51 protein-coding genes and 2 riboswitches (2 of these 53 cut by a window edge) are annotated in these 57,047 nt (G+C 72.1%); of the genes, 33 read left to right on the top strand and 18 right to left on the bottom strand.

Annotation, left to right across the window (positions count from 1 at the left end; genetic code table 11):
* From ASC56_RS15145 to ASC56_RS15135, 3 genes are all read left to right on the top strand, one after another.
* A protein-coding gene (locus ASC56_RS15145) for a cytochrome bc complex cytochrome b subunit (protein ID WP_055491898.1) crosses the window boundary here: on the top strand, nt 1-1,495 show its 3' portion. The gene continues 143 nt to the left of window position 1, outside the view; only the last 1,495 of its 1,638 coding nucleotides appear in the window; its start codon lies off the left edge, out of view; it ends in the stop codon at nt 1,493-1,495.
* Nucleotides 1,496-1,629: 134 nt separating this feature from the next.
* Nucleotides 1,630-2,694, top strand: coding sequence for an anthranilate phosphoribosyltransferase (gene trpD, locus ASC56_RS15140; protein WP_055491897.1), 1,065 nt, complete (start codon nt 1,630-1,632; stop codon nt 2,692-2,694).
* A gap of 146 nt (nt 2,695-2,840) precedes the next feature.
* Nucleotides 2,841-2,957, top strand: a riboswitch (SAM riboswitch).
* Between the two features lie 194 nt (nt 2,958-3,151).
* Nucleotides 3,152-4,513, top strand: a complete 1,362-nt coding sequence (locus tag ASC56_RS15135; RefSeq protein WP_055491896.1) for an aminotransferase class V-fold PLP-dependent enzyme — start codon at nt 3,152-3,154, stop codon at nt 4,511-4,513.
* Nucleotides 4,514-4,682: 169 nt separating this feature from the next.
* On the opposite strand, the gene ASC56_RS15130 is transcribed toward ASC56_RS15135, so the two are convergent.
* Nucleotides 4,683-4,964 (bottom strand): Lrp/AsnC family transcriptional regulator, encoded by a 282-nt coding sequence (locus tag ASC56_RS15130; protein ID WP_055491895.1) that lies wholly within the window; start codon nt 4,962-4,964, stop codon nt 4,683-4,685.
* Nucleotides 4,961-5,692 (bottom strand): rhomboid family intramembrane serine protease, encoded by a 732-nt coding sequence (locus ASC56_RS15125; protein ID WP_055491894.1) that lies wholly within the window; start codon nt 5,690-5,692, stop codon nt 4,961-4,963. The genes ASC56_RS15130 and ASC56_RS15125 overlap by 4 nt, the downstream gene beginning before the upstream one ends.
* A 156-nt stretch (nt 5,693-5,848) precedes the next feature.
* Here ASC56_RS15125 and ASC56_RS15120 point away from each other — a divergent pair, with 156 nt between their 5' ends.
* The 5 genes from ASC56_RS15120 (at nt 5,849) to ASC56_RS15100 (ending at nt 11,434) form a co-directional block, all read left to right on the top strand.
* Nucleotides 5,849-6,088, top strand: coding sequence for a hypothetical protein (locus ASC56_RS15120; RefSeq protein WP_055491893.1), 240 nt, complete (start codon nt 5,849-5,851; stop codon nt 6,086-6,088).
* A gap of 34 nt (nt 6,089-6,122) precedes the next feature.
* On the top strand, nt 6,123-7,472 hold the full coding sequence (locus ASC56_RS15115; protein WP_055491892.1) for an NYN domain-containing protein: 1,350 nt from the start codon (nt 6,123-6,125) through the stop codon (nt 7,470-7,472).
* A gap of 371 nt (nt 7,473-7,843) precedes the next feature.
* Nucleotides 7,844-8,875 (top strand): C40 family peptidase, encoded by a 1,032-nt coding sequence (locus ASC56_RS15110; protein WP_055491891.1) that lies wholly within the window; start codon nt 7,844-7,846, stop codon nt 8,873-8,875.
* Between the two features lie 249 nt (nt 8,876-9,124).
* A complete protein-coding gene (locus ASC56_RS15105) occupies nt 9,125-10,147 on the top strand; it encodes an NlpC/P60 family protein (protein WP_079102505.1) in 1,023 nt (340 codons plus the stop codon).
* Nucleotides 10,148-10,213: 66 nt separating this feature from the next.
* Nucleotides 10,214-11,434, top strand: a complete 1,221-nt coding sequence (locus tag ASC56_RS15100) for a hypothetical protein (protein WP_055491889.1) — start codon at nt 10,214-10,216, stop codon at nt 11,432-11,434.
* Between the two features lie 84 nt (nt 11,435-11,518).
* On the opposite strand, the gene ASC56_RS15095 is transcribed toward ASC56_RS15100, so the two are convergent.
* A complete protein-coding gene (locus ASC56_RS15095) occupies nt 11,519-12,751 on the bottom strand; it encodes a glycosyltransferase family 87 protein (protein WP_055491888.1) in 1,233 nt (410 codons plus the stop codon).
* 137 nt (nt 12,752-12,888) lie between these two features.
* On the opposite strand from ASC56_RS15095, the gene ASC56_RS15090 reads away from it, so the two are divergent.
* Nucleotides 12,889-14,031, top strand: coding sequence for a glycosyltransferase family 4 protein (locus ASC56_RS15090; protein ID WP_055491887.1), 1,143 nt, complete (start codon nt 12,889-12,891; stop codon nt 14,029-14,031).
* A gap of 135 nt (nt 14,032-14,166) precedes the next feature.
* Nucleotides 14,167-15,753: a GMC oxidoreductase gene (locus ASC56_RS15085; protein WP_055491886.1), complete on the top strand. Its 1,587-nt coding sequence runs from the start codon at nt 14,167-14,169 to the stop codon at nt 15,751-15,753.
* Between the two features lie 19 nt (nt 15,754-15,772).
* Here ASC56_RS15085 and ASC56_RS15080 read toward each other — a convergent pair whose 3' ends face one another.
* Nucleotides 15,773-17,569, bottom strand: a complete 1,797-nt coding sequence (locus ASC56_RS15080) for a long-chain fatty acid--CoA ligase (protein ID WP_055491885.1) — start codon at nt 17,567-17,569, stop codon at nt 15,773-15,775.
* A 305-nt stretch (nt 17,570-17,874) separates the two neighbouring features.
* On the opposite strand from ASC56_RS15080, the gene ASC56_RS15075 reads away from it, so the two are divergent.
* The 6 genes from ASC56_RS15075 to ASC56_RS15050 all read left to right on the top strand — a co-directional run bounded on the left by ASC56_RS15075 (nt 17,875) and on the right by ASC56_RS15050 (nt 23,279).
* Nucleotides 17,875-18,672, top strand: a complete 798-nt coding sequence (locus ASC56_RS15075) for a metallophosphoesterase (RefSeq protein ID WP_055491884.1) — start codon at nt 17,875-17,877, stop codon at nt 18,670-18,672.
* 124 nt (nt 18,673-18,796) lie between these two features.
* Nucleotides 18,797-19,240 (top strand): SRPBCC family protein, encoded by a 444-nt coding sequence (locus ASC56_RS15070; protein WP_055491883.1) that lies wholly within the window; start codon nt 18,797-18,799, stop codon nt 19,238-19,240.
* Nucleotides 19,241-19,411: 171 nt separating this feature from the next.
* The gene (locus ASC56_RS15065) at nt 19,412-20,590 is read left to right on the top strand and encodes an ArsA family ATPase (protein WP_055491882.1); all 1,179 of its coding nucleotides are present in this window, start codon (nt 19,412-19,414) and stop codon (nt 20,588-20,590) included.
* Between the two features lie 103 nt (nt 20,591-20,693).
* A complete protein-coding gene (locus ASC56_RS15060; RefSeq protein WP_055491881.1) occupies nt 20,694-21,179 on the top strand; it encodes a DUF5304 domain-containing protein in 486 nt (161 codons plus the stop codon).
* A 270-nt stretch (nt 21,180-21,449) separates the two neighbouring features.
* Nucleotides 21,450-22,403: an ROK family glucokinase gene (locus tag ASC56_RS15055; RefSeq protein WP_055491880.1), complete on the top strand. Its 954-nt coding sequence runs from the start codon at nt 21,450-21,452 to the stop codon at nt 22,401-22,403.
* Between the two features lie 120 nt (nt 22,404-22,523).
* Nucleotides 22,524-23,279: an endonuclease/exonuclease/phosphatase family protein gene (locus ASC56_RS15050; protein ID WP_055491947.1), complete on the top strand. Its 756-nt coding sequence runs from the start codon at nt 22,524-22,526 to the stop codon at nt 23,277-23,279.
* 6 nt (nt 23,280-23,285) lie between these two features.
* Here ASC56_RS15050 and ASC56_RS15045 read toward each other — a convergent pair whose 3' ends face one another.
* Together ASC56_RS15045 and ASC56_RS15040 are read right to left on the bottom strand one after the other, a co-directional pair.
* Nucleotides 23,286-23,846 carry a hypothetical protein gene (locus ASC56_RS15045; RefSeq protein WP_055491879.1) on the bottom strand — a complete coding sequence of 187 codons (561 nt, stop codon included), beginning with the start codon at nt 23,844-23,846 and terminating at the stop codon, nt 23,286-23,288.
* Nucleotides 23,839-24,618, bottom strand: a complete 780-nt coding sequence (locus ASC56_RS15040) for a carboxylesterase (RefSeq protein ID WP_055491878.1) — start codon at nt 24,616-24,618, stop codon at nt 23,839-23,841. Before ASC56_RS15040 ends, ASC56_RS15045 begins: the two co-directional genes overlap by 8 nt.
* A 150-nt stretch (nt 24,619-24,768) precedes the next feature.
* Here ASC56_RS15040 and ASC56_RS15035 point away from each other — a divergent pair, with 150 nt between their 5' ends.
* From ASC56_RS15035 to ASC56_RS15020, 4 genes are all read left to right on the top strand, one after another.
* Nucleotides 24,769-25,533: a 1-acyl-sn-glycerol-3-phosphate acyltransferase gene (locus ASC56_RS15035; protein WP_055491877.1), complete on the top strand. Its 765-nt coding sequence runs from the start codon at nt 24,769-24,771 to the stop codon at nt 25,531-25,533.
* Nucleotides 25,534-25,593: 60 nt separating this feature from the next.
* The gene (gene macS / locus ASC56_RS15030; protein ID WP_055491876.1) at nt 25,594-26,838 is read left to right on the top strand and encodes a MacS family sensor histidine kinase; all 1,245 of its coding nucleotides are present in this window, start codon (nt 25,594-25,596) and stop codon (nt 26,836-26,838) included.
* A gap of 55 nt (nt 26,839-26,893) precedes the next feature.
* Nucleotides 26,894-27,586: a response regulator transcription factor gene (locus ASC56_RS15025; protein ID WP_199835992.1), complete on the top strand. Its 693-nt coding sequence runs from the start codon at nt 26,894-26,896 to the stop codon at nt 27,584-27,586.
* Nucleotides 27,587-27,736: 150 nt separating this feature from the next.
* Nucleotides 27,737-28,765 (top strand): 6-phosphofructokinase, encoded by a 1,029-nt coding sequence (locus tag ASC56_RS15020; protein ID WP_055491875.1) that lies wholly within the window; start codon nt 27,737-27,739, stop codon nt 28,763-28,765.
* Between the two features lie 101 nt (nt 28,766-28,866).
* Here ASC56_RS15020 and ASC56_RS15015 read toward each other — a convergent pair whose 3' ends face one another.
* A complete protein-coding gene (locus tag ASC56_RS15015) occupies nt 28,867-30,768 on the bottom strand; it encodes an anthranilate synthase family protein (RefSeq protein ID WP_055491874.1) in 1,902 nt (633 codons plus the stop codon).
* Nucleotides 30,769-30,879: 111 nt separating this feature from the next.
* Complete coding sequence (locus ASC56_RS43110; protein WP_351226422.1) at nt 30,880-30,942, bottom strand: trp operon leader peptide; 63 nt, start codon at nt 30,940-30,942, stop codon at nt 30,880-30,882.
* A 100-nt stretch (nt 30,943-31,042) separates the two neighbouring features.
* Between ASC56_RS43110 and ASC56_RS15010 the strand changes: the two genes are divergently transcribed.
* Nucleotides 31,043-32,395: a class II 3-deoxy-7-phosphoheptulonate synthase gene (locus ASC56_RS15010; RefSeq protein ID WP_055491873.1), complete on the top strand. Its 1,353-nt coding sequence runs from the start codon at nt 31,043-31,045 to the stop codon at nt 32,393-32,395.
* A gap of 160 nt (nt 32,396-32,555) precedes the next feature.
* Complete coding sequence (locus ASC56_RS15005; protein WP_199835991.1) at nt 32,556-32,789, top strand: bacterioferritin-associated ferredoxin; 234 nt, start codon at nt 32,556-32,558, stop codon at nt 32,787-32,789.
* Here ASC56_RS15005 and bfr read toward each other — a convergent pair.
* Nucleotides 32,786-33,265: a bacterioferritin gene (gene bfr, locus ASC56_RS15000; protein WP_055491871.1), complete on the bottom strand. Its 480-nt coding sequence runs from the start codon at nt 33,263-33,265 to the stop codon at nt 32,786-32,788. The two genes, ASC56_RS15005 and bfr, sit on opposite strands and share 4 nt — an antisense overlap.
* A gap of 172 nt (nt 33,266-33,437) precedes the next feature.
* Between bfr and ASC56_RS14995 the strand changes: the two genes are divergently transcribed.
* Nucleotides 33,438-34,070, top strand: coding sequence for a sulfite oxidase-like oxidoreductase (locus ASC56_RS14995; RefSeq protein WP_055491870.1), 633 nt, complete (start codon nt 33,438-33,440; stop codon nt 34,068-34,070).
* 34 nt (nt 34,071-34,104) lie between these two features.
* Here the strand turns inward: ASC56_RS14995 and ASC56_RS14990 are convergent, their stop codons facing one another.
* Nucleotides 34,105-34,986 (bottom strand): deoxyribonuclease IV, encoded by an 882-nt coding sequence (locus ASC56_RS14990; protein ID WP_055491869.1) that lies wholly within the window; start codon nt 34,984-34,986, stop codon nt 34,105-34,107.
* Between the two features lie 94 nt (nt 34,987-35,080).
* Here ASC56_RS14990 and ASC56_RS14985 point away from each other — a divergent pair, with 94 nt between their 5' ends.
* The 4 genes from ASC56_RS14985 (at nt 35,081) to ASC56_RS14970 (ending at nt 38,799) form a co-directional block, all read left to right on the top strand.
* Entirely contained in the window at nt 35,081-35,401 is a 321-nt protein-coding gene (locus ASC56_RS14985) for a CU044_2847 family protein (RefSeq protein WP_055491868.1), read from the top strand.
* A 164-nt stretch (nt 35,402-35,565) separates the two neighbouring features.
* Entirely contained in the window at nt 35,566-35,736 is a 171-nt protein-coding gene (locus ASC56_RS40605) for a hypothetical protein (RefSeq protein WP_159039651.1), read from the top strand.
* A complete protein-coding gene (locus tag ASC56_RS14975; protein WP_079102503.1) occupies nt 35,699-36,901 on the top strand; it encodes an FxsB family cyclophane-forming radical SAM/SPASM peptide maturase in 1,203 nt (400 codons plus the stop codon). The genes ASC56_RS40605 and ASC56_RS14975 overlap by 38 nt, the downstream gene beginning before the upstream one ends.
* Nucleotides 36,898-38,799, top strand: a complete 1,902-nt coding sequence (locus tag ASC56_RS14970) for an HEXXH motif-containing putative peptide modification protein (protein WP_055491866.1) — start codon at nt 36,898-36,900, stop codon at nt 38,797-38,799. Before ASC56_RS14975 ends, ASC56_RS14970 begins: the two co-directional genes overlap by 4 nt.
* Here the strand turns inward: ASC56_RS14970 and fxsT are convergent.
* The 7 genes from fxsT to thiO form a co-directional block, all read right to left on the bottom strand.
* The gene (fxsT, locus tag ASC56_RS14965; protein ID WP_055491865.1) at nt 38,730-43,142 is read right to left on the bottom strand and encodes an FxSxx-COOH system tetratricopeptide repeat protein; all 4,413 of its coding nucleotides are present in this window, start codon (nt 43,140-43,142) and stop codon (nt 38,730-38,732) included. The two genes, ASC56_RS14970 and fxsT, sit on opposite strands and share 70 nt — an antisense overlap.
* Entirely contained in the window at nt 43,142-44,158 is a 1,017-nt protein-coding gene (locus ASC56_RS14960; protein ID WP_055491864.1) for a MoxR family ATPase, read from the bottom strand. Before ASC56_RS14960 ends, fxsT begins: the two co-directional genes overlap by 1 nt.
* A gap of 6 nt (nt 44,159-44,164) precedes the next feature.
* A complete protein-coding gene (locus ASC56_RS14955; RefSeq protein ID WP_055491863.1) occupies nt 44,165-46,141 on the bottom strand; it encodes a trypsin-like serine protease in 1,977 nt (658 codons plus the stop codon).
* 173 nt (nt 46,142-46,314) lie between these two features.
* The gene (gene pknB, locus ASC56_RS14950) at nt 46,315-48,222 is read right to left on the bottom strand and encodes a Stk1 family PASTA domain-containing Ser/Thr kinase (protein ID WP_055491862.1); all 1,908 of its coding nucleotides are present in this window, start codon (nt 48,220-48,222) and stop codon (nt 46,315-46,317) included.
* A 112-nt stretch (nt 48,223-48,334) separates the two neighbouring features.
* Nucleotides 48,335-49,129, bottom strand: a complete 795-nt coding sequence (locus ASC56_RS14945; RefSeq protein WP_055491861.1) for a thiazole synthase — start codon at nt 49,127-49,129, stop codon at nt 48,335-48,337.
* 3 nt (nt 49,130-49,132) lie between these two features.
* Nucleotides 49,133-49,333 carry a sulfur carrier protein ThiS gene (gene thiS / locus ASC56_RS14940; protein WP_055491860.1) on the bottom strand — a complete coding sequence of 67 codons (201 nt, stop codon included), beginning with the start codon at nt 49,331-49,333 and terminating at the stop codon, nt 49,133-49,135.
* Nucleotides 49,330-50,493 (bottom strand): glycine oxidase ThiO, encoded by a 1,164-nt coding sequence (gene thiO / locus ASC56_RS14935; RefSeq protein WP_055491859.1) that lies wholly within the window; start codon nt 50,491-50,493, stop codon nt 49,330-49,332. Before thiO ends, thiS begins: the two co-directional genes overlap by 4 nt.
* Nucleotides 50,492-50,603, bottom strand: a riboswitch (TPP riboswitch). It overlaps the preceding gene by 2 nt.
* A gap of 53 nt (nt 50,604-50,656) precedes the next feature.
* Here thiO and ASC56_RS14930 point away from each other — a divergent pair.
* The 6 genes from ASC56_RS14930 (at nt 50,657) to ASC56_RS14905 (ending at nt 55,536) form a co-directional block, all read left to right on the top strand.
* Nucleotides 50,657-51,007 carry a hypothetical protein gene (locus tag ASC56_RS14930; protein WP_055491858.1) on the top strand — a complete coding sequence of 117 codons (351 nt, stop codon included), beginning with the start codon at nt 50,657-50,659 and terminating at the stop codon, nt 51,005-51,007.
* Between the two features lie 32 nt (nt 51,008-51,039).
* Nucleotides 51,040-52,266 (top strand): NAD(P)/FAD-dependent oxidoreductase, encoded by a 1,227-nt coding sequence (locus tag ASC56_RS14925; protein WP_079102501.1) that lies wholly within the window; start codon nt 51,040-51,042, stop codon nt 52,264-52,266.
* A 139-nt stretch (nt 52,267-52,405) separates the two neighbouring features.
* On the top strand, nt 52,406-52,771 hold the full coding sequence (locus tag ASC56_RS14920) for an Rv2175c family DNA-binding protein (RefSeq protein WP_055491857.1): 366 nt from the start codon (nt 52,406-52,408) through the stop codon (nt 52,769-52,771).
* Nucleotides 52,772-52,880: 109 nt separating this feature from the next.
* Nucleotides 52,881-53,531: a thiamine phosphate synthase gene (gene thiE, locus ASC56_RS14915; RefSeq protein ID WP_055491856.1), complete on the top strand. Its 651-nt coding sequence runs from the start codon at nt 52,881-52,883 to the stop codon at nt 53,529-53,531.
* 95 nt (nt 53,532-53,626) lie between these two features.
* Entirely contained in the window at nt 53,627-54,550 is a 924-nt protein-coding gene (metF, locus tag ASC56_RS14910) for a methylenetetrahydrofolate reductase [NAD(P)H] (protein WP_055491855.1), read from the top strand.
* 56 nt (nt 54,551-54,606) lie between these two features.
* Entirely contained in the window at nt 54,607-55,536 is a 930-nt protein-coding gene (locus ASC56_RS14905) for a hypothetical protein (protein ID WP_055491854.1), read from the top strand.
* 86 nt (nt 55,537-55,622) lie between these two features.
* Here ASC56_RS14905 and ASC56_RS14900 read toward each other — a convergent pair whose 3' ends face one another.
* Nucleotides 55,623-57,047, bottom strand: partial view of an NAD(P)/FAD-dependent oxidoreductase gene (locus ASC56_RS14900; RefSeq protein WP_055491853.1) — the 3' portion only. 72 nt of this gene lie beyond the right edge of the window; 1,425 of the gene's 1,497 nt are visible here — the last part of the coding sequence; its start codon lies beyond the right edge, outside the window; its stop codon occupies nt 55,623-55,625.

Below are 57,047 nucleotides of genomic sequence, written 5' to 3'. Positions count from 1 at the left end.
GTTCATGTTGGGCGAGGTCTGCCTCTACAGCTTCATCATCATCATCCTCACGGGTGTGTATCTGACGCTGTTCTTCCACCCCTCGATGAACGAGGTGGTGTACCACGGCAGCTACGTGCCCCTGCAGGGCCAGCTGATGAGCGAGGCGTTCAACTCGACGGTGCACATCAGCTTCGACGTCCGCGGCGGTCTGCTGATCCGGCAGATCCACCACTGGGCGGCGCTGATCTTCCTCGCCGGCATGTTCGTGCACATGATGCGCGTGTTCTTCACCGGCGCGTTCCGCAAGCCGCGTGAGATCAACTGGCTGTTCGGCTTCCTGCTGTTCGTCCTGGGCATGTTCACCGGCTTCACCGGCTACTCGCTCCCGGACGACCTGCTCTCCGGCACCGGTGTGCGCTTCATGGAGGGCGCGATCCTGTCCGTGCCGATCGTCGGCACGTACCTGTCGATGTTCCTCTTCGGCGGCCAGTTCCCGGGCGGCGACTTCGTGGCCCGCTTCTACTCGATCCACATCCTGCTGCTGCCGGGCATCATGCTCGGCCTGGTGGTGGCCCACCTGATCCTGGTCTTCTACCACAAGCACACGCAGTTCGCGGGTCCCGGCAAGACGAACAACAACGTCGTCGGCATGCCGCTGCTGCCGGTGTACATGGCCAAGGCCGGAGGGTTCTTCTTCCTGGTCTTCGGTGTCATCGCGGCCATCGCGGCGATCGCCACGATCAACCCGATCTGGGCCATGGGCCCCTACCGTCCGGACCAGGTGTCCACGGGCGCCCAGCCCGACTGGTACATGGGCTTCTCCGAGGGCCTGATCCGTACGATGCCGGGCTGGGAGATCAACGTCTGGGGTCACACGCTCGTCCTGGGTGTGTTCGTCCCGCTGGTGATCTTCCCGCTGGTCCTGGTCACGATCGCGGTCTACCCGTTCATCGAGGCCTGGGTCACCGGCGACAAGCGCGAGCACCACATCCTGGACCGCCCGCGCAACGCGCCGACGCGTACGGCCTTCGGTGCCGCGTGGATCTCCTGGTACTTCGTGCTGCTGGTCGGTGGTGGTAACGACCTCTGGGCCACGCACTTCCACCTGTCGATCAACGCGATCACCTGGTTCGTCCGCATCGCCTTCTTCGTGGTGCCGGTGCTGGTGTTCATCGTCACCAAGCGGATCTGCCTCGGCCTCCAGCGCCGCGACCGCGACAAGGTGCTGCACGGCCGTGAGTCGGGCATCATCAAGCGGCTGCCGCACGGTGAGTTCATCGAGGTCCACGAGCCGCTCAGCCAGGAGCAGCTGCACACGCTCACGGCCCACGAGCAGTACGAGCCGGCCGCGATCGGCCCGACGGTCGACGAGAACGGCGTCGAGCGAAAGGTCAAGGTCTCGGAGCGGCTGCGTGCCAAGCTGAGCGGCGCCTACTACGGGGAGAACAACCAGATCCCCAAGCCCACGGTGGAGGAGTACAAGGAGATCACGAGCGGCCACGGCCACCACTGATCGCTGCACGCCACGCCACGGTGAGGGCCCCGTCCATTGCATGGACGGGGCCCTTTGCCATGCCCGGCGCTGGATAGGGTGGAGGTGTTGAAGACTCGCGTCCCCTTCGGGACACACCGACCCAGGAGCGGCTTATGAGCGCTGTGACCCCCGCTGGAGGCGACACCGCGGCGGGCCGTTCCTGGCCCCAGGTGCTGAACGGGCTGCTCGACGGCCGCGACCAGAGCGCGGACGACACGGCCTGGGCGATGGACCGCATCATGCGCGGCGAGGCGACGGACGCGCAGATCGCGGGCTTCGTCGTCGCCCTTCGGGCGAAGGGCGAGACGGTGGAGGAGATCACCGGACTCGTCCGGGCGATGTACGACCACGCGAACGTCATCGAGGTACCGGGGCCGACGGTGGACATCGTCGGTACGGGCGGGGACGGCGCGAAGACGGTCAACATCTCCACGATGTCGTCGATCGTGGTGGCCGGCACCGGCGCGAAGGTGGTCAAGCACGGCAACCGGGCCGCGTCCTCCGCGTCGGGGGCCTCGGACGTGCTGGAGAAGCTCGGGGTCAATCTGAGGCTGACGCCGCGGCGGGTGGCGGAGGTGGCCGAGGAGGCCGGGATCACCTTCTGCTTCGCGGTGGCGTTCCACCCGGCGCTACGGCACGTGGCCGCGGCGCGCGGGCAGCTGGGCATCCGCACGACGTTCAACGTCCTGGGCCCGCTGACCAACCCGGCGAAGGTGAAGGCGCAGGCGGTGGGCGTCGCGGACGCGCGGATGGCGCCGATCGTGGCGGGCGTCTTCGCGGAGCGCGGGAACTCATCCCTGGTGTTCCGGGGTGACGACGGCCTGGACGAGCTGACGACCACGTCGACGTCACGGGTGTGGATCGTCCGTGACGGCAAGGTCACCGAGGAGTCCTTCGACCCGCGGGACGTCGGCATCGAGCTGGTGCCGGTGGAGGCGCTGCGGGGGGCCGACGCGTCCTACAACGCCGAGGTCGCGCGGCGGCTTCTGGAGGGCGAGACGGGGCCGGTACGGGACGCGGTACTGCTGAACTCGGCGGCGGCGCTGGTGGCGCTGGAGCCGGGGGACGGCCCGCTCGTGGACCAGATCCGGGCGGGCATGCGGAAGGCGGCGGAGTCGATCGACTCGGGCGCCGCGAAGCGGACGCTGGAGCGCTGGGTGGCCGCGAGCAACGCGTAGCGGTTCGGCGTGGACCGGGGGCGCTGGTGTGAACGGTGCCCCCGCGAGCGTCAGTACTCCTCCGCGCAGTTCCGTAACCCTCCGCGCATCCCGCCATGCGGACAGAAGTTGCGGGACGACGATCAGCTCACGTAGTTTCCTGTTCAGGTCATGAGCGACAGCCATTCGGCCCCGGCCGGCTGTCCGGCAACCCTCCGTCCGTGGCGGGGTGCCCCGGGTGAAGACCAGGCCGTAGGCAGCGAGGTCTGCGGCAAGCGCGGACCCCTCGCGTCACCAGGGGTCCTGGTCGTTCGAGGGAGCCTTCCGTGAGCAAGCGAATGCGTTAGGGCCGCAGAGCCCCGCCTCCGCATCCCCTTCCGCTTCACCGTTCACCCTTCCCGTGCCGTTGACATACCGGCGCAGCCCTGTGCGCGCCGTCCGGCACGGCGATCGCATCTGCTTTCACGGGAGTGCACCCATGTCCGTCTCCACCGTTGCCGCCGACCAGTCCGTTTGTGCCCCGCTGCCTGTTCTGGGTAGGGATGTCACCGTTCCGCTTGTGACGGGGGGCGAAGTCACCTACGCCGCGCTCGACTACGCGGCCAGCGCCCCGGCCCTGCAGCGGGTCTGGGACGACGTTGCGGCGTACGCGCCGTACTACGGCAGTGTCCACCGCGGTGCCGGATACCTCTCGCAGCTGTCCACCGACCTGTTCGAGAACGCCCGCCGGACCGTCGCCGCGTTCCTGGACTGCCGCGACAGCGACCAGGTGATCTTCACCCGGTCGACCACCGACTCGCTCAACCTCCTCGCCGCCACGCTGCCCGCCGACTGCCAGGTCTTCGTCTTCGAGACCGAGCACCACGCCTCCCTGCTGCCCTGGAGGGAGGCCCGGGTCACCTACCTCAACGCCCCGCGCACACCGCAGCAGGCCGTCGAGACCCTGGAGCGCGCCCTCGCGGACCGCGATCCGCATGGCCCGGCCCTCGTCTGCGTCACCGGCGCCTCCAACGTCACGGGCGAGCTGTGGCCCGTACGCGAGCTTGCGGCGGCCGCCCACGCGAACGGCGCGCGTATCGTCCTGGACGCCGCGCAGCTCGCCCCGCACCACCCGGTGTCCGTCCGTGACCTCGACGTCGACTGGATCGCCTTCTCCGGCCACAAGCTGTACGCGCCCTTCGGCTCCGGCGTCCTGGCCGGCCGCGCCGACTGGCTGCGTGAGGCGGAGCCGTACCTCGCGGGCGGCGGCGCCAGCCGCAGGGTCACCCGGCGCACGGACGGTGGGGTGGACGTCGCCTGGCACGAGACCGCGGCACGGCACGAGGCCGGCTCGCCCAATGTGATCGGGGCCTACTCCATCGCCTCCGCCTGCAAGGCCCTCGCCGAGGCCGGCTTCGACGCGATCGTCGCCCGCGAGCGGTACCTGATCGGCAAGGTGCGGGAGGGGCTCGCCGAGGTCCCCGAGGTCAGGGTTCTCTCCCTGTTCGGCGACGACTCGCCCCGCGTCGGCGTCCTCTCCTTCGTCGTCGAGGGCTGGAACAGTTCCCACTTCGCCGCCGCGCTCTCCGCGGAATACGGCATCGGCGTCCGTGACGGCCTGTTCTGCGCCCACCCGCTGGTGCGCACCCTGCTGGGCAGCGACCCGGGGACCCAGGGCGAGTGCGGCGCCCCCGAGGCCGTGCCCGGTGAGAAGTCCCTGAACGCGATCCGCGTCAGCTTCGGCGCGGGCACGCCCGACGAGCACGTGGAGCGATTCGTGCGCGCGGTCAAGGAGCTCGTCCGCGACGGCGCGAAGTGGAACTACCGTACGGAGGACGGCCGTTGCGTCCCGGCGGTCTGATCCCCTGACCGGCGGGTGACCTGTCCGCTCCCTCCCCGCAACCCAGGGCGGCCGGGGAGCGGACGTCGCCGGAGCTCCCGCGGCGGCCCCGCGGCGGACCGGCCCCGCCCGTGCATCCCCTCGGACCGCGGCACCCCGGCCCTGGACGTCCCGAGGGGTCGGAAGGGCCCTAGTTGTCCAGCCCGATCGCGAACGCCGCCTCCAGGTCGTGTTGCGAGTAGGTGCGGAAGGCGACATGCGTGTCCGTGGCCAGGACGCCGGGGATCTTGCTGATCCGGCCGGGGATGACGTCCGCCAGGTCGTCGTGGGCCTTCACCCGGACCATGGCGATGAGGTCGTACGTGCCGGTGACGGAGAAGACCTCGCTGACGGAGTCCAGCGCGGCGATCGACTCGGCGATCTCGGGGATCCGGTCCACGCTGGTCTTGATGAGCACGATCGCGGTGATCACGGCTGGTGTTCTCCCTCGGGGGCCTGGGCTGGGGGTTTCACCCTACTCGTACGGCCGTAGCGCACCCATGCGTAGAGGAAGCCCAGCGAGAAGCCGACCAGGTGGGCCAGGTAGGCGACCCCCGGGCCCGGTGCCGCGTGGCCGGCCGCCATCCACTGCAGGGTCGCCCAGAAGGGCAGCACCACCCAGGCCGGGAACCGCAGCGGCAGGAACAGCAGGAACGGGAAGAGACTGGTCACCCGGGCCTTGGGGAAGAGGAACAGGAACGCGCCGAGAACCGCGGAGATCGCCCCGGAGGCCCCGACCAGCGTCTGTGCCGACTCGGCGTTGGCCGCCGCGTAGCCGACCAGCGCCAGATAACCGCAGCCCAGGTAGAACAGCGAGAACTCCAGGTGGCCCATCCGCTCCTCGGCCATCGCCCCGAAGACGTAGAGGAAGAGCATGTTGCCCAGCAGATGCACCCAGCTGCCGTGCACGAACAGGGCGCTCGCGGGAGTGAGCGCGGCCCGTGGCGCCCCGCTGAACAGTTCCACGGGCACCACGCCCCAGCGGGCGAAGTAGGCCCGCTGCGCGGCGAGCAGGGTGTCCCCGGTGCCGTACACCGGATTCAGTCCCGAGGCCGGTGAGACGACGAAGATCAGACAGCACAGGATCATCAGCCCGTATGTCACGGGAGCCGACTGACCCCGCAGCGATCGGACGGCCGCCCTGCTCCAGGTGCTGATCATGGGACAGAGCATGGCGTACCCGGACCGATCCGCACAGAGTGCCTCGCCGCGTGGGACGGGCGGGCGGCGACTGCCCGCCAGGCCGTAGGGTTACGAGCCACATGCTCCGGGGAAGCTGGCGCATCACGGAGACTGGAAGAAGGAAGAGCAGCCACGATGACGGTTTCCCTGCCGACCGAGACGACCCGCTGGCGCTGCACGCTCTGCGGCAATCTCACACGGTTCGACGTGACCCGCTCGTCGAAGGTCGTCGAGTATGTGCACCTGGATCTGGCCGGGGAGCCCAAGGTCGAGGAGCGCGAGGTGGTCAGTGAGACCATCGAGTCGGTGCGTTGCCGCTGGTGCAACGCCGTGGACCAGGTGGAGCTCGTGGACAGGCCGGGCGCCGGCTCCTGAGGGAGGCGGCCCCGCACAGGCATTGGGGTGACGGATGGTGGAGACCACGGGCGGGGAGCCGGTCGACGGCACCGCTGAGGTGCTCGACCGTCCCCTGCCCGACGGTGTGCGCCGCCGGGTCGTGCAGATCGTGTCCGACGGCTTCGGCGGGCTGACGCTCGGCGAACTGCCCGCGCAGCTGCGGCAGTATGCCCGCTTCACCCCGAACCGCCGGGCCAAGTTCGCGGGCAACGCCATGGCGGCGGCCCTGGAGACCGAGCCGCTCTTCCGTCAGCGCATCGCGGAGCGGCTCAGAGAGACCCAGCCGGAGCTCACCGGCGCCCTGGACTCCGGCTCGCCGCCCCCGGCCGCGGACCCGCTCGACGTGGCGGCCGCGGCCTATGTACTGCGCCCGGCGGGCTGGGTGAAGCTCGTGACCGCCGCCGGCGAGGAGGCTCAGCGCGCGGACGCCGAACGCGCCGACGAGGAGAGCCGGGCCGAGCTGGAGCGGCTGCGCGAGGAACTGGGCGCCGCCCGTGAGCAGACCCGTGCCGAGACGGAGCGGCTGCGTACGGAGCTGGAGTCGGCGCGCAAGGAAGCCGAATCGCTTCACCGCAAGCTGCGCGCGGCTCTCAGTGACGTCAAGCGCGGCGAGGCCGCCCTGCGCAAGGCGCAGGGCGAGGTGGAGGCCGCACGCGCCGAGGGGCAGGCGCAGGTGTCCGCCGCCGAGAGCGAGACCAGGCGGCTCAAGGCGCGTCTCGCCGAGGTGGAGGGCAGCCTGGAGGCCACCCGCCGGGCGGCGCGCGAGGGACGCAGCGTGGAGGACATGCGCGTACGGCTGCTGCTCGACACCGTGCTGGAGGCGGCTCAGGGGCTGCGGCGGGAGCTGGCGCTGCCGCCGGTCTCCGTGCGCCCGGCGGAGACCGTGGATGCGGTCGAACCGGGACGGATGACCCCGAAGGACATCGCCGCCCGTGCGCTGTCCGAAAACGATCCGGCGATCCTCGACCAGTTGCTCGCGCTGCCGCAGGCGCATCTGGTGGTCGACGGCTACAACGTCACCAAGACCGGGTATCCGCAGATGCCGCTGGAGAAGCAGCGGCTCAGGCTGCTCGGGCAGCTCTCCCAGCTGGCCGCTCAGACCGGTGCCGAGGTCACCTGCGTCTTCGACGGGGCCGAACTGGCGGCTCCGGTGCTGCTCGCGCCGCCGCGTGGAGTGCGGGTGCTGTTCTCCAAACCGGGCGTCACCGCCGATGAGTTGATCCGCCAGCTGGTGCGCGCGGAACCGCCGGGCCGGCCGGTCATCGTGGCCTCCACGGACCGTGAGGTGGCCGACGGGGTCGCCAGGGCGGGCGCGCGCCCGGTGGCATCGGCCGTGCTGCTCAAGCGTCTCTCCCGCAGCTGAAATCGGGCGGAACACCTCTCAATTGGGCACATCGCCCTCGACTTTCGGCCCTTCTCGAGTGCGGCTTCCTCTTGTGCCGTACGTCCCATGAGTCGCGTACGCACCAAGCGCAACGTCAGCCGGGGATGCCCGGATTGAGGGTGTCCTCACGCAACGTAGCGTCAAGCCGACATCACTGCATGTGAGTTGAGTGCAAAGAATGCGCACGGTGACTGAGATTTTTCACGCCAGGATTTGATCTGATCACAAGAGGGTCACTAGGGTCTGGCCTCGAACCTCCGCTCGGGTGATCACTCATGGGGAGTGACGGTGGAGGGGCACCGCCCGCCGGCGTGTCGGTAGGCGGCTGGAGGAAGAAGGAGCTCGCCCCCGTGGCGTCCCACCGTCGACCCAAGCAGCCGAGCCGTGCCCGTGTGACCGTGCTCACCACCGCCGCTGCCGCTGCCGTGGCCCTCAGTGCGCAGGCCGCGAACGCCGCCCCCAGCGCGAAGCCGAGCAAGGACGAGGTCAAGTCCAAGGTCGACGAGCTCTACCAGCAGGCTGAGCAGGCCACCGAGAAGTACAACGGGGCCAAGGAGAAGCAGGACAAGCTGGAGAAGCAGATCTCCACCCTGCAGGACAAGGTCGCCCGCGGTCAGGACGAGCTCAACAAGCTGCGCGACGGCATCGGCACGATGGCCAGCGCCCAGTACCGCACGGGCAGCATCGACCCGTCCGTCCAGCTCTTCCTCTCCTCGAACCCGGACGACTACCTCGACAAGGCGTCCACGCTCGACCAGCTGAGCAGCCAGCAGGTCGAGGCGCTGAAGAAGATCCAGGAGAAGCAGCGGGAGCTCGCCCAGGAGCGCCAGGAAGCCTCCGACAAGCTCAAGGACCTGGCCGCCACCCGTACCGAACTCGGCAAGAAGAAGCAGGAGGTCCAGGGCAAGCTCGCCGACGCGCAGAAGCTCCTGAACAGCCTCACCGCCCAGGAGCGGGCCGCCCTCCAGGCCGACCAGAACCGCGCCAGCCGGGCCAGCCAGCGTTCCGTCCTGGGCCCCAGCAACGCCGGCACCGGCCGCGCCGCCGAGGCGTTCTCGTGGGCGCAGGGCCAGCTCGGCAAGCCGTACGTCTACGGCGCCACCGGCCTCAGCTCCTACGACTGCTCCGGCCTCACCTCCCGGGCCTACGGGGCGGCTGGCGTCTCCATACCGCGTACCTCCGAGGAGCAGGCCAACGCGGGCACCCGCATCTACAGCGAGGGTGACCTCAAGGTCGGCGACCTGGTCTTCTTCTACGGCGACCTGCACCACGTCGGCCTCTACGCGGGCAACGGCACGGTGCTGCACGCCCCGCACACCGGTGCCGTCGTGCGCTACGAGTCGATGGGCAACATGCCCTTCCAGTTCGGCGTCCGCATCTGACGCGCTTCCGGACGCGCCCCTTCCGATCCCGGGCGCTCCCCGGAGGCGCCCCCTGCGGCCCGCCCGAACGGGCGAATTCCAGCGACTGATACTGACCCCACGCCCCGCCGATGACCTGCGTCAGCGGCGGGGTGTCGCGTTGTGCGCGGTTGCCTGGCTCTTTGGACCAGGAGTGATCGCCCGGCTACTGTCTGCCGCGTTTCCCCGCCGAGGGGTCGGGGCTGACAGCGGAAGGGAGTGCGACCGGTCGTGGGGTCCCATCGCCGCCTTGCACCGTCCGGCCTGTGCCGGGGTCGTGGCGCCACAGCAGCCGTTCTGTCCGCCGTGGCGGCAGCCGCCACGGCCCTCGCCGCCGCTCCGGCGGACGCCGCGCCCGGCGGGGGTGACACCCGGGCCACGGTGGACCGGCTGTACCGGGAGGCCGAGCAGGCCACCGAGGCGTACAACGAGGCCGGCGAGCGCGCCGGTTCGCTGCGCCGGCGGGTCGGCCAGGCGCAGGACCGGATCGCACGGCAGCAGGACCGCGTCAACGCCATGCGGGACGCGCTCGGAGCGCTCGCGGGAGCCCAGTACCGCTCCGGCGGCCTCGCCGCCTCCCTCGCGCTGCTGTTCTCGGACAATCCCGGGGAGTACCTCGACAGGGCGGCCGTGCTCGACCGGATCGGCAGCCGCCAGGCCGGACGGCTCAGGGAACTCCAGACGGCCCTGCGTGACTTGGCCCGGGAGCGCGCGGAGGTGGCGGGCGAGCTCACCGCGCTGGAGAAGAGCCGCCAGGCCGTCGCGCAGCACAAGAAGACCGTCGAGCAGAAGCTCGCCGCGGCGAGGCGGCTGCTCGACTCCGCTTCGTCCGCCCAGCGGGGGGCCTACGAGCGGGCGTCCCGCTCCGGCGGCGACGTGCCCGACCTCACCGGTGCCGCCCCGGCCGGCTCCCGCGCCGCGGCGGCCCTCGCCGCGGCCCGCTCCGCGCTCGGCCGCCCCTATGTGTGGGGCGCCAACGGGCCCGGCGGCTTCGACTGTTCGGGCCTCATGCAGTGGTCGTACGCGCAGGCGGGCGTCGGACTGCCGCGCACCTCGCAGGAGCAGCGGTACGCGGGCCGGCAGGTACCCCTGTCCCAGGCCCGGCCCGGAGACCTGATCGTCTACCGTTCCGACGCCAGCCATGTGGCGATGTACGTCGGCGACGGCCGGGTCATCCACGCGCCCCACCCGGGCGCCGCCGTCCGCTACGACCCGGTCGGGATCATGCCGGTCGCGTCGGTCACCAGGCCCTGAGCGGCGCCTCGGCACAGGGCGGGAGCGGGCCCGGAGCGGGTCCGCAGCGGCGCGTACGATCTGACGGTGGCTGGTCGTGGGCGTGTGCCGGGAGTGGTGGCGGGCTGTGTGCTGCTGCTCGCCGGGCTCGTCGGCTGCGGCGGGCGGCCCGCGCCGGACACCCAGGCGGCCGCCGTGCAGCAGGTCCTCGACCGGCGGGCGACTGCGGTCCTGGACGGCGACCGGTCCGCGTTCCTGGCGACGGGGGCACGGACCCCCGATGCCGCGAGCCGAGCCGCCACCGAGGCCGCCGAGTTCGACAACCTGCGTGCCGTTCCGCTGGCCGCCTGGTCCTACCGCCTCACGGCCCTGCACCGCACCGGCGACCGGGCCACGGCCGACGCCCAGTTGCGCTACCGCATCAGGGGCTACGACCGGGCGCCGGTCACCGCAGCCCGCGTCCTGCGGCTGACCCGCACCGGCGGACGCTGGTACGTCGCCTCCGACGAGCCCGCCGGGAAGAGCGGCCGGCAGCTGTGGGAGCAGGGTGCCGTCGAGGTGGTCCGCGGGAGGCACAGCCTGGTCCTCGGGGCCGGTCAGCCGCGGGACGTCCTGCGGACGTACGCGGACCTCGCGGACCGGGCGGTGCCCGCCGTCACCGAGGCATGGGGCACCGACTGGCCGGGCCACGTGGTGGTGCTCGTCCCCCGGTCGCTGGCCGGCATGGCGGGGCTGCTCGGCGCGCCGGCGTCCGGATACCGGGGGATAGCGGCGGTCACCACCGCGGAGACGGGCGGGGCGGGGAAGGCCCCCGCGGACCGCGTCGTCATCAACCCGGATGCCTACGCCACCCTCGGCGCCCTGGGCAGACAGGTGGTCCTCACGCACGAGACCACCCATGTCGCCACTCGTGCCCACACCACCCCGTCCACGCCCCTGTGGCTCTCCGAGGGGTATGCCGACTGGGTGGGCTACCGGCGCAGCGGCCGTACGCCCGCACAGGTGGCCCCGGAACTCGACCGCTCCGTCGCGCTGGGGCACGTGCCGACCGCGCTGCCGGGCGACGCGGACTTCGCGTTCGCGGGGGACGCCGAACGGCTGGCGGGGGCGTACGAGGGCGGCTGGATGGCCTGCCGGATGATCGCCGACCGCTGGGGAGAGGCCAGGCTGAACGACTTCTACCGGGCGGTGGGCGATCATCCGGGCCGTGCGGGGGCCGTCGAGGGCGCGCTGAAGAAGGTGCTCGGCACGACGCCGGAGCGGTTCACCCGGGACTGGCGGGCGTATCTGAAATCACGCCTGGGCTGAGGTCCCGGGCGGTTGGGAGATCTGCCCATGCCCGGGGCGCTGCGCCCGCCTCGCCGGCATGCGGGTCGCGAGTCGGCAGGGTCGTCAGGAGGAGGTCAGGGTCTCCTGGGTGCGTGCCGTCTGAGGCGGTACGGTCGGGGGCTGCCGGGAGACCGTGCCGCGCCACAGCTGGAGGGCCGCGGTCAGCGTGGCCAGCACCAGCAGGCCATTGCGGGCGAGGAGGAGCGCGACGCCCAGCCGGGTGCTGCCCACGACATCCCCGAAGTACACCGGGAACTCCAGGACGGTGGCGATGCAGGCGGCCAGGACCAGCCCGCCGGGCAGCACCATCCGGCTGCCGCGGAAGCACAGGCAGACGGCGGCGAGTCCGACCAGCCACACCATGTACTGGGGGCTGATCACCCGGCTGGTGACCGTGAACAGCAGCACCGCCACGAACGCCGCGTCCGCGAGCGCGCGCGGCGGCATGCGGCGGACGCTGACCCGCCACAGCAGCAGCCAGCCGAAGGCGATCACGGTCAGGAACAGGGCCACCGCGCTGACCCGGGCGACGTAGGGGCCGAGGAACTCCACCGAGCCGTAGTTGAGCAGCACCTGGCCCTGCCAGCCGAAGTGCCGGGCCACATGGAAGACCAGCGACCCGAGCGACTCGACCTCGGTGCCGCGGTCGCGCTGGAAGGTCAGGAACGTGAACGCGCCGGGCATCGTCAGCTGGAACAGCAGCCCTAGACCGCCCGCCGTCGCGGCGGCCGCGACCCAGGCCCGCCGTCTGACGGCGCCCGCCAGCAGCAGCACCGGCCACACCTTCAGCAGGGCGCCGAAGCCCACGAGCGCGCCCATCACCCTCGGGTGGCGCACCCCGGCCAGCAGCGCGGCGATCGCGACCGCCGTCACCATCACGTCGTAGCGCGCGTACACGGTCGGGCCCAGCACGGCGACGCCGACCACCCACATCCAGGCGCCGCGCAGCGTCTTGCCGGGGCGCAGCCCCGCGTACTGGAGCAGGCAGAAGGCCGCCAGGTCGGCGAGGAAGGCGAGGACGTAGAAGGCCTGGGCGTAGTCCAGGAAGGGCAGCAGACCGGGGGAGAGGATCGCCAGCGCGGCGGCGGGCGGGTACTGCCAGGTGACGTCGTTCAGCGGGAACGTTCCGGTCTTCAGGACGTCGTACCAGCCCTGGTAGATCACGGAGACGTCGCTGGTGACGTCCGGGCCGGGGAAGGCCCACACCTTGAAGACGAAGAACAGCAGGGCCAGCCTGGTCAGGCACCAGGTGGCGAGCAGCCAGACCGGGATCCGCCGTGCGCCCGCAATCTTCACCTGAGCCCCTGTTCTAGCGCGTCTCGCGTCGCGTTGCCGTGAGCCATGATCCCGCGTCGGACGGTGCCTGGCCCGTGAAACGTGGCCGTCGCAGTTGTGAGTCCGGTCGCACACCGGGTTCGGTACTGTCGACGGCGATGCACAAGACCCTGATCGTAACCAACGACTTTCCGCCGCGCCCCGGCGGTATCCAGGCGTTCCTGCACAACATGGCGCTGCGCCTGGATCCCGAGCGGCTGGTCGTCTACGCCTCCACCTGGAAGCGCGGCCGGGAGGGCGCCGAGGCGACGGCCTCCTTCGACGCCGAGCAGCCCTTCACCGTCGTAAGGGACCGTACGACGATGCTGTTGCCGACGCCGGCCGCCACCCGGCGGGCCGTGGGGCTGCTGAGGGAACACGGCTGCACATCGGTGTGGTTCGGAGCGGCGGCGCCGCTCGGTCTGATGGCGCCGGCGCTGCGCCGGGCAGGGGCGAAGCGGCTGGTGGCGACGACACACGGGCATGAGGCGGGCTGGGCCCAGCTGCCCGCGGCGCGGGGCCTGCTGCGCAGGATCGGCGAGTCCACGGACACGCTCACCCACCTCGGCGAGTACACGCGCTCGCGCATCGCCTCCGCGCTGACGCCGCAGGCGGCCGGGCGGATGGTGCAGCTGCCGCCCGGGGTCGACGAGAAGACGTTTCACCCCGGCTCCGGCGGTGACGAGGTACGCGCCCGTCTGGGGTTCACGGACCGCCCGGTGGTGGTCTGTGTGTCCCGGCTGGTCCCGCGCAAGGGCCAGGACACGCTGATCCGGGCGATGCCGCTGATCCTGGCCAAGCAGCCGGACGCGGTCCTGCTGATCGTCGGGGGCGGGCCGTACGAGAGGCAGCTGCGCCGGCTCGCGTACGAGGCGGGGGTCACCCACGCGGTCCACTTCACCGGCGCCGTCCCCTGGACGGAGCTGCCCGCGCACTACGGGGCCGGTGACGTCTTCGCGATGCCGTGCCGCACCCGCCGTGGCGGCCTGGACGTCGAGGGCCTCGGCATCGTGTACCTGGAGGCGTCCGCGACGGGGCTTCCGGTGGTGGCCGGCGACTCGGGCGGCGCCCCGGACGCGGTCCTGGACGGAGAGACGGGCTGGGTGGTGCGCGGCGGCTCGGCGGAGGAGACCGCGGACCGCGTCATCACCCTGCTGGGCGACCCGGAACTGCGCCGCCGCATGGGCGAGCGGGGCCGCCGGTGGGTCGAGGAGAAGTGGCGCTGGGACCTGCTCGCGGAGAGGCTGAGGGAACTGCTGTAGCCCCTTGAGGGGTGCGGGGCGGCGCCACCGTGTCCACCGTCGAAACCCCTAGCCGGAAGCCGGGAATCCGCCGATGCTGCGTCCATGACAGCGAAACTGACGCACCATCAACTGACTCGACGTCAAATCCTCGGAATGGTCGCCCTGCAGACGGCGGCCGCGCTCGGTCTGGGCCGCGTCGGCCTCGAGTCCGCCCACGCGGCTGAGCCCGACGCGGTCGACACCGCCCCGGCGATCGTCGTCGGCTCCGGCTACGGCGGCGCCGTGGCCGCCCTGCGCCTCGGCCAGGCCGGCATCCGCACCCTCGTCCTGGAGATGGGCCGCCTGTGGAACACGCCCGGCTCCGACGGCAAGGTGTTCTGTTCCACCAGTGCCCCGGACCAGAGATCCATGTGGTTCCGTACGCGCACCGAGGCGCCGCTCGCCACCTTCCTGTGGCTGGACGTCGTCAACAAGGACATCGGCCGCTACCCCGGCGTCCTGGACCGGGTGCACTTCGACAACATGTCCGTGTACGTCGGCAGAGGCGTCGGCGGCGGATCCCTGGTCAACGGGGGCATGGCCGTCACGCCCCTCCGGTCCTACTTCGGCGAACAGTTCCCCACCGTGGACGCCGCCGAGATGTACGGCACGTACTTCCCACGCGCCCGCTCCATGCTGGGCGTCAACACGATCGACGCCGCCTGGTTCGAGTCGACGGAGTGGTACCGGTTCGCTCGCACCTCCCGCAAGGCCGCCGCCAACACCGGCCTGAGGACCACCTTCGTGCCGAACGTCTACGACTTCGACCACATGGCACGCGAGGCGGCCGGTACGGCGACCAGATCCGCGCTGGCCGGCGAGGTCATCTACGGCAACAACCACGGCAAGCGCAGCCTCGACAAGACCTATCTGGCAGCCGCGCTCGGCACCGGCAACGTCACCATCAACACCATGGAGCGGGTCAAGGAGATCCACCGGGCCGCCGACGGGACGTATCTGCTCACCGCCGACCGGATCGACACCACCGGCACGGTCGTGGAGACCAAGCAGTACTCCTGCGCCTATCTCTTCCTCGGCGCCGGCAGCCTCGGGACCACCGAACTCCTGTTGCGCGCACGGGAGACGGGTGCCCTGCCCGCGCTCGACGCGAGCGTCGGCACCGGCTGGGGGACCAACGGCAACGTGATGCTCGGCCGCGCCAACCACCTGTGGGACACGGTGGGCGCCAACGAGTCCACCATCCCCGTCATGGGCATCGACGACTGGGCCAACACCGACAACCCCGTCTTCGCGGAGATCGCCCCGCTGCCCACCGGCCTCGAACACTGGATCAGCCTCTATCTGGCGATCACCAAGAACCCCGAGCGCGCGTCGTTCTCGTACGACCCGGCGACGGACTCGGCGAGACTCGGCTGGTCCGCCGCCCAGAGCGCCGTCTCCGTGAGCATGGCGAAGAAGCTCTTCGACCGGATCAACTCGGCCAACGCGACGATCTACCGGTACGACCTCTTCGGCGCGACCGGCAAGGCCTTCGCCGACGACTTCACGTACCACCCGCTCGGCGGCTGTGTCCTCGGCAGGGCGACCGACGACTACGGGCGCGTGAAGGGGTACGCGAAGCTGTACGTCACCGACGGCTCCCTCGTGCCCGGCTCCATCGGCGTCAACCCCTTCCTCACCATCACCGCGCTCGCGGAACGCACCATGACGCGGGTCCTCGCCGAGGACACCGCGTCATGACGTGAGGTGGCGGGGCCCGCTACTTCTGGTAGATGGCCTCGATCTCGCCCGCGTAGTCCCTCGCCACCACGGTCCGCTTGAGCTTCAGGGACGGCGTGAGGTGGCCCGACTCCTCGGTGAACTGGGAGGAGAGAATGCGGAACTTCCGCACCGATTCCGCCTTCGACACCGCGGCGTTGCCGTCGTCGACCGCGTCCTGGATCGCGGCGAGCAGATCCGGGTCCTCGCGCAGCGACGCCGCGGTGGAGCCCGCGGGCTTGCCGTGCTCGGCGGCCCAGCGCCCCAGGAACTCCTCGTCGATGGTGACCAGCGCGCCCACGAACGGCCGCCCGTCGCCCACCACCATGCACTCCGCGACCAGCGCGTGCGCCCGGATGCGGTCCTCGATCACGGCCGGGGCGACGTTCTTGCCGCCCGCGGTGACGATGATCTCCTTCTTGCGGCCGGTGATCCTGAGGTAGCCGTCCTCGTCGAGGGTGCCGAGGTCACCGGTGTGGAACCAGCCGTCGGCCAGCGCCTCCGCGGTCGCGGCCTCGTTGTTCCAGTACCCCTTGAACAGGTGCTCGCCGTGCAGCAGCACCTCGCCGTCGTCCGCGATGCGGACCACCGAACCGGGCAGCGGCTGGCCGACCGTACCGATCTTCTGCCGGTCCCAGGGGTTGAAGGAGGTGGCCGCACAGGACTCGGTCAGGCCGTAGCCCTCCAGGACCGTGAAGCCGATGCCGCGGAAGAAGTGGCCCAGGCGCTCGCCCAGCGGGGCGCCGCCGGAGATGGCGTACTCGCCGCGGCCGCCCAGGACCGCGCGCAGCTTGCTGTAGACGAGCTTGTCGAACGCCTTGTGCTTGATCTTCAGACCGATGGACGGACCGGACGGGGTGTCCAGGGCGCGGCTGTATGCGATCGCCGTGTCCGCCGCCTTGCCGAAGATCTTGCCCTTGCCGTCGGCCTGCGCCTTGGCCCGCGCCGAGTTGTAGACCTTCTCGAAGACCCGCGGCACACCGAGGATCAACGTCGGCCGGAACGCGGCCAGTTCGTCGGTGAGGTTCTTGATGTCCGGGACGTTGCCCAGCTTGATCGGCGCCATCATCGGCGCGACCTGCACCAGACGCCCGAAGACGTGCGCGAGGGGAAGGAAGAGGAGGACCGAGCACTCGCCCGTGCGGAAGAGGGGACGCAGTCGCTCCACGATGTTCCCGCACTCGGCGAAGAAGCTGCGGTGGGTGAGCACACAGCCCTTGGGACGCCCGGTGGTCCCGCTGGTGTAGACGATGGTGGCCGGATCGTCGGCCCTGGCGAGCGAGCTGCGCTCCTCGACGGTCTCGTCGCTGACGTCCTTGCCGGCGCGGCCCAGCTCCTCCACGCCCCCGGCCTCGATCTGCCAGACGTGCTTGAGCGCGGGCAGCCGGTCGCGCACCGACTCCACGGCCGCGGCGTGCGAGTCCAGCTCCACGATGCAGGCGGTCGCGTCCGAGTCGCCGAGGATCCACTCCACCTGCTCCGGGGAGCTGGTCTCGTAGACCGGCACGGTGATGGCGCCCGCGCTCCAGATCGCGAAGTCGAGCAGCGTCCACTCGTAGCGGGTCCGGGACATCAGGCCCACCCGGTCGCCCGGCTGCACACCGGAGGCGATGAGCCCCTTGGCCGCGGCACGCACCTCGGTGAGGAAGGCGGCGGCGGTGACGTCCTGCCAGGCACCGCCCACCTTCCGGGCGATGACGGCGACATCGGGGTGCTGCGCGGCGTTTCTGCGGACGATGTCGGTCAGATTGCCGTCCGCGGGGACCTCGTACAAAGCCGGAAGGCTGAACTCGCGCAAGACTGCTGCTCCTCATAGGGCGCCGACGCCACGACTCTGTGTGCTGCGACGGTGCGGTCCAAGGCTCGGTCAGGTGCCCCGGGTTCCTACGGCGGTCGTTGGTTGAAACCCTGAGCACGACTGGACTGCCCGGACGTTACCCGCCGGTATGCGTCTACGACAGGGGGTCCCGACGAGATGTTCCGTGCGTCACACGTGTTGGCGTTCCATGGCGCACAGTAGTCCACCCCTTTCCTGACTGGCCAGTAATCGCAGGTCCGGCCGCCACTGTTCACGTTTGCCCCACGCGCCTACGCTTGATCGTCATGGCACCCACACCGGGCCGAAACCCGAGGACGCGCGTACACGTGGTCAGTGACGTGCACGGCAACGCGCGTGACCTGGCCAGAGCGGGCGACGGCGCGGACGCCCTGATCTGTCTGGGTGACCTGGTCCTCTTCCTGGACTACGCCGACCACTCGCGCGGGATCTTCCCGGACCTGTTCGGCACGGAGAACGCCGACCGGCTGGTGGAGCTGCGCACCGCCCGCCGCTACGAGGAGGCACGGGCGTTCGGCGCCGAACTGTGGGCGGGCGTGGGCACGGACCGCGCCGCGGCCATCGAGAAGGCGGTGCGCAGACAGTACGCCGAGCTGTTCGCCGCGTTCCCGACTCCGACGTACGCGACCTACGGCAATGTCGACATGCCGTCCCTGTGGCCGGAGTACGCGCGGGCGGGCACCCGGGTGCTCGACGGCGAGCGGGTGGAGATCGGCGGCTGGACCTTCGGCTTCGTCGGCGGGGGCCTGCGCACCCCCATGCGGACGCCGTACGAGATCAGCGACGAGGAGTACGCGGCGAAGATCGAGGCGGTGGGGGAGGTGGACGTGCTGTGCACCCACATCCCGCCGGAGGTGCCGGAGCTGATGTACGACACGGTGGCGCGCCGGTTCGAACGCGGCAGCCGGGCCCTGCTGGAGGCGATCCGCCGTACGAGGCCCCGCTACTCCTTGTTCGGCCATGTCCACCAGCCGCTGGTGCGGCGGATGCGGATCGGGGCGACGGAGTGCGTGAACGTCGGGCACTTCGCGGGGAACGGAAGGCCCTGGGCGCTGGAGTGGTGACCGGCCGGTGGCCGAACGGCAGGTGGGGTGGTAGCGGGACGGCGGGTGCGCGGTAGCCTTCACGCTGCACACACGTGCGCATGTCACCCTCCCTCACCGGACCGCATCTGGAGGAGCCACGGCGATGGCGGAACACACCAGCTCGAGCATCACGATCGAGGCGGCTCCGGCCGAGGTCATGCGGGTGATCGCCGACTTCGCGCGCTACCCGGACTGGACGGGAGAGGTGAAGGAGGCGGAGGTCCTCGCGACGGACGAGCGGGGACGCGCCGAGCAGGTGCGCCTGGTCATGGACGCGGGCGCGATCAAGGACGACCAGACGCTGGCGTACACGTGGACCGGCGACAGCGAGGTCTCCTGGACGCTGGTCAAGTCCCAGATGCTCCGCTCCCTCGACGGTTCGTACCTCCTGAAGCCCGCGGGCTCGGGCGGCACGGAGGTGACCTACCGGCTGACGGTCGACGTCAAGATCCCGATGCTCGGCATGATCAAGCGCAAGGCGGAGAAGGTCATCATCGACAGGGCGCTCGCGGGGCTGAAGAAGAGGGTGGAGTCGGGGGAGGAGTAAGGCCGAACGCTCTTGCCGAGCGCGGGTGCACCCGGCCCGTCCGGCATGTGCGGACGAGGCCGTCCAGGCCGATTCGGGGTCCGGGGGGCGCGGCCACGCGCGGTGTCGGGCCCCAGGGCGCGCCGACGTCCTGCTCAGCTCACCGGCAGGGCCCCGGTAGCGTTCACCCTCATGCGCACCCTCCTGATCACCGGCGCCGGCGGCTCCGGCCGGACCACCGTCGCGGCGGCCACGGCGCTGGAAGCCGCCCGTCAGGGCACCCGCACCCTGGTGCTCGGTGCCGACCGCACGGACACCCTCGGTGCCGCACTCGGCGTCCCCACCGGCGCCACCCCCGTCGAGGCGGCCCCGGGCCTCACCGCCCGGCGCCCCGACGCCACCGCCCGCTTCCGGGACGACCTCGTCGCCTTCCAGGACCGCGCGGCCGGGGCGCTCGACCTGCTCGGTGCCGCCAGGCTGGACGCCGAGGAGGTCACCCCCCTCCCCGGCGCCGAGGAGCTCGCCCTGCTGCGGGCCCTGCGCGACGCGGCACTCTCGGAGTCGTACGACCTCCTCGTCGTCGACCTGCCGCCCGTCCCGCGGGCGCTCTCCCTCCTCGCCCTCCCCGAGGAACTCCGCCGCTATCTGCGCCGGCTCCTCCCGCCGGAGCGGCAGGCCGCCCGCGCGCTGCGCCCCGTCCTCGGCAGGCTGGCGGGCGTCCCGATGCCCGCCGAGTGGCTGTACGAGACCGCCGCCCGCTGGGACGTCGACCTGGCCGCCGTCGAGGCCGTCGTCGCCGACCGCGCCACCAGCGTGTGGCTGGTCGCCGAGCCGGGTCCCGCGGGCGCCGACGCCGTCCGCACAGCCGTCACCGGCCTCGCCGTGCGCGGCCTGCGCCCCGAGACCCTGGTCGCGAACCGCCTTCTGCCGGACTCCGGCCACGACACCTGGCTCGCGGGCCTCGCCGCCCAGCAGCGCAAGGCCCTGGAGGAGTGGCAGGGAACGTACGGTGTCCCCGGCGTGCACGGCGTCCCGCACCTCGGCCGTGACCCGCGCGGTGCCGACGACCTCGCCGCGCTCGCCGCCCCCGCCGTCAACCCGGAGCCCACCCCGGTCGAGTGGCCCGTGACGGACCGGCTCGCCGAGGACGGCGTGCTCGTGTGGCACATTCCGCTGCCCGGCGCGATACGCGAGGAACTGGACCTCGTCCGGCGCGGCGACGAACTTCTGGTGACCGTGGGGCCGTTCAGCCGGACCGTCCCGCTCCCGTCGGCCCTGCGCCGCTGCACCGTGGCCGGCGCGGCCCTGCGCGCGGGCGAGCTGCGCATCCGCTTCGCTCCGGACCCGGAACTGTGGCCGCGCCAGATGTGACCGGGACCCGCCCCTGCGCCGGGCGCCGGCCCGGTGCACGGTGAGGTCTGCGTACCCCCGTTCGGGTAACGTCGAGAGTACGAACCGCAGTCAGGAGTCCGCCATGAGCGAAGAGCGCCCCACGTCCGACGCCGCTCAGGAGGAGGCCGCCGACGAAGCCAGGGTGACCGACGCCGACGCCTGGGCGAAGGCATGCGCCGAGGACCTCGCCGCGGAGCGGGCCCGCCGCCGTACCGAGTACGGTCCGGGGCCCGGCTCGGCGGCCGAGGAGCTGCGCAAGCTCGTCGACGCCGTCGCGGACAAGCTGTCCGGCCTGCAGACGCCGCTGTTCGGGGCCGCGGCCTCTGGCGCGGCCCAGCAGATGGTCCAGCAGGTCGTGCGGCAGGCCAGGGCCGTCGTGGAACCGGTCATCGAGCGCAATCCGGATGTCTTCGACCACCTCGCCGCGGCCGGCTCGGAGCTGCTCGCGGCGTACCGCTCCGCCGTCGAGGCCCAGGAGAGGCGCTGGACGAGCCCTGCCTCCCGGGACACCGACCCCCGCCGGGAGGACGGCGAGCAGGGACCGGGGGAGCACATCGACCTCGACTAGTGCTGCGACCGGAAAGGTTCACCGGCTCGCGGCGTCCGGCACGGCACCTCGCCGCGTTGTCGCATCGCCCGAGTACATCCAGTACGCGGGCGACGCTCCGCCTTGCGATGCACCGCACCGGACGCCGCGAGCTTCCCGGCAAACCTCTCCGGCCACAGCACTAGGGAGCGGTGTGCCGGGCGTCCCGAGGCCGCACGGAGGCGTCCGACACCCCCCAGTTCCCTCGGGTACGGTTGGCCGTAGCGGGGCTCGACCGAAACTGAGGGATTCATGGGACTCACCATCGGCGTCGACATCGGTGGCACGAAGATCGCGGCCGGTGTGGTCGACGAGGAAGGCAACATCCTTTCGATCCACACGGTGCCGACTCCGGGCACGCCCGGGGCCATCGTGGACGCCATTGCCGCTGCCGTCGAGGGCGCCCGTGCCGGGCACAAGATCGTCGCCGTCGGCATCGGCGCGGCCGGGTACGTCAACCGTCAGCGCTCCATGGTCTACTTCGCGCCGAACATCGACTGGCGTCAGGAGCCGCTGAAGGAGAAGGTCGAGGCCCGCGTGGGCCTTCCGGTGGTCGTCGAGAACGACGCGAACGCGGCCGCGTGGGGCGAGTACAAGTTCGGTGCGGGCAAGGGCCACCGCAACGTCATCTGCATCACGCTCGGCACCGGCCTCGGCGGCGGGATCATCATCGGCAACAAGCTCCGCCGCGGCCACTTCGGGGTGGCCGCCGAGTTCGGTCACATCCGGATGGTCCCGGACGGCCTGCTGTGCGGCTGCGGCTCGCAGGGCTGCTGGGAGCAGTACGCCTCCGGCCGCGCCCTCGTCCGCTACGCGAAGCAGCGTGCCAACGCCACCCCCGAGAACGCCGAGCTGCTGCTCTCCCTCGGCGACGGCACCCCCGACGGCATCGAGGGCAAGCACATCTCCATGGCCGCCCGCCAGGGCGACCCGGTGGCCGTCGACTCCTACCGTGAACTGGCCCGCTGGGCCGGTGCGGGCCTCGCCGACCTGGCCTCGCTCTTCGACCCCTCCGCCTTCATCGTCGGCGGCGGCCTCTCGGACGAGGGCGAGCTGGTCCTCGACCCGATCCGCAAGTCGTACCGGCGCTGGCTGGTCGGCGGCAACTGGCGCCCGGTCGCCCAGGTCATCGCCGCCCAGCTGGGCGGCAAGGCGGGCCTGGTCGGCGCCGCGGACCTGGCCCGGGAGCCCGACCCGATCATGTGACGGCCCCGTCGTCGTACGGAAGCGCCCGCCGGGCCCCGAGCCGGGGACGGCGGGCGCCGCCGTGTCCGCGCAGGTCCCCGGGGCGGGGCGTACGGGACGGTCCGGCGTATCTTGATCGGCATGGCGACGACCATCACGCTGCCCGACTCCCGCACGGAGCCCGACGGTTCGGCTGTCATCCGGGTCCTCAGCTACAACATCCGTTCGATGCGCGACGACACCGACGCGCTCGCGCGGGTGATCCGCGCCTGCGCGCCGGACCTGGTGCTCGTCCAGGAGGCGCCCCGCTTCTTCCGCTGGCGCAAGAAGCTCGCCCGGCTCGCGGCGGCCTCCGGTCTGGTCACCCTCACGGGCGGCGCCACGGCCGCCGGCCCGGCCCTGCTGTGCTCGCTGCGCGCCACGGTGGAGCGCAGCGAGGACGTGCTGCTGCCGCTCACCCCCGGACTGCACCGGCGGGGCTTCGCGACGGCGGTCGTCCGCTTCGGCGGCGCCCGGCTCGGCGTCCTCGGTTGTCATCTGAGCCTGCAGCAGGACGAGCGCCACGAGCAGGGCGGCATGCTCCTCGACCGGCTCGCCGCCATGGGCGTGCCGTACGCCGTCGCGGGCGGCGACCTCAACGAAGGCCCCGACGGCCCCACCTTCAAGCGCCTGGCGGGCGCCCTCCGGGACGGCTGGGCCACCGCACCCTGGGGTGGCGAGCACACATGGACGTCCAGCGAGCCCCACCGGCGCATCGACGCGATCTTCGCCACCCAGGGCATCGAGGTCCTCGGCTGCGGTGTCCCGGCCGGTCATCCGGGAGTGACCCAGAGGGACCTGGGGGCGGCCACGGACCACCTTCCGGTGCTGGCCGCGCTCAGGGTTCCCGGGGCCTAGAGCCGGTCAGACGACCGCGCCCCGCCCGGGATCGCCGTCGTCCTCGTCGTCCGTCCGCATCCGCAGCACGAGCGTCAGGAAGCCGCCCAGGAAGCCGCCGACCGAGAGCGTGGCGAGCCACCAGGTCATGTCCCAGCCGAGCAGTATCGCCAGCAGAAGCAGGACAGGGCCGCCGACCACCCCGAGCCAGGCGAACTTCGCCGTCGTGTCGGCCGCGGGCAGTGGCGGCGGCTCCGGCGGGACGAAGTGGCCCTCGTCGTCCTCGTCGAAGTCGTCGTCGGAGGGCTCCCGCGCGGTGTAGTCGCGCGGGCCGACTCCGGGCGCGAAGGAGACCGAGCTGCCCAGCGGGCCGGCCGGCTCGTCCTTCGTCTTCTCGTCCTCGCCGCCGTTCCTCTCCCCTTCGAGGAGCGTCAGGTCCTCGACCGACTTGAACGGCTTCGTGCCGGGCGGGTCCGGCGGCTCCTCCCCGTACCCCGCGACGATCGCGGCCCAGGCGGCCTCCTCGTCGAACGGCCCGCCCTTCTCGTCCGGCTCGCGGTCCTCGCGGTCGGAGTCGTGCTCAGCCACCTGCGGCCGTCCCTTCCTTGCCGAGACTGGGCGCGAGCCGGCCGATGAACGCGTGGCTCTCCTCGAAGATCCGGTCCGCATCGTGGTCCAACGTCGCCACGTGGTAGCTCTGTTCCAGCAGGATCTCGGTCACATCCGTGGAGGAGACCCGGCTGAGGATCCGGGCCGAGTCGGCGGGCGGCACGACGTGGTCCTGGGGGCTGCGCAGGAGCAGCAGGGGCTGGGTGACCTGCGGCAGCTCGCCGTCGACCAGACGGAAGAAGTTCCGCAGGGAGTGCGCCGCGTGCAGCGGCACCCTGTCGTATCCCAGTTCCGTGCTGCCCTCCTTGGCGATGTCGCTGGCGATCCCGTTCGTCGTACGGACGAGGTGGCGGGCGACCGGAAGGACGTACGCCGACAGGCCGTGCACCTTGTTCGCCGGGTTGACGACCACCACGCCGCTGACCGCGTCCCCGTGCTTGGCGGCGAGCCGCAGGGCCAGGGCCCCACCCATGGACAGGCCGGCCACGAACACCTGGGCGCAGCCCTCGCGCAGGACGCGCAGCTCACGGTCCACCTCCGCGTACCAGTCCTGCCAGCCGGTGAGCTGCATGTCCTCCCAGCGCGTGCCGTGCCCGGGCAGCAGCGGCAGCGAGACGGTGAGACCGCGCTCGGCGAGATGCTCCGCCCAGGGGCGCAGCGACTGCGGGGAACCGGTGAAGCCGTGGCAGAGGAGGACGCCGATCTCCCCGCCGTCGTGGCGGTACGGCTCGGCTCCAGGGAGGACCGGCACGTCGGTCTCCTGTTCATGAAAAGGGGCTGGGCACGTCGATTGCAGGTACTTCACCGTACGCGACGGCACTGACACCGACCAGGGCCGTAGGACTCTTTGGCGCGGGGGCGGGTTAAGGTCTTTTCGACAGACACAGGAGGCACTCGGTTGTTGTACGGCGCGATGAAGGTATCCATCGGGGGGCCGCTGAAGCTCGCCTTCAGGCCGTGGGTGGAAGGCCTTGAGAACATTCCCGCCGAGGGCCCCGCGATCCTGGCGAGCAATCATCTGTCCTTCTCGGACTCGTTCTTCCTGCCCGCCGTCCTCGACCGCAAGGTGACGTTCATCGCCAAGGCCGAGTACTTCACGACGCCCGGCGTGAAGGGCCGGCTGACCGCCGCCTTCTTCAAGGGCGTGGGCCAGCTGCCCGTCGACCGCTCCGGGGCGCGCGGCGCGGGTGAGGCCGCCATCAAGAGCGGCATCGAGGTGCTTGAGCGCGGCGAGTTGTTCGGCATCTACCCGGAGGGCACCCGTTCGCCCGACGGCCGCCTCTACCGGGGCAAGCCCGGGGGCCTCGCGCGCGTGGCGCTGGCCACCGGCGCCCCCGTCATCCCGGTCGCCATGATCGACACCGAGAAGATCCAGCCGCCCGGGAAGATCGTCCCGAAGCTGATGCGCCCGGGCATCCGCATCGGCAGGCCACTGGACTTCAGGCGCTACCAGGGCATGGAGCACGACCGTTTCGTGCTGCGCGCGGTGACCGACGAGGTCATGTACGAGATCATGAAGCTCTCCGGCCAGGAGTACGTCGACATCTACGCGACAGCGGCCAAGCGGCAGATCGCGGAGGCGGCGAAGGCGGAGAAGCAGGCGCAGAAGGAAGCCGAACAGGCGCAGAAGGACGCGGAGAAGGCAGCGACGAAGGACGCCGGGTAGGAGCGGCGCCCCCTCTCGGGGGCGCGGTCCGTACGGCTCGGGGTGGGGACGTTGGGGGACATGGCCAGGCGCGAGCGAGTCATCAGGATGTCGGTCGAGCAGCCGCTGTGGCGTGCGCTGACGGCGTACCGCGTGCTGACGATGCTGTACGCGATCGGGCTCTTCGCGACCGCCTACGGCAGGTTCACCCGGCCGGGGGTGGCCGTCGCGTACTACGCCGTGCTGTGCGTATGGACCCTGGCGACCCTCCCCAGGGTGGCGAACGCGGCGAACTGCACGAAGCGGTTCCTGGCCGTCGACCTCACCATCGCGCTCACCGGCATCCTGCTCACACCCGTGGCCGACTCGCACGAGCGGATCCTGGCGGGCGGCCCGACCCTGCCGTCGATATGGACCGCCGGGTCCGTCCTCGCGTACGCGATCAAGGGCGGCTGGCGCTGGGCGGCCTTCGCCTCCACCACGGTCGCGGCGGCGAACCTGATCGAACGCGGCGCCCCGGCCCGTGACACCGTCCACAACGTGGTCCTCGTGTGGGTCGCCTCCATCGCCATCGGATACGTCGTCGAGGTCGCCCGCGCCTCCGAGCGCACCCTCGCCCGTGCCCTGGAGATCGAGGCGGCGACCCGGGAACGGGAGCGGCTGGCCCGGGACATCCACGACAGTGTCCTCCAGGTGCTCGCCATGGTGCAGCGGCGCGGCTCCGCCCTCGGCGGCGAGGCCGCGGAGCTGGGCCGGCTGGCCGGTGAGCAGGAGGTCGCCCTGCGCACCCTCGTCTCCGGCGCCCTGGTGCCCCCCTCGCGGGTGTCCGAGGACGCGGCGCTCGGCGCGGTCGTCCGCGCGGTCGACGTGCCGGACGCCGAGGAGAGCCCCGACGAGGGCCCGCTCGATCTGCGCCGCCTGCTCCTTTCGTACGCGGGAGCCCGGGTGACGCTCTCCGAACCCGGCTCCCCGGTGCCGCTCGCCCCGGCCACCGCGCGTGAACTCGCCGCCGCCGTCGGTGCCGCACTGGACAACGTCCGCAGGCACGCCGGTGACGGGGCCCGCGCCTGGATCCTGATCGAGGACGAGCCGGACGCGATCGTCGTGACCGTACGGGACGACGGGCCCGGCATACCGGAGGGGCGGCTCGCCCAGGCCGAGGGGGAGGGGCGGCTCGGGGTGGCCCAGTCGATCCGCGGCCGCCTGCGCGACATCGGCGGCACGGCCGAGCTGATCTCGGTCCCGGGCCAGGGAACGGAAGTGGAACTGAAGGTACCGAAGAGCGTGCGGGACCCGAGGGCCTCACGGGGGAAGGCGGAGCAGTGATGACGGAAGCGACCCGGGCCACCGGCCCGGCACCCGCCACGACGGCGGAGGGGCGATGACGGCGGACACCACCGACCCGGGACGGGCTCCGATCAAGGTCATGGTGGTCGACGACCATCCCATGTGGCGCGATGCCGTCGCCCGCGATCTGACCGAGTCCGGCTTCGACGTGGTCGCCACCGCGGGCGACGGCGAGGAGGCGGTGCGCCGCGCCCGGGCCGCCGCGCCCGAGGTCCTGGTCCTGGATCTGAACCTGCCCGCGAAGCCGGGCGTCCAGGTCTGCAAGGAACTCGTCGGCGCCGACCCGGCGCTGCGGGTCCTCGTGCTGTCGGCGAGCGGCGAGCACGCGGACGTACTGGAGGCCGTGAAGTCGGGCGCCACCGGCTATCTGCTGAAGTCCGCGTCCACGGACGAGCTGATCGACGCGGTACGCCGCACGGCGGTCGGCGACCCGGTGTTCACACCCGGTCTCGCGGGCCTGGTCCTCGGCGAGTACCGCCGCCTCGCCTCCGACCCGGCCCCGGCCGGGGGCGCCGACGAGCCGAAGGCGCCGCGGCTGACCGACCGGGAGACCGAGGTGCTGCGCCTGGTCGCCAAGGGCCTGAGCTACAAGCAGATAGCCGAGCGCCTGGTCATCTCGCACCGCACCGTGCAGAACCACGTCCAGAACACCCTGGGCAAGCTTCAGCTGCACAACAGGGTGGAGCTGGTGCGGTACGCGATCGAGCGGGGGCTCGACGGCGAGTGAACCGTTGGCGGGGCGTCCCGCTTTCGAGTGAATTACTGCTGATCAACTCCCCGACATTTCACCGGAATTGACCTTCCACGCCATGCCGGAGTGACGTGGGTCACCATTAGCGTGACTCGCATCAGGCAACCGCGGCGAAGGGACATTTCCATGCGGGTCGGAGTACTGACCGGAGGCGGCGACTGCCCCGGGCTCAACGCCGTCATCCGGGGCATCGTCCGCAAGGGCGTGCAGGAGTACGGCTACGACTTCGTCGGCTTCCGGGACGGCTGGCGGGGACCCCTCGAAGGCGACACCGTCCGGCTCGACATCCCCGCCGTGCGCGGCATCCTGCCCCGCGGCGGCACGATCCTCGGCTCCTCGCGCACCAATCCCCTCAAGCAGGAGAACGGCATCCGCCGGATCAAGGACAACCTCGCCAAGACCGAGGTCGACGCACTCGTGGCGATCGGCGGCGAGGACACCCTGGGGGTCGCGGCGCGCCTGGCCGACGAGTACGGCGTCCAGGTCGTCGGCGTGCCGAAGACCATCGACAACGACCTCTCCGCCACGGACTACACCTTCGGCTTCGACACCGCCGTCAACATCGCGACCGAGGCCATCGACCGCCTGCACACGACGGCGGAGTCGCACATGCGCGTCCTCGTGGTCGAGGTGATGGGACGCCACGCCGGCTGGATCGCGATCCACTCCGGGCTGGCCGGTGGGGCGAACGTCATCCTCATTCCCGAGCAGCGCTTCGACGTCGACCAGGTCTGCACATGGGTCACGTCCCGGTTCAGGGCCTCGTACGCGCCGATCGTGGTCGTGGCCGAGGGGGCGATGCCGAAGGACGGCGAGATGGTGCTGAAGGACGAGTCGCGGGACTCGTTCGGGCACGTCCGCCTCTCGGGCGTCGGCGAATGGCTGGCGAAGGAGATCGAGAAGCGGACGGGCAAGGAGGCCCGCACGACCGTGCTCGGCCATGTGCAGCGGGGCGGCACGCCCAGCGCCTTCGACCGCTGGCTCGCCACCCGCTTCGGGCTGCACGCCATCGAGGCGGTCCGCGACGGCGACTTCGGCAAGATGGTCGCCCTGCGCGGCACGGACATCGTCCGCGTACCGCTCTCGGAGGCCACGGCCAAGCTGAAGACGGTCGACCCGAAGCTGTACGAGGAAGTCGGCGTCTTCTTCGGCTGACGGCGCTCCCTTCGGCTTCTTCGGCTGACGGCGCTCCCCGTCGGCGCCGGGCCCGCCGCCCCGGCGCCGCGGGGACCCGGCCGGGGCGGCGACGACCCCGACTACCGGGCCGGGCGCCGCTCGGCGAACGGGCTCGTCACCCCCGCGTCCAGCTGCCCCATGAGCTCCCGTACGACCGCCGAGCCGCCCACCGACAGCACCGACTCCGGGTGGAACTGGACGCCCGCGAACCCCGGCCCGCGCAGCGCGTGCACCTCGCCGCTGCCGCCGCGGCTGACCTCGACGCCGTGCGCGGCCAGCTCGGCAGCCGTCTCGTCGTCGCAGCGCGCCACGAAGCTGTTGTAGAAGCCGACCGTCTCCGGCCGCCCGAACAGGTCGATCTCCGTCTGCGCGCCCTGGTGGGGCACGTCCTTGCGGACGATCTCCAGGCCCAGCTCGGCCGCGATCAGCTCATGGCCCAGACAGACGCCCAGCACCCGGTGCCGGTGCCCCCGGATGATCTGCGCCGTCAGCTCCCGCAGGAACCGCATCTTGGGGTCGGCCACGTCCGACGGGTCACCGGGTCCGGGACCGAGGACCACCGGACCCTCGTGCGCGAGCACCGCCTCCCGCAGCCCCGGCTCGTCGTACCGCCGTACCGTCACCTCAAGACCCGACGACCGCAGGACGTGCGCGAGCATCGCGGTGAACGTGTCCTCCCCGTCGACGACGAAGGCGTGCCCGGAGAGGTCCGAGGTCCCCTCCTGCATCCTCAGCCAGAACGGCGCGAGCCGGGCGCGCCGCCCGTCGAGCGCCGCCTGCACCCGCGGGTCCTCCGCCAGCCGGGGCCGTGCCCGCTCCTCGCGCGGCCGGGCCGCACGCACCCCGAGCGCCGCCAGCACCCCGGCCGCCTTGGCGTGCGTCTCCGCGACCTCGCCCGCCGGGTCGGACCCGCGGACCAGCGTGGCCCCGACCGGCACCCGTAGCCGTCCGTGCGCGTCGATGTCGGCGGTGCGGATGAGGATGGGGGAGTCGAGGGTCTGCGCGCCCCCGGCATCCCGGCCGAGCAGCGCGAGCGCGCCCGCGTAGTAGCCGCGGCCGACACCGTCCCGCCCGAGGTGCTCGTACCGCTCGATCACCCGGCACGCGTTCTGCACGGGGGAGCCGGTGACGGTCGCCGCGAACATGGTCTCCCGCAGGACCTCGCGCGCGTCGAGCGTGGACCTCCCGCGCAGCTCGTACTCCGTGTGCGCGAGATGGGCCATCTCCTTCAGCCGCGGTCCGACGACCACCCCGCCCATGTCGCCGACGGTGCACATCATCTTCAGCTCCTCGTCGACGACCATGGACAGCTCCTCGATCTCCTTGCCGTCGGCGAGGAAGGCGAGCAGGTCCTCGGGCGTCGGGCCGTCGGCGGGATAGCGGTACGTCCCGCTGATCGGGTTCATCACGACGGTGCCGCCGGACATCCGCACATGCACCTCGGGGCTGGCCCCCACCAGCGTGCGCTCGCCGGTGTGCACGACGAAGGTCCAGTACGCCCCCCGCTCACCGACCAGCAGCCGCCGCAGCAGCGCCAGGGCGTCGGCCCGGCCGAACCCCGGGATCTCCCCCTCGTACGTGCGGCGGATCACGAAGTTCGCGCCCTCGCCTCGCCCGATCTCCTCGCGCAGCACCCGCTCGACGATCCCGGCGTACTCCTCGTCGGCGATGTCGAAGCCGCCGGCCTGGACGCGGACCTGGTGTCCGGGGAGCTGCGCCAGGGCCTGGTCCAGGGGGATCTCGTAGGACTCCTCGGGCCGCAGGGCCAGCAGGGGTGTGCCGTCGTCGCGCACGTCGAAGCCGCGCTCGCGGATCTGGCGGAACGGGACGAGGGCCAGCCCCTCGTCGGGGAGGTCGGCCAGCCGCTCGTAGGCGGCGACCGGGCCGATCAGCACCTCGACGGTGTCCTGATCGCGTCCGGGGGTACGGCGGCGCAGCAGGGCGAACGGACGGGGATCGTCCAGCAGGGCGAGCAGCTTCATGGGGCGGGTTCCTTCTCTGCGGATCATCTGCGGGAGAGGGAACGGCCCGGGTCGCGAGAACACCGAAGGCCGCCCCTCGGGCGGCCTTCGCGAAGTTCTGCGTACGCGCAGTCAGTGGGCCGCCGGACGAGCGGTCCACCACCAGTTCTGGTTCTGGGTCGAGTGCGCGAACATGCCTCTGACCCTACACGAGCCCCCGGCGTGGGCGGGACGGGTCGTCTCATCTGTCGAGCGCATCGCTGAGGAGTGGACACGACCCCGTAATGTTTAGGGGGTGACCGTGAACGCTAAGACCGGCCCGAGCGCTGGCAACACCTGGCGAGACCTGCCCGCGGCGCAGCAGCCCGAGTACCCCGACCCCGAGGCTCTGCGCGCAGTGATCGCGGACCTCGAGTCGTATCCGCCGCTCGTCTTCGCGGGCGAGTGCGACGAGCTGCGTGCCCGGATGGGAGCCGTCGCCAGGGGCGAGGCGTTCCTGCTTCAGGGCGGCGACTGCGCGGAAGCCTTCGACGCGGTGTCCGCCGACCATATCCGCAACAAGCTCAAGACACTGCTCCAGATGGGCGCCGTGCTGACGTACGCCGCCTCGGTGCCGGTCGTGAAGGTCGGCCGTATCGCCGGCCAGTACTCCAAGCCGCGCTCGAAGCCCACCGAGACCCGCGACGGCGTGACCCTGCCGACCTACCGCGGAGACTCCGTCAACGGCTTCGACTTCACCGAGGAGGCCCGCGTTCCGGACCCCGAGCGTCTGAAGCGGATGTACAACGCGTCCGCCTCGACGCTCAACCTGGTGCGCGCCTTCACCACCGGCGGCTACGCCGACCTGCGCCAGGTGCACGCCTGGAACCAGGACTTCGTGAGGTCGTCGCCGTCCGGGCAGCGCTACGAGCAGCTGGCGCGGGAGATCGACAACGCGCTGAACTTCATGCACGCCTGCGGCGCGGACCCGGAGGAGTTCAAGACCGTCGAGTTCTACTCCTCGCACGAGGCCCTGCTGCTCGACTACGAGTCCGCTCTGACCAGGGTCGACTCGCGCACCGGGCAGCTGTACGACGTGTCCGGGCACATGGTGTGGGTCGGTGAGCGCACCCGTCAGCTGGACGGCGCGCACATCGAGTTCGCCTCCAGGATCCGCAACCCGATCGGCATCAAGCTCGGCCCGACGACGACGGCCGAGGAGGCGCTGCGGTACATCGAGCGCCTGGACCCGGAGCGCGAGCCGGGCCGGCTGACCTTCATCGTCCGCATGGGCGCGGACAAGATCCGCGACCGGCTCCCCGAGCTGGTCGAGAAGGTCACGGCGTCGGGCGCGGTGGTGGCCTGGGTGACCGACCCGATGCACGGCAACACGTTCGAGGCGGCCTCCGGGCACAAGACCCGTCGCTTCGACGACGTGCTGGACGAGGTCAAGGGCTTCTTCGAGGTCCACAAGGCGCTCGGCACGCACCCGGGCGGCATCCATGTGGAGCTGACCGGCGATGACGTCACCGAGTGCGTGGGCGGCGGCGACGAGATCTTCGTCGACGATCTGCACCAGCGCTACGAGACGGCGTGCGACCCGCGTCTGAACCGCAGCCAGTCCCTCGACCTGGCGTTCCTCGTCGCCGAGATGTACCGGGACCAGTAGCCGCCTGCGCTTACCGGCGGCCGAGTGGGGCGCGGATCACACAGGGTCCGCGCCCCACCTCACTTTTGCGGGGCCCCATGTCCAGGTAAGGTTAGGTTTGCCTTGCCTCACCGGTCAGCGGGATGGCATGACGCATGGATCCCGTCGGGAGGTGAACCGCGTGTACGTCTGCAGTTGTTTCGGGATCACCGAGCAGCAGGTGAAGCGGCACGCGGAGAACGGCGCCTGCACCCCCCGGCAGATAGCGTCGGCCTGCAAGGCGGGCACGGACTGCGGCTCGTGCGTACGGCGGATCCAGGCACTGCTCGGTCGTGGTGCCTGCCCCCGCCGCGAGTCGGCCGACCGGGGCGCGTCGGTGTTCGCCGCCACGGACACCCTGGACGAAGCCGCCTAGCCCTCCGGCTGCTCGATGATCTGCGAGATGTACAGCGCCTCGCCGAGCTTGTCCACCAGATCCAGCTGGGTGTCCAGGTAGTCGATGTGGTGCTCCTCGTCCGCGAGGATCGACTCGAAGATGTTCGCGGACGTGATGTCGCCCTTCTCCCGCATGACCGTGACACCGCGCTTGAGCCGGTCGATCGCCTCCATCTCGATCTGCCGGTCGGCCTCGAACATCTCCTTGACCGTCTGTCCCACCCGCACATGGAAGAGCCGCTGGTAGTTGGGCAGTCCCTCCAGGAAGAGGATGCGGTCGGTGAGCACCTCGGCGTGCTTCATCTCGTCGAACGACTCGCGCCTCGTGTACGCGGCGAGCCTGTACCAGCCGAGGTTCTCCTGCATCTTCGCGTGCAGGAAGTACTGGTTGATCGCGGTCAGCTCACCGGTCAGCTGCTCGTTGAGGAATTCGATGACCTCGGGGTCGCCCTGCATGGCGCGGGCTCCTTCCAGGCGCGGAGTGGCAGGTTGCGGCGCATGATTGCATCGGCGCCCAGGAGTGTCCAGTAAGTACAGAAGCGTCCAGTAAGTACATGCTTAGTAGGAGTTGCCCGATTCTACCCCCCGCTGGTCATCTGCACCCTCCGCGGTCTGTCAGGATGGAGTCATGGGTCATCCGGTGGAGCGCGAATCTGGAGAAGCGGCACGGCTCGAACTTCCGCCGGGACAGCGACTGCAGCGGGGCTGGCCGGTCACGCACTACGGGCCCGTCCCCAAGTTCCGCCCCGAGCGCTGGGAGTTCAGGGTCTTCGGCGCCACCGCGGACGGCGAGAAGCACTGCTGGAACCACGAGGAGTTCACGGCGCTGCCCTACGCGACCGTCGTGGCCGATCTGCACTGCGTCACCAAGTTCAGCATGGTCGGAGCCGAGTGGGGCGGTGTCCCGGCGCGTACGATCCTCGAGATCGCCCCGCCCGCGCCCACGGTCACGCATGTGATGGTCTGGGCCGAGTACGGATTCAGCTCGAACCTGCGCCTCGAAGACTTCGCCTCCGACCGCACGATCTTCGCCACCCACAAGGACGGCGAGCTGCTCACCGCGGAACACGGCTTCCCCCTGCGCCTGATCGTCCCGCACCTGTACGCCTGGAAGGGCCCCAAGTGGGTCCGCGGCGTCGAGTACATGACAGCCGACCGCCGTGGCTTCTGGGAGGAGCGCGGCTACCACAACATCGGCGACCCGTGGAAGGAACAGCGCTACTCCTACCAGGAGCAGCCCGGGGACGGCCCCGAGCTCTGACCCACGGCGACGGGGTGCCGGTGAGCCCGCCGGCTCAGCCCTCCCGCAGCTTCTTCAGCCGCTCCACATCCGCCGCATGCCCCTCCTTGCCACCGGGCGTCTCGATGATCAGGGGTACGCCCGCGGTGGCCGGGTGGGTCATCAGCGCACGGAACGGGTCCTCGCCGATGTGGCCGGAGCCGATGTTCGCATGACGGTCGCGGTGGGCGCCGACCACCTCCTTGGAGTCGTTCGCGTGGATCAGCCCGAGCCGTCCCTCGCCGACGGTGTCCACCAGCAGGTCCAGCGTCCGGTGCATCCCGTCCGGCCCGGTCAGGTCGTGCCCGGCGGCGAAGACATGACAGGTGTCGAGGCAGACGCCGAGCATGGGATGCGCGTCCAGGGCCTCGAAGTACGGGCCGAAGTCCCAGGTGCGCGAGCACAGGGACGCGCCCTGGCCCGCGGTGGACTCCAGCAGCAGACGGGGGTCGTCGTCGTGCGTCAGCTCGTCCAGCAACGGCAGCATGCGCTCCCGCACCTGCCTCAGGGCCACGGCCCGCTCCCGGCCGCCGGTCGCGCTGCCGGTGTGCACGACGACGCCCAGCGCCCCGATCTCACGGCCCCGGCGCAGCGAGTGCCGGAGGGACTCCACGGACCTCTCGACCGTCTCCTCGGTGTGCGAGCCGAAGTTGATCAGATACGGAGCGTGCACGTACACCGGGATCGACTCGGCCGCGCACCCGGCCCGAAACGCCTCGTCCTGCCGCGGATTGCCGGGAGGCGTCGCCCAGCCGCGCGGATTGGCGACGAACACCTGCACGGTCTCGGCCCCGAGGCCGCGTGCGTAGGACAGCCCGACGGAGTGCAGACCGCCGGCCACCGGGACGTGGCTGCCGACGGGATTGCGGGAAGGGAAGGGGAAGGGCGTTCGGCTCATATCGCGTCAAGGATGCCAGGAGGGGTGCGGGAGCCCTCCGTTGAGGGTACGACTGCACTGGCGCACGGCGCGCACAGTCAGGGGAGGCGTACGCATGGGGGACGTGGTCAGCTTCGCGCTGCCGGACGGCGGCCGGGTCCTCGTCGAGCCGGTGGACGAGGACGTGTACGGCCTGGAGGAGATCTCGGTCAACGGGAGCACCGTCGTCCGGCGCGCCCAGGAGGGACTCGGCGAGGCGCTCGACGGCATCAGACGCATGGCCGCCGAGGCGCACGCCCGCATCACCTCCCTGGACGTCGCGCCGAAGAAGCTGGAGCTGGAGTTCGGGGTCAAGCTGAGCGGGGAGACGGGCGCGGTGCTGGCGAAGGCGACGGGGGAGGCGCATCTTGTCGTACGGGCCGTGTGGGAGCGGTAGCCGGGCCCGGCGGGGCCCGCGCACCAGGGTGTCCGGATCTGTCCGTGCGGGTCGCGGGCGTTCTCCCGCAGGTGGCGGGATCCGCCTACCATGCGGGTGCGGCCGGTGTGCCGTGGCGCGGGGGCCGGGTGCCGGATGTCCCGGAGGGCGAAAGGGGCACGGGCATGGATGAGACGACGGGGGTCGAGTGCGCGCTGCCGGACGTTGCCGGGTTCACGATCGACCAACTGCGCGCGGTTCCGGGGTCGGTGCTGGCGGTGGCCCTGGAGCGGCTGCGGGCGGAGGCCGCGGAGTCCGATGAGGACGAATACACCAGCTGGCAGGCGAGCGCCTGACCATCCGGCGGTCGACGTCGCCGCGCTCCTCGACGAGGGCTGGCGGCCGGTCCCGCTGCGGCAGTTCGTCCTGAAGATACGCAGCCGGTGCAATCTCGCCTGCGACTACTGCATCATCTACGAGCACGCCGATCAGACCTGGCGCCGCCAGCCCCACGCGATGGCACCGGGCACGCTGCGACAGACGGCGCGCCGCATCGCCGAGCACGCCGCGCGCCACGGCCTGCAGCGGGTGCGGATCGTGCTGCACGGCGGCGAGCCGCTGCTCGCGGGGCCCGAGGGCGTCGCCCACCTCGCCCGGACGGTGCGTGACATCGTCGGCGAGGCGGGCGCCGAGGCGGACTTCACCGTCCAGACCAACGGCACCCTGCTGAGCGGCCGCATGCTGGACGTGCTCGCCGAGCACCGCATACGCGTCGGCGTCAGCCTCGACGGGGACCGCGATGCGCACGACGCCCATCGCCGCACGGCGGCGGGCCGGGGCTCGTACGACCGGGTCATGGCCGGGCTGCGGCGGCTGTCGGGGGAGCACCCGGACCTGTACGCGGGGCTGTTGTGCACCATCGACGCGGCCAGCGACCCGGTGGCCGTCTACGAGTCGCTGCTGCCCACCCGGCCACCCGTGATCGACTTCCTGCTGCCGCACGCCCACTGGGGCGCGCCGCCCCAGGGGCCGCCCGGCGCGTACGGCAGATGGCTGGCCGCCGTCTTCGACCGCTGGGCACAGGCTCCGCGCAAGGAGACGTCGGTGCGGATGCTGGACGAGCTGCTGCACACCCTGCTCGGCGGACGCAGCCGTCTGGACTGGGTGGGGATCACCCGGACCGTCTCCGTCTTCGTGGAGGCGGACGGGGCCATCCACCAGAACGACACGCTGCGCACCGGCCACGACGGCGCCTCCGCCAGCGGCCTCGACGTGTTCCGGAACTCGTTCGACGACGTGCTCCTGCACCCGGGCTTCGCCGCCCGGCAGGCCGGCGAACGCGCGCTGGCCGGCGCGTGCCTGCGCTGTCCCGAGCTGTCCGTGTGCGGCGGCGGCGAGTTCGGGCACCGCTACCGGCCGGGCGCCGGCTACCGATGGCCCACCGTCTACTGCACCGATCTGCTCCTGCTCATCCGCCACATGCGCGGCCGGCTCCCCCGCCCGGTGGAGCAGACCCGGTGATCAGGTCCTACGTCGTCCCGGACACCGTCTTCGACGCCCTCGCCGGCGGGGAGGGCGGGGCGGAGGCCGTGGCACTCCTGCGGCGGGCCCGGCGCAGCCGTAACCTCCTGCTGCTGCGATACGTCCTGGACGGACCGTGCGGCGCGGTCGCCCGGGAGGCCGCCGAACTGCTGTCCCGGGTGGAGCGCACGGCACCCACGGCGGTCGAGACGGTCGTCGAGGGGCCTTCGTTCGGGCCCTGGGCGCACCGCGCCGCGCGCGACTGCCCGGAGCACCGGCGGGGCCGCTGCACGGCCCGGGACCTCGCGGCCCTCGCGACCGTGGCCGCCGTGCGCGCGGGCGCCGCCGCGGAGATCTCCGTGCCCGTGCACGAGGGCACGCTGCGGCTGCCGGGGCTGGGGACGGCCCTGCGGATGGGCGACGAGGACGAGGCGCTGGTGGTGACCGGCGAGGGAACCCGATGCCCGGAACGGACGGGCCCGGTGGAGCCGGGGACGCCGGGCCCGTCGGCGGGAGCGCCCGGCGATGCCGTGGCGGGCCCTTGTCCCGTGGCGATCCGTCTCGCGGGGCGCACGGTGACCCTGCCGCGCGATCCGTTCCGGGTCGGTCGCGACTGGTCCCCCGTCGCCGTGCTCGAAGCACGGCACCGCGGTGTGACGCTGAGACTGCCGCTGGAGACCGCCGATCCGCGTCTGCCCTCGCTGGACACCGCCCGCGCCGGTCCGGACGCCTGGCAGGGCCTCCTCCAGCCGGCCTGGGAGCTGCTCGTCGAGAGCCACCCACGGCGTGCGGAGGAACTGGTGGCAGGGCTGAACGCGATCGTGCCCCTGCCCGCACCAGCCCGCGGAGTCGCCTCATCCACCTCGCGACACGCCTTCGGCACCGTGCTCGCCTCCTGGCCCGCCGACCCCGAACGGCTCGCGCTGACCCTGCTGCACGAGTTCCAGCACAGCAAGCTCAGCGCCCTTACGGACCTGGTCACGCTGTACGAACCCGGCGGCCCGCCCCGGCTGTACGCGCCCTGGAGACCCGACCCACGGCCGCCCGGCGGGCTGCTCCAGGGCATCTACGCCCACCTCGGCGACCTGGCCTTCTGGCGGGACCGCAGCGGCAAGCGGCAGGGGCCCGAACAGGCCGACGCGGTGTGGCGGTACGCACAGACCCGGGCGCACGCCGAACGGGGACTGTCCGAGGCATGGGCGCGGGTCCGGCTCACCGAGCTGGGCACCCGCTTCCTCACCCGGGCCGCCGAGACCGTCCACGGCGAGGACCCGGCAGGCGCGGGCGCCGACGAGCGGCTGCGACGGGCGGTGGCCCGGGTGGAGACGGGCAACGAGGCCGCCTGGCGGCTGCGCTGGGCGGTGACCGACGCCGGGGAGACGAAGCGGCTGGCCGCACGGTGGCGGGCCGCCCGGCCGCACGGACGGCTGCCCGCGGACGAGGTGCGGGCGGCCCGGGGGCCCGTGCAGGGGCCGGGCCCGGAACTCGGCCGGTGGGCGGCCCGCCAGCGCGGGGCCGAGCGGTCCCGTCCGGCCCGCGCCGCCGCCGACGCCGCCAGGGCCCAGCCGCACCGCGTCGAACGCTGGGCGCAGCTCGCCGCTTCGGCCGCCGAGGAGCGGCTGCCCGGGGCCGAGGTCCTGCGCCATCGCACCGAACTCGTCCGGGCCCTGTACCTGGAGCTGACCGCCGAGGGCACACGGGACGCCGAGAGCACGGTGTCCGGCCGCGACCGGGGCCCCGACCCCCTGGCGCTCGCGGCCTGGCTCGCGGTCGGCCCCCCGGGCGCACCTGCCGGGGCGCCGGGGGAGGCCGGGGCCGGTGGCACCGTTCAGAACACGGGCGTCTCGATGTCGCAGAACGCGCGCTCGCCCCTCGCGAACACCTCGGCCACCGGATAGTCCCGTCCGAGGGTGCGCGTGAACCGTTCGAGGACCTCGTCCAGCAGCGTGGCCGCCTCCTCGTCGCGGCCCAGCGACTTCAGGTCGTGCGCGAGGTTCCCGCCGCACACCAGCGTGACCGGGTGATCGGGCCCGAGCGTGGCGCGCAGGGTCTGGAGGTTCCATGTGTTGCCCTGGGCGGCCTCGTCGAACCGGCCCGCGGCGTGCAGGTCGTTGGCGAGGTTGACCCCACAGCGAAGGGTGCAGTTGTGCTCGGGGCCGAAGCGTTCGCCCAGCTTCTCGTGGGCCGCGAGGTTGATGGACAGCGCCCGCTCGTGCTCTCCGAGCGCGCTCAGGACGAGGGCGTGGTTCGTCTCGGTCATCGGGACGTAGGGGTGGCTCGCGCCGAAGAGCTGTTCGTAGCCCGCCACCGTCTGGGCCGCCAGGCTCTCGGCCTCCTCCAGCTCGCTGCGCAGCAGCAGGTCGACGGCGTAGTTGCCGACCGCGGCAAGGGTGTTGAGATCACCCTCGCCGTACCGGGCCCGGTAGCGCTCCACCGTACGGGCGGACCGCTCGTACGCCTCCTCGTAGGCGCCCATCGCGCGCAGCGACACGGCGAGGTTCTTCGCCACGTCCAGGGTGTAGGGGTGCTCACGGCCCTGACTGTCACGCAGTTTCGGGTAGAGCGCCCGCAGCGAGTCGGTCGAGCCCCGGTAGTCGCCCAGCTCCCGCTGGTCACGGGCGTAGTTCGCGGCCACCACCAGGGTGATGGGGTCGTCGGGGCCGAAGATGCGCACCCGTCGCTCATACGTGTCCGCGTCCAGCTCCAGCGCCTCCTGGAAGCGGCCGAGCAGCCGCAGGTCCAGCGCGTGGTTGGCGGCCGACATCAGGGCGAGCGGATAGTCGCGGCCGAAACTCCTGGTCAACCGCTCCAGGGTGTCGGCGTCCCGGCCGGCCGCCTGCTCGAAGTCGCCGAGCACGCGCAGGTCGCCCGCGCTGCTGTTGGCGATCGCCAGCGTCTCCTCGTGGTCCTCGCCGAACACCCGGCGGGTCCGCTCCAGGAGGTCCGCGTTGATGTCCCGTGCCTCTTCGAACCGGCCGAAGTTGCGGATCAAATTCGCGTACGAGCGAGTGATCCGCATCGTCTGGGGGTGGTCCTCGCCGAGGCGCTGCTGCCATTCCTTGCGGGTGAATTCGGCCAGTTCCGTGCCGCCGGTGTAGTCGCCGTGCAGATACAGGTAGCGGACCTCGTTGATGACCAGGTCCCGCACCTCGCGGTAGTCGCACTCGACGGCCCGGGTGGGCCTGATGTGCGGCCGCAGTTCCGCGTACCGGCGCCAGTTGTCGTTGTCCTCGGGATCCTGCGGGTCGGCGGCGGCCAGCAGCACATGGGTGAGGTGGTAGGTGTCCTCCTGCTCCTGCGGGGTCATCTGGTTGAAGAGCACCGCCTGCACCAGCCGGTGCATCTGGAGGCTGTTGCTGCGGTGGTCGATCCTGGCCAGGGCGAGCCGGCCGATCTCCCGGGTGGCCAGGCCCAGTTCCACGGGGTCGCGCAGGGCCTCGGCGAGGGGGGAGGGCAGCGGGGCGAAGGCGGCGCTGCGCAGCAGGGACCAGCTGATCGGCTCCGGAGCCATGCACGAGCACAGCCGCAGCAGCTGGACGGCCGCCGGGTTGCGCTGGGCCAGCCGTTCCATCGCCAGGTTCCAGGTCGCCACCACCGAGTGCGGGTAGCCGGAGGGGACCGAGGTGTCCAGGAGCCGACTCGCGTGTTCTCGAAGCAGCTGCAGGTACTCGTCGACCGACATGGCCGTCTCGGCGTGCCAGGCGCCTGCCTGCTCGATGGCCAGCGGAAGGTCGCCGAGGGCCTCGGCCAGCCGTGAGGCGTCCTCGGCGGGCATACCGGGCACCCGGCGCTGCAGGAACCTGATCGACTCCTCGCGGGAGAAGACGTCCACCGAGACGGGATGGGCATGCCCGGCCCAGCTCTGGTTGCGCGAGGTGATCAGGATGTGGCCCTCGCCGGAGGGGAAGTACTCCTCCAGGTCCTCGGGCCGGTCGGCGTTGTCGAACACGAGGAGCCACCGGCGGTAGGGGGAGCCCAGACGCAGCGCGTTCAGGACGAGTGGAAGCGCCTCGTCACCGCTCGGGGCCTGCAGGCCCAGATGCGGTGCGAGCGCGGCGATGGACGATCGGACCACTGCCGGGTCCTCGGCGTTGATCCACCAGATGAGCTGGTACTGCGACTGGTACCGGTAGATGTACTCGACGGCCAGCTGGGTCTTGCCCACGCCACCGAGGCCGAAGAACGCCTGCGGCACGATCGCCGCGCGCCGGTCCTCCAGACGGGCGTGGAGCTGGGTGATGAGCTCGTCCCTTCCGGTGAAGTTGTGGTTCCTCGGTGGAATGCGGCGACCCCACACCTGAGGGATGTTCTGCTCGAACCGCATGGGACGGGTGATGGTCTGCAGAGGACCGCCGGACGTCGCCATGGTGCTCGCGGGGCCGTCGACTTCGGCCAGTCGAGACGCGGACTCGGCCACGGGTGCTTCCCTTTCCGCTGGTTGCCCGGACGGTTCCCCCGTCGGCGCGTGCGCCCCCGCCGTGTGAGCGTCGGCGCCGGCCTGGTGGAAACGGCCGGCTTCCGCTTCGGCACTGGTCTGAATCGAGGTGGTGTCGGTCACAACGTAATCGTATGGCGACGTTCCGTCACCATTACCCCGCCGTGGGGAGTGGCCGGAGATGAGGCTGCGCAGCTTGCGGGCGCGGGTGGCGAAACCCCCGCCCAGCGCGTCGGCGACCGCGGCGTCGACCTTGGCGAAGGGCAGACTCTCGGAGCTGATCCGGGACGGCAGCTCGGCGGCGGGGTCGGCCAGGGTGGCGTCGAACCGGTAGGGCGCCGAGGAGTGCTCGGCCAGATAGTCCGACACCGCCGTGAGGACGCGGCGGCTCTCCTGCCGGTGCAGCGAGCCGAGCAGCAGTGCGCGCACGGGTTCCGGGAAGTCGAACTCGGTCTCCTCGCCGGGCCCCGGACGGTCGCCGTGGACCGGGTGCAGCAGTCCGGACAGGAAGACCTCCGCCAGGTGCGAGGGCGTCGTGCGCGGTGCCATGACCTTCTGCACCAGCCGCATCACCGGCAGGAAGAGCGGGGCGGCCGACAGATAGCCGGCCAGTTCGAACGCCTGCGGGGAGGCGGCGGCCCGGAAGGCGAGCACCCGGTCCAACGGCGACAGCCCCGGCTCGTCCGCCGGCGTGGACCCGAGTTCGGGCGGGGCCGTCACCGGGCGTACGTCGGCGAGTGGGCACACCGCGTATCCCTGGAACGGCGAGGTCTCCGGCTGGGCGACCATCCGCGCCCACATCTGCAGCGCCGAGGGCGCGAGTTCGACGACGGGCACCAACGGGTGCGGATGGTCGGTGTCGGTGCGCAGATCGCTGTTCGGCGCTCCCGGCCGGGCGGCCTTCAGGGTCACCGGCAGGGGGCGTAAGGCGGTGCGGTGCCACAGCCTGCGGTCGAGCGGCTGGACCACCGCGGTGGGGCGGGAGCGGGCCCAGCGGGCCAGCAGCCGGTCCACGGCGCCCGAGCGCCAGCCGGTGTTGATGGCGTCGCTGAGCACGAGCAGCGCACCGCGCGGCGAGTGCTGCACCTGCCGCCCGGGATCCCGGACGCGGCGGCTGGCGCCCCCGGTCCACGGTGGCGGGGTGCCGCGCACGTCCACCCGGCCGTCCGGGAGATGCTCCAGCCAGCGCACGGTGATGGAGCGGAAGGCTCCCACGCGCCGCAGGACCGTGCGCAGCTCGGCCACCGCGCCGTCCCACAGCACCATCGACTCACCGGTGTCCACCACCAGGAGCAGGTCGAGCCAGGGCTCGTCCTCGGGGACCAGCACCGGCTCCCAGACATCGGTCTGCGCGGCCCGCTCGGCCGTCGCCTCCTCGTCCAGCCGCTGTCGTACGGCGGAGGGGGCACGGCGGCGCAGGGGGCGCAGTGCCTTGCCCAGCTCGACCGCCTTCGGCAGCGGGCGCACGCCGGGGGAGCGCACCGGCAGGGCGGGGAGGGCCGGGCCCATATGGTGGGCCGGCGCCCGGACCCTCTGCACATGCAGCTGCGGTGCATGACCGGGAAGGCCCAGCGATGGGGCGTGCCCGGGGCCGTCGGACGCATCCCGCTCGGTGGACCGGTCGCGGGCACGCCGGGGCACGCCGGGCTCCACCGGTCCGGTGATCCCGGACAGCGAGTGCGGGCGTGTGGCAGCCGGAGACGGCACCGGGTCCTCGCGCGAATCGGCCAACCGGGCCGCGAGCCACAGGACTTCGGCGATCTCCCGGGCATCCGGAGCGGAGCGCTCCGGCGGTTCGAAAGGCATCAGGGCCCCGTTTCCAGGTGACGCCAGACGGTGCGCAGCAGATCCTGCCACTGTTCGGGATCCTCGTCCGCACCCGCGCGGGCCAATTGGATGGCCGCGAGCAACTGGTCGACGGCCACGCTGCCGCCGTTCTGCTCGGAGAGGAACTCCTCCATCAGGGGGCGTGCCTCTTCCAGCGCCTCCGCGCCCAGATGCGCGGCGACGATCGCCGCGAGCCGCTCGGGCCCCGGCGGCTCGATGTCGTAACGCAGACAGCGCCGGGCGAAGGCCGCGGGGAACTCGCGCTCCTCGTTGGACGTGATGACCACGAACGGGAAGGACCAGCAGGTCACCTGACCGTCGGTGACGAGCTCCTGTCCGCCGTCCGCGGTCTGCACCTGGACGCTGCGCTGGTCGGGAGGCAACCGCAGCAGCTCCTGGATGGGGAAGCGGCCCTCCTCGAACACGGTCAGCAGGTCGTTGGGGAGATCGATGTCGCTCTTGTCCAGCTCGTCGATCAGCAGGACGCGCGGACGACGCCGGGGCAGCAGCGCCGTGCCCAGGGGGCCGAGCCGCAGGAAGCGGCCGATGTCCCCGGTGCCGCCGCTCGTCTCCAGGCCCGCACGCTGCAGATTGGCCTCGTGCAGCCGCCCGATCGCGTCGTACGCGTACAGCCCGTCCTTGAGAGTGGTGCGTGAGGTCACGGGCCAGTGCAGGACGGGCCCCAGCCCGAGTTCGTAGGCGACCGCGTGCGCGAGCGTCGACTTGCCGGTGCCGGGGCGGCCGGTCAGCAGCAGCGGTCGGCGCAGCAGCAGAGCCGCGTTGACCACGTCGACCAGCTCGCGGTCGGCCTGGAAGACCCGGCCCCGCCCGGCGTCGGCCGGGGGCAACGCGACCGGGGTGTCCTGGGGCGGCATCCCCCGCTGCAGCGGACGCCATGTCGGCGGATCCGGCAGCCGTTCGATGGCGTTGTGCGGAATGCCGTCACCGCGGTAGACCCACCACGCGGGCGTCTGCGGGGTTCCGGTCTCGGTCACGAGTGGTCACCTCCGAGGGGCAGGGGCGGGTGGGGTGTACGGGGCGGGCCGGGTGAGCTGGGCGAGCTGGGTATGCGGGGCCGGCGGGGCCAGTGGGGTGTGCGGGGGCAGCCGGTCGAAGGGATCCCAGAGGAACCCCACGCGCAGACCGGCCTCCGTGGGCGGGCGGCCCACGCCGGGGCCGCGCGCCCGCTCACCCCGGCGTGCCCTGAGCACCGCCTGGGGTACCGCGTGCGGGCTCGACTCCCTCATCCGAGGCAGCAGTTCGGTGACGACGCGCTGGGCGTCGCGTTCGTCGTGTGCCCAGACCAGCGTGGGGATCCCCGCGTCCAGGGGCGCGTCGAACTCGGCGTCCGGCGCCCGCTTCCTGGGCACCTTCGGCGGGAAGCCGAGGACGAGCGCGACCGGGCCGTCCTCCGCGTACAGCGCGGCGAACAGCGCCTCGTAGGGCGTTCCGTCCTGGTTGCGGGCAGGGATCACATCCACCACGCCCTCTCCCGAGAGTGCGGTCAACGCCTTCATCCTGTCCCACTTACGGGACCAGTTATGCCCCCAGTCGACCCATTCCGACGCGTTCTGGCGCTCAAGGCTGCGTGCGGCCACCGGGTGCACCACCCCTAAGCGCACCTCTGCGCCGCTCGGAGTGGCCATCCGCAGGTCGTCGACCGGGCGGGCGAGAAGCTCACGGGGCAGCACGAACTCCACGAACAACTCCGGCGAGTCCATGGCGCGTTCCCGGCGCATGCGGGTGATCTCGTCGACCACCAGCTGCTCCAGCTGCCCCAGCCGCATGGCCCGGGTGGACTGGTGGACGGCCTCGCGCGGCGCCCCCTCGTCCTGCCGGAAGACGTCGAGGAGATAGTGCCGGCTCGGTGTCGCCGGGGTGATCTGGAAGGTGGCGTACGTCCACCGGGCGGTCCCTGCGGCGGGCCGTACCCGCCGGGCCAGGAGCGGTGCCGGGTCGACCACCGGGGTGCAGTGCCCGGCCCGGCCGCGCACCCAGCGGGCCAGCTCCTGTCCGCGGGTGCCCGGCATCCGCCGGGACAGCGCGGCCACGAAGGCCAGCAGCGGTGGGACCGGCCGTCCGGCCTGGGCGATGTGCTGGAGGTCGTGCACGATGCCGAGGATGTCCTCGGGAGCCCCCTGCCAGGGGCGGCGCACGGGCCCGAGCGCCTCGTCGCGCAGTGCGACCAGGCCGGGCAGCGAGAACGCACCGTCCAGCAGCAGCCGGTAGAGGTCGTCCATGGCCTCCGGGTCGAACGGGTCGTCCTCGGGATGGTCCGGGAACCTCGGCAGGTGCCGGGCCGACGCCCGCTCCTCGGAGAGGGCCAGGGCGGCGCGCAACGGCGGCCAGGACTCGGCGAGCCGGGCCATCGGGATCATCCAGGTGACGCCCGCCTCGGGCGACTTGTCGCGCAGGACGGCCAGCCCCGCCACGCGGGACGTCGCGGTGTCCTTCACACCGCAGCCGCTGTACCCCCTGGCGACCCGGCGTCCGGTGCCCGGGGCGTCGTTCAGCTGGATCAGCGCGCCCTCCCGGCCGCCCCGGCCCGCCATCAGGCAGTCGGCCCACACGCCGTCCGGCTGGCCCTGCGGGTAGCCGTACACCTGCATCGGGCGTCTGGCCGTGTAGGTGCCGCTGGAGAGGTGGGTGTGCGACGAGGGCAACCCGCCGCCGGTCGGCGCCAGATCGCCGTGCAGGATGAGCACCGAGAAGTCCTCGTGATGGCTTCCGCCGGTGTAGCGGTGCCCGCCACCGGGTGAACCCCGCAGCGCGAGCCCGCTGTTCAGGGCGACGGTGACCGTGCCGTGGGGGTCGTCCTCCAGACGCCTGCCCAGGGCGGTCGTCACGACGTGGGCACAGGTCAGCACATACCTGGGCGAAACGAGCACGCCGCCGCCCACCGGCTTCCCCGTGGGTCCGAGGATGCTCACCTGCCAGTCGTCGGTGGCGGCCAGCTCGGCGACCGGTTCGACCACCACGCCTCTCCCCCCGATGTCGCGCTCCGCCGGGTCCCACCGCCCGCGGAGCCGCCATAGTAGCGGTAGCACGCGGGTGCGGCGGAGGGGGCAAAGGTCAAGATTCCAGGCCCAGTTGACCTTCCCCCCGGGAACTGCCGTCCCCTGTTCCCCGGGGCCCCCTCCCGCCGCGGCCGCTACCGGATCTGGATCGTGATCGTCGACCCCTTCGGCGCCTTCTGGCCGCCCTTCACCGACTGGCTCTTCACCGTGTCGCCGAACAGGCCCAGCAGCCCGCGGTCCTCCTCGACCTGGAAGCCCGCGGCCTGGAGCGCCTTCTTCGCGTCGTCGACCTTGTCGCCGACCACGTCCGGCACGTCGACCATCTCGCGGCCCTTGGAGATCGTCAGCGTGACCGTGTCGCCCTCGCCTGCCTGCTTGCCCCCGTCCGGCGACTGCCGGGCGACCTTCCCGGCGTCGAACTCCGAGGTGACCTGGGTGCCGGCGATCTTCACCTGAAGGCCCGCGTCCTGCAACTGCGTGGTGGCCTCGTCGATGGAGGCGCCCGTGACATCCGGCACGTCCACCGGCGCGCCCTTGCTGACGGTGAGCGCGATCGCCGAACCGCCGTGGCGCTGGGTGCCCGCACCCGGATCCGTGCCGATCACCTGGCCCTTGGGCACGTCCTCGCTGAACGCGTCCGTGACCATGCCCGCGACCAGGCCGTCCTTCTTCAGCCGGTCCTGCGCCTCGTTGAGCGGCAGGCCCTTCAGATCGGGCACCCGGACCGTCTCGGGACCCTCCGAGAGGGTCAGCGTCACCGAGTCGTTGGAGCGTATCCGCGCGCCCGCCGCCGGGTCGGTGCTGATCACCGTGCCGCGCTCGACCGTGTCGCTGTAGGCGTGCTCGACCCGTCTGACCTCCAGCCCGGCCCGCTTCAGCCGCGCCCGCGCCTCGGCCTCGGTCTTCGCCAGCAGCGGCGGGACCTTGGTGAACTGGCCGGAGTTGATGTACCAGACGCCCGTACCGACGCCGAACACCACCAACGCGGCGAGGGCGAGCGCGAGCAGTCCGCGCCGGGCGCGCTCGGGGCGCCGACGGGGCTCGGGCGCCGGGCTCTCGAACCGGCTGGTCCGGTTGAGTACGGCGTCCCCGTCCACCGGGTTCGCCGGCACCGGGCGCGGTATCACGCTCGTCCGGTCCTCGGCGTTGTCGTGCGCCGCGGCGATGGCCCGCGGCGGTACGGCGTCCAGCTGCTCGGTGGTGAGCGCGCCGCGTGCCTCCAGCACCTCGGCGAGCAGGGCCACCGCGTCGTGCGGGCGCAGCTCGGGGTTGCGCGCGGTCGCCGACGCGACCAACTCGTCGAGCTCCAGCGGCAGCCCCGGCACGGCCGCGGACGGCGGCGGCACGTCCTCGTTGAGGTGCTGGTAGATGACCTGGGCGGGGGAGTCGCCGTGGTGCGGCTTGTTCCCGGTGAGCATCTCGTAGAGGACGACGCCGCACGCGTACACGTCGACCCGGGTGTCGGCCGTACCGTCCTCGATCTGCTCGGGGGCGAGGTACGACACCGTGCCGAGAACGGCGCCCGTCGTGTTGGTGACGGTGTCCACGGCCCGTACCAGACCGAAGTCGGCCACCTTGACCCGGCCGTCGTCCCCTATCAGGACGTTCTCCGGCTTCATGTCGCGGTGCACGAACCCCGCGCGGTGGGCGGCGCCCAGCGCGGCCAGCACCGGCTCCAGGATGTCGAGGGCGGCACGCGGCTGCAGCGCCCCGCGCTCGCGCAGCACGTCGCGCAGGGTGCATCCGGCGATGTACTCCATCGCCAGGTAGACGTACGACCCGTCGGTGCCCTGGTCGAAGACCTGCACCACATTCGGGTGGGCGAGGCGCGCGACCGACTTGGCCTCACGGATGAAACGCTCGACGAACGAGGCGTCGGCGGCCAGCGTCGGGTGCATCACCTTGAGCGCGAGGACGCGGTCGAGGCGGGTGTCCACGGCCCGGTAGACCGTGGCCATCCCGCCGACCGCGATGCGCGCGTCGACGCGATAGCGGCCGTCGAGCAGCTGCCCGACGAGAGGGTCATGAAGGGTCGTATCCACGCAGGTGAGTGTACGAGGGCGCACTGTCGGCCCCGGCCGTTCCGCCGATACCGGGCCCGACTGCAGCGCAGCTGTGACGCATGCCGCACATCCTCGGCGCCGGGAGCGGGCCTCAGAAGGCCGGCCGCTCCGGGTCCAGCCGGGCCAGGCCCTCCGCCGGGGAGGACGCCTCCGCGAAGTGCCGGCGCGGAATGCGCCCCGCCCGGTAGGCCAGCCGTCCCGCCTCCACCGCGTGCCTCATGGCGTCGGCCATCAGCACCGGCTCCTGGGCCCGGGTCACGGCCGAGGCGAGCATCACGCCCGCGCACCCCAGCTCCATCGCCAGCGCCGCGTCCGACGCCGTACCCGCGCCCGCGTCCAGAATGACCGGCACGCGCGCGTGCTCCACGATCAGCTGGAAGTTGTGCGGGTTGCGGATGCCGAGCCCCGAGCCGATCGGGGAGCCGAGCGGCATGATCGCGGCGCAGCCGACGTCCTCCAGCCTCCGGGCCAGGACGGGATCGTCGTTCGTGTACGGCAGCACGGTGAATCCGTCGTCGACCAGGGTCTCGGCCGCGTCCAGCAGTTCGATCGGGTCGGGCAGCAGGGTCCGCTCGTCGGCGATGACCTCCAGCTTGACCAGGTCCGAGCCCAGCGCCTCACGCGCGAGGCGGGCGGTGAGCACGGCCTCGCCCGCGGTGAAGCAGCCCGCCGTGTTCGGCAGCACCCGGATGCCCAGCCTGTCGAGCACGGACAGCACGGACCCGTGCGCCGAGGCGTCCACGCGCCGCATCGCGACCGTCGTCAGCTCGGTGCCGGAGGCGACCAGCGCCCGCTCCAGCACATCGAGGCTGGGCGCCCCGCCGGTCCCCATGATCAGCCGGGACGAGTAGGTCGTACCTCCGAGGACGAAGGGATCCTCGGCCATGGGTCAGCCTCCTTGGACGGCGGTGAGGACCTCGACGCGGTCCCCCTCGGACAGATGCGTCGACGACCACTGCGTGCGCGGAACGACGGTTTCGTTGAGGGCGGCGGCCACGCCCGAGGGGGCCGCGGTGAGGGTGCGCACGAGCGTGTCGAGCGGGGTGCCGGGAGCCACCTGCCGGGGCTCCCCGTTGACCGAGATGTTCATGCGGGCTGCTCCGTGAGTGCGGCGGTGAAGCGCCGGGGGGTGAAGGGCCGGGCCTCGTCCGGCAGCTCCCCGGTGGTCAGCACGTGCGCCATGACGTCACCGGTGACGGGGGTGAGCAGGACGCCGTTGCGGTAGTGCCCGGTGGCCAGCAGCAGACCCGCCAGCTGCGTCGGGCCGAGCAACGGCGCGTTGTCCGGGGAAGCCGGGCGCAGTCCCGCTCGGGTCTCGGTGAGCGGCAGCTCGGTGATCCCGGGGACCAGCTCGTGCGCGTCCCGCAGCAGCTCGTAGACCCCGCCCGCGGTGACCGTCGTGTCCCAGCCGAGCTCCTCGCTGGTCGCGCCGACGACGAGCTCGCCGCTCTCGCGCGGCACCAGATAGACCTGGCTGCCCCGGACGACGGCCCGCACGGTACGGCTCAGGAACGGCGCGTACCCCTTCGGCACGGTCAGCCGCAGCACCTGCCCCTTCACGGGGCGTATGGGCGGCAGGACCTCGTCCGGTACGCCCGCGAGACGCCCGCTGAGGCTGCCCGCGGCGAGGACGACCTGCCCGGCGGCGAGGTCGGTGCCGTCGGCGGCCCGGACTCCGGCGGCGCGCTCCCGCACCACCGTCAGCCGCTCGGCCCACACGCGGTGGAAGACGACCCCGGCGCGTTCGCATGCCGTCACCAGGGCCTGGGCGAGGCGGCGCGGGTCGATCTGATGGTCGCCGTCGACCCTGAGCCCCCCACGCACCCCCGGCGCGAGCATCGGCTCGAGGCGGCGGCACTCGCGCCCGTTCAGCCACTCCGACGCGAGGCCCGACCGCTGCTGCAGCGCGTGCAACTCGCGCAGCTGGGCACGGTCGTCGGCGTCCAGGGCGACGGCGAGCGTGCCGCACCGGCGGTGGCCGAGGTCCTGGCCGGTGGCCTCGGTCAGCTCGGCGACGAAGTCCGGATAGCGGCGCGCGGACTCCAGGTTGAGGCCGAGCAGCGTCTGCTCGCCGTAGTGCAGTTCGGTGACGGCGGCGAGCATCCCGGCCGCCACCTGGGCCGCTCCGCCGCCCGGCGCCGGATCCACCACCGCGGTGGCGAACCCGCGCTGCGCGGCCCGCCAGGCGGTCACGAGTCCGATGATCCCGCCCCCGACGACAAGGACGTCTGACGTGGGTGTAGACGACATGGGCGTCCAGCCCCCTCCCTTCGCCGGCATGACCCGGATCAGGTTCGTACGGTCGGAGGCCGCCAGCCTCCCTCTCAGCCCGGTGCGCCCGGGCTCCCGCGAGTGCTTGTACGTTGGCCACCCTAGCCCGTGCCGTGTGCGTCAGTAAGGGAGCCTCCCGCTCATGCCCCCCTCGCTCGACGGTCTGGTCCTCGCCCCGGTGGCGGACCAGGCCCCAGGTCAGGTCGGTACGCGCACCCGGTTCGCGTACCACGAGGAGGACGGCGAGATCTGGGCCGAGTACACGGGCGGCGACGTGGTACGCGGCCATCTGGTGGGCACGCGGGAGGGTGATCGCCTCGATTTCCGGTACGTGCAGCTCAAGCGGGACGGGACCACGTCCTCGGGCCACTGTGTCTCGCGGGTCGTGGAGCTTCCCGACGGGCGGGTGCGCCTCGAGGAGTCCTGGGAGTGGGAGTCGCAGACGGGCAGCGGGACGAGTGTTGTGGAACAGGTCACCCAGCACGCCCCCTGACTGACAATTTGTCAGTTGTCTATGGTGATCAGGTGAGCGAGCAGACGCAGGCACGGGGCGATTCGGCACGGCGCGTCGTCGTCGTGGGTGCGGGCATGGCCGGGGTGCAGACCGCGGTCGCCCTGCGGGAACAGGGCTTCACCGGGAGCGTGACGCTGATCGGCGCGGAGCCGCACCAGCCGTACGACAGGCCGCCGCTGTCCAAGGCCGTGCTGCTCGGCAAGGCGGAGGGCTCCGCCTTCGACATCGACTTCAAGGCCCTGGAGATCGAACTTCGGCTGGGCCGTGAGGTGGTCGGCCTGCGCCCCGAGGACCACGAGCTGGACACCGTCGAGGGTCCCGTCCGCTACGACGTCCTGGTTCTTGCGACCGGCGCCGAGCCGATCCGGCTGCCGGGTGCCGAGGGGGTGCCCGGGGTGCATCTGCTGCGCACGCTGGACGACGCCGAACGACTGCGGCCGGTCCTCGCCCAGCAGCACGACATCGTGGTCGTGGGCGCGGGCTGGATCGGCGCCGAGTTCGCCACCGCCGCGCGCGAGGCGGGCTGCGCGGTGACCGTGGTGGAGGCCGCGGACCGGCCGCTCGCCGGGGCGCTGCCCGCGGAGGTGGCCGCGCCCATGACGGGCTGGTACGCGGACAGCGGGGCCGAGCTGCGCACGCACGCGCGCGTGGAGCGCATCGAGCCGGGGGCCGTGGTGCTCGACGACGGCTCGCGGGTGCCCGCGGACGCGGTGGTCGTGGGCATCGGAGCGCGTCCGGCCACGGCGTGGCTCACCGGCTCGGGCATCGCGCTGGGCATCCACGGCGAGGTGCTGGCGGACGAGCATCTGCGCACGTCGGTGCCGGACGTGTACGCGGTGGGGGACTGCGCGTCCTTCCCGTCGGGGCGCTATGAGGAACGCCTGCTGGTCCACCACTGGGACAACGCCCTCCAGGGGCCGCGCACGGTGGCCGCGAACATCATCGGGGAGACGCCGGTGGCGTACGACCCGGTGCCGTACTTCTGGTCGGAGCAGTTCGGCCGCTTCGTCCAGTACGTGGGTCACCACGCGTCCGCGGACACGACGGTGTGGCGCGGGGACCCGCAGGGCGCGGCCTGGACGGTGTGCTGGCTGCGCTCGGGCCGTCTGGTGGCCCTGCTCGCGGTGGGCCGCCCCCGGGACCTGGCCCAGGGCCGCCGTCTGATCGAATCGGGCACCCTCATGGACCGGACCCTCCTGGCGGACCCGTCCCTCCCCTTGAAGGAGGCGACGGCGTGAGGAGGCGACGGTGTGAGGGGTCTGCCCTCCCTCGGGGCGGCGTGCCGCACGCCTGTCCTGTCCACCGCCGGAGGCAACCGGCACCCCACCGGAGGTGCCCCGCTTCCGACTGTCGGTCCGGGATGGCACGCTTGATCCCGTGACCGAGATTGACACCAAGATCGATGCTCTCGTCCCCGCCTGGCTCACCCTGCCCGACATCGCCGAAGCACTCGGCGTCGAGGTGACCCGCGTCCGGCAACTGGTCAAGGAGGGCCAGCTGATCGCCGTACGCCGTGGTGAGAACCGTGCGCTGCACGTCCCCGCCGCCTTCATCGACGGGGACAAGGTCGTCAAGGGCCTGTCCGGGACCCTGACGCTCCTGCGGGACGACGGCTTCACGGTGGAAGAGATGATCGAGTGGCTCTTCACCCCCGACCCCACCCTGCCCGGCACCCCCGCGCAGGCCCTCAGCGAGAATCGCGGCACGGAGGTGAAGCGTCGCGCGCAGGCGCTGGCCGTCTGACCCGATCCAAGAACAACCGTCCGGCGTACGGGCCGCGGTCCACGGGCCACGGCCCCCGGCCGACCGCGCCCGCCGCGGCCCGTACGCCACCGACCCCGGGGGACCCATCGTGCCCGACACCGCCCGTACCGCCCGGCTCGCCGACGCCCGCGTCTACCTGTGCACGGACGCCCGCAAGCGCCAGGGCGACCTCGCCGAGTTCCTCGACGCGGTCCTCGCCGGCGGCGTCGACATCGTGCAGCTGCGCGACAAGGGCATGGAGGCCGCCGAGGAGCTGGAGCACCTCCAGGTCCTCGCCGACGCCTGCGGCCGCCACGGCAAGCTGCTCGCGGTGAACGACCGCGCGGACGTCGCCCACGCCGCCGCCTCCGACGTCCTGCACCTCGGCCAGGGCGACCTGCCCGTTCCCGCGGCCCGCGCCCTCCTCGGCGACGACGTCCTCATAGGCCGCTCCACGCACTCCGAGGCGGAGGCCGAGGCCGCCGCCGTCCAGGAGGGCGTGGACTACTTCTGCACGGGTCCCTGCTGGCCCACCCCCACCAAGCCCGGCCGTCCGGCCCCCGGCCTCGGCCTGGTCCGCCACACCGCCGCCCTCGGCACCGACCGCCCCTGGTTCGCCATCGGCGGCATCGACCTCGGCAACCTGGACCAGGTCCTGGAGGCGGGCGCCCGCCGCGTGGTCGTCGTACGCGCCATCACGGAGGCGGAGGACCCGGGCGCGGCGGCGGCCGAATTCGCCAAGCGGCTGCGGAGCTGTTAGCGCCCGGTGTCCGAGGGGTGGACAACAGGTCGACAATTCGGACAAATTCCGTGCGTCCGGTTGGGCGACCGTGGCCCCCTGGCTAACCTGCGACTATGGCCCTCGGAACCGCATCCACGAGGACTGATCGCGCACGGACAGTGCGCGACATCCTCGCCACCGGCAAGACGACGTACTCGTTCGAGTTCTCGGCGCCGAAAACGCCCAAGGGCGAGCGGAACCTGTGGAGCGCGCTCAGGAGGGTCGAGGCGGTCGCCCCCGACTTCGTCTCCGTGACGTACGGCGCGGGCGGCTCCACCCGCGCGGGCACGGTCAAGGAGACCCAGCAGATCGTCGCCGACACGACGCTCACCCCGGTCGCTCACCTCACCGCGGTCAATCACTCCGTCGCCGAGCTGCGCAACATCATCGGCCAGTACGCCGATGCCGGCATCCGCAACATGCTCGCCGTCCGCGGCGACCCGCCCGGCGACCCCATGGCCGACTGGATCCGGCACCCCAAGGGCCTGACCTACGCCGCCGAACTCGTCCGGCTCATCAAGGATTCGGGCGACTTCTGCGTGGGCGTGGCCGCCTTCCCCGAGATGCACCCGCGCTCCGACGACTGGGACACGGACGTCGCGCACTTCGTCGACAAGTGCCGGGCCGGCGCCGATTACGCGATCACGCAGATGTTCTTCCAGCCGGAGTCGTATCTGCGGCTGCGCGACCGCGTCGCCGCGGCGGGCTGTGCCACCCCGGTCATCCCCGAGGTCATGCCCGTCACCAGCGTGCGGATGCTGGAGCGGCTGCCGCAGCTCAGCAACGCCGTCATCCCCGCCGCTCTGAAAGAGCGGATCCTCACAGCGCAGGACGATCCGGCGGCGGTACGCTCCATGGGGATCGAGTTCGCCACGGAGTTCTGCGCGAGGCTGCTGGCCGAAGGGGTCCCCGGACTGCACTTCATTACACTCAACAACTCCACGGCGACGCTGGAAATCTACGAAAACCTGGGCCTGCACCATCCGCAGCGGGCCTAGACCGGCCGCACCGGCATACGACACACTGCGAAGCGGCCACTGGGAGAGGGGCGTACATGGGCTGGACGGTCCTCTACATCGCGTTCGGCATCGTCGCGCTGTGGCTGCTCGGTGAGGTGTTGCTGCAGTACAAGGCGCGTCTGCGCTGGCGGCTGCTCGCCTTCGTCGGCTTCCTCGGTGTCGTCTTCGGCGTCCTGATCCCCTCGGTGTGGGTCATCGGGCTGGGCGCGGCCGCGTTCGCGGTCGGGCAGACCTATGTGACGCTGTCGTTCCGGCGCGGCTTCGTGGCGGGCTGGGCCGTCGGCAACCGCCCGCACGAGGACGACGGCGGTGGCAGCAAGCGCCGCCGCAGTGAGGCCGCCCGCCAGGACCCGGCGCCCGAGACCCCCGACCCCGAGTCGACGGCTGCCGGAACGTACCGCCAGGACGACTCCTACGACGACGACCGCGACGACGTCTTCACCCGGCCGCAGCCCGCGGAGACCCCGGCCGAGGCGACCGCCGTGTACGAGCCGCAGCCGCTGCCCGAGGAGACGGGTTCCTACGGCATCTACACCGGCGCGGCGTACGCAGCCGCGGCCGACGGGTCCTACGCCGCCGCCGGCCAGGCCCAGGACCAGCAGGCCTACGCGTACGACGGCTACTCGGCATACGGGCAGCAGCAGTACGGCTACGACAACGGCCAGCAGCAGTACTCCGGCTACTCCGACCCCTACCTCGGCACGGGGACCTACGGCGGTGGCGCGTACGACACCACGTACGGTGGCCAGCAGGGGTACGGGCAGCACACCTACGGTCAGGACCAGTACGGGACCCCCACCTACGGCGAGACGCCGCCCGACGGTGTCTGGGTGCCCCAGCAGCGGACCGCCGACGACGGGTCCGGCGCCGCACTTCCGCCGGAGCAGCCCTACCCGTACCAGGGCGACGGCACCGCGCACGGCACCGCGCACGGCAACGGCTTCGACGAGCACTACCGCTTCTGAGCGGCCCGCGGCAGCGGTCGCGATCATCCGAGGGCCCGGTGCCGAGCACCGGGCCCTCGGCGCACTGCCGGACGCTACCGGTGACCTCACCGCGAGCCGCGGAAGTCCGGCCCCTCCACGATGAGCCCGGCCACCAGCGCGCCCGACATGCCGGCGTGGGGGAGGCCCCCGCCGGGGTGGGACCAGCCGCCGACCGTGAACAGGCCAGGTATGCGTGTGCTGTTGGACGGTTGCAGCAGTCGGCCGCCGGCCGCGGCGAGGGCCGGTGCGGGGATCGCGCCGCCGGGCGCGCCGGTGTCCTCGGCGACATCGGCCGGATCCCGCACCTCACGCCAGAGCAGGCGGTCGCCGAGCCCGGGTATCGCGCGCTCCGCGGCACCGAGGATCCGGTCCACGTCGGCCTCGGAGGCGCTCAGGCCCGAGGGCGCCGTGACCGTCAGCGTGACCGCCTCGTGCCCGGCGTCGGGCACCAGCGCGGGGTCGTCCGGCCGCAGCACGGTCACCGTCGGAGCGGGCGGAAGCCCGGCGGGTTCGCCGAAGAGCCGGTCCAACTCGCCCTCGCGGTCGGCCGTGTGGACCACGGTCCGGTGCGCGGTGCCCTCAGGCCGCCCCCCGCGCAGGGCCAGCAGCACCGTCAGACGGCTGGGAGTCCCGCGCCGCGGTGCGACATCGTCCGCACCCCGCGCGGCCGGCGTCCCCGATACCAGTCGGTCGAGGACGCCCGGCGCGACCCCGGCCACCACATGGTCCGCCTCCGCCACCGAGCTGTCCGCCAACTCCACCCCCGCGGCCCGGCCGTCCTTCTCGACGATCCCGGTGACCTCGGTGCCGAGGACGAACTCCACCCCCCTGGCCAGGCACCGATCGTAGAGGGCACGCGCCAGCTCCCTCAGGCCGCCGCGCACGTACCAGGTGCCGAAGGCGTGCTCCATGTACGGCAGCACGGCAGCGCTCGCCGGGGTGGTACGGGGATCCAGGCCGTACGCCAGGGCGTGGCTCTCCAGGAGGGCCGCGAGCCGCGGGTCCCGCAGCTCCCAGGCGGCGATCTCGGCGAGCGTCCGGGCCCGCCGGGTACGCAGCAGCTTCTTGTGCGGCACCGCCGGGTACGGCTCACGCTCGGCCAGCACCGTCCAGTTGGGCCACAGCGGCTCTTCCAGAAGAGGCCGGCGCGTGCGGTCCCAGGCCTCGCGGGCCCGCACCAGGAAGTCGCCCCAGCGCGCACCCGCGCCCGAGCCCAGCGCCTCGTCCAGCGCGGAGACGGTCCCCGCCCGTGACGCGTTCGGCAGGCAGACCTCCGTGCCGTCCGCGAAGACGTGCCGCGACGACGGGTCCACCTGGGCCAGCTCGACGCAGTCCTCCAGCGGCTCCTTGCCGGTCTTGAGGAACAGATCGCGATAGACGGCCGGCAGCGGCAGCAGGCCGGGGCCGGTGTCGAACGAGAAGCCGTCGCGCACGAGACGGCGCAGCGCACCGCCGTACGTCTGCGTACGCTCGTACACCACCACCCGGTG

This window comes from Streptomyces sp. TP-A0356, assembly GCF_001417775.1.
Lineage (GTDB): Bacteria > Actinomycetota > Actinomycetes > Streptomycetales > Streptomycetaceae > Streptomyces.
Note: the sequence above shows the minus strand (reverse complement) of the source record. Positions and strands in the feature narration are given on the sequence as shown.

What these genes read in the sequence shown, in the direction of transcription:
- trpD (WP_055491897.1), top strand. Translation starts at nt 1,630, where the DNA reads ATGAGCGCTGTGACCCCCGCTGGAGGCGACACCGCGGCGGGCCGTTCC.
- ASC56_RS15135 (WP_055491896.1), top strand. Translation starts at nt 3,152, where the DNA reads ATGTCCGTCTCCACCGTTGCCGCCGACCAGTCCGTTTGTGCCCCGCTG.
- ASC56_RS15125 (WP_055491894.1), bottom strand. Translation starts at nt 5,692, where the DNA reads ATGATCAGCACCTGGAGCAGGGCGGCCGTCCGATCGCTGCGGGGTCAG.
- ASC56_RS15120 (WP_055491893.1), top strand. Translation starts at nt 5,849, where the DNA reads ATGACGGTTTCCCTGCCGACCGAGACGACCCGCTGGCGCTGCACGCTC.
- ASC56_RS15115 (WP_055491892.1), top strand. Translation starts at nt 6,123, where the DNA reads ATGGTGGAGACCACGGGCGGGGAGCCGGTCGACGGCACCGCTGAGGTG.
- ASC56_RS15090 (WP_055491887.1), top strand. Translation starts at nt 12,889, where the DNA reads ATGCACAAGACCCTGATCGTAACCAACGACTTTCCGCCGCGCCCCGGC.
- ASC56_RS15085 (WP_055491886.1), top strand. Translation starts at nt 14,167, where the DNA reads ATGGTCGCCCTGCAGACGGCGGCCGCGCTCGGTCTGGGCCGCGTCGGC.
- ASC56_RS15075 (WP_055491884.1), top strand. Translation starts at nt 17,875, where the DNA reads ATGGCACCCACACCGGGCCGAAACCCGAGGACGCGCGTACACGTGGTC.
- ASC56_RS15070 (WP_055491883.1), top strand. Translation starts at nt 18,797, where the DNA reads ATGGCGGAACACACCAGCTCGAGCATCACGATCGAGGCGGCTCCGGCC.
- ASC56_RS15065 (WP_055491882.1), top strand. Translation starts at nt 19,412, where the DNA reads ATGCGCACCCTCCTGATCACCGGCGCCGGCGGCTCCGGCCGGACCACC.
- ASC56_RS15060 (WP_055491881.1), top strand. Translation starts at nt 20,694, where the DNA reads ATGAGCGAAGAGCGCCCCACGTCCGACGCCGCTCAGGAGGAGGCCGCC.
- ASC56_RS15055 (WP_055491880.1), top strand. Translation starts at nt 21,450, where the DNA reads ATGGGACTCACCATCGGCGTCGACATCGGTGGCACGAAGATCGCGGCC.
- ASC56_RS15050 (WP_055491947.1), top strand. Translation starts at nt 22,524, where the DNA reads ATGGCGACGACCATCACGCTGCCCGACTCCCGCACGGAGCCCGACGGT.
- macS (WP_055491876.1), top strand. Translation starts at nt 25,594, where the DNA reads ATGGCCAGGCGCGAGCGAGTCATCAGGATGTCGGTCGAGCAGCCGCTG.
- ASC56_RS15025 (WP_199835992.1), top strand. Translation starts at nt 26,894, where the DNA reads ATGACGGCGGACACCACCGACCCGGGACGGGCTCCGATCAAGGTCATG.
- ASC56_RS15020 (WP_055491875.1), top strand. Translation starts at nt 27,737, where the DNA reads ATGCGGGTCGGAGTACTGACCGGAGGCGGCGACTGCCCCGGGCTCAAC.
- ASC56_RS15015 (WP_055491874.1), bottom strand. Translation starts at nt 30,768, where the DNA reads ATGAAGCTGCTCGCCCTGCTGGACGATCCCCGTCCGTTCGCCCTGCTG.
- bfr (WP_055491871.1), bottom strand. Translation starts at nt 33,265, where the DNA reads ATGCAGGGCGACCCCGAGGTCATCGAATTCCTCAACGAGCAGCTGACC.
- ASC56_RS14995 (WP_055491870.1), top strand. Translation starts at nt 33,438, where the DNA reads ATGGGTCATCCGGTGGAGCGCGAATCTGGAGAAGCGGCACGGCTCGAA.
- ASC56_RS14990 (WP_055491869.1), bottom strand. Translation starts at nt 34,986, where the DNA reads ATGAGCCGAACGCCCTTCCCCTTCCCTTCCCGCAATCCCGTCGGCAGC.
- ASC56_RS14985 (WP_055491868.1), top strand. Translation starts at nt 35,081, where the DNA reads ATGGGGGACGTGGTCAGCTTCGCGCTGCCGGACGGCGGCCGGGTCCTC.
- ASC56_RS40605 (WP_159039651.1), top strand. Translation starts at nt 35,566, where the DNA reads ATGGATGAGACGACGGGGGTCGAGTGCGCGCTGCCGGACGTTGCCGGG.
- ASC56_RS14975 (WP_079102503.1), top strand. Translation starts at nt 35,699, where the DNA reads ATGAGGACGAATACACCAGCTGGCAGGCGAGCGCCTGACCATCCGGCG.
- fxsT (WP_055491865.1), bottom strand. Translation starts at nt 43,142, where the DNA reads ATGCCTTTCGAACCGCCGGAGCGCTCCGCTCCGGATGCCCGGGAGATC.
- ASC56_RS14945 (WP_055491861.1), bottom strand. Translation starts at nt 49,129, where the DNA reads ATGGCCGAGGATCCCTTCGTCCTCGGAGGTACGACCTACTCGTCCCGG.
- thiS (WP_055491860.1), bottom strand. Translation starts at nt 49,333, where the DNA reads ATGAACATCTCGGTCAACGGGGAGCCCCGGCAGGTGGCTCCCGGCACC.
- thiO (WP_055491859.1), bottom strand. Translation starts at nt 50,493, where the DNA reads ATGTCGTCTACACCCACGTCAGACGTCCTTGTCGTCGGGGGCGGGATC.
- ASC56_RS14930 (WP_055491858.1), top strand. Translation starts at nt 50,657, where the DNA reads ATGCCCCCCTCGCTCGACGGTCTGGTCCTCGCCCCGGTGGCGGACCAG.
- metF (WP_055491855.1), top strand. Translation starts at nt 53,627, where the DNA reads ATGGCCCTCGGAACCGCATCCACGAGGACTGATCGCGCACGGACAGTG.
- ASC56_RS14905 (WP_055491854.1), top strand. Translation starts at nt 54,607, where the DNA reads ATGGGCTGGACGGTCCTCTACATCGCGTTCGGCATCGTCGCGCTGTGG.